This is a genomic window from Planococcus beigongshangi (genome assembly GCF_016820495.1).
GTDB lineage: Bacteria > Bacillota > Bacilli > Bacillales_A > Planococcaceae > Planococcus > Planococcus beigongshangi.
Window position 1 is genome coordinate 171,789 of record NZ_JADHDU010000003.1, and the last position, 55,705, is coordinate 227,493.

The window sequence follows — 55,705 nt, forward strand, 5'->3', positions numbered from 1 at the left end:
GGTGGACGAAGAACTGGAGCGCAAAAAAGTAAGGGAAACCAATATCGGCAGCCGATTGCTGCTGGAAATCGAGAGTTTGAACAGCCTGCGCGAGCACCGGTATATGGAATAGAACAGAACAGCAACCTGCCACTGAAAAATTGAAATTAATATATTCCCATTTAACCTGGAAATTCAGTCACTCTGAATTTCCAGGTTATTTTTCTGCCCAGGCAATTGTTTTGACCTCCGTTAATATCAGGTTTATAATACGGGTATAGGGTATATATCGGGAGGTCGAAGAAATGGAAACAACAATGAAATCAACAGTGCAACCCAATAAACAGCAGTTGTTGAACCGGTTGAAACGGATTGAAGGCCAGGTGCGGGGCGTCCACCAGATGGTTGAAAACGATCGCTATTGTGTCGATATACTTCATCAGGTCAGTGCCATCCAGTCGGCGATGAACAAAGTATCGCTCGCATTGCTTGAAGATCATACACATCATTGTGTCTCAAAGGCCATCAAAGAAAACAAAGGCGAAGAAGCCATCAATGAATTGATGGACGTCATGAAGACGATGACGAAATAAATTCTGAAAACAAAAGAGTTGATATACCCCAAGCGGGTATGTTAATTTAGATGAAACCAATAGAGTCGAGGAGGAAAATAATATGAACGAAACATTAAAGGTAGAAGGCATGTCCTGCGCGCATTGCGTAAACGCAGTTGAGTCAAGTGTAGGAGAGCTGCAAGGCGTTTCTTCAGTAAAAGTCGATCTTGCAAGCGGCCAGGTTGAAGTGAATTACGATGACAGCAAGACATCATTGGGCCAAATTCAGGAAACGATCGAAGAGCAAGGCTACGACGTAGTATAAGGGTGCTTTTACAGCACTCTTTCCTTTTCAGATAAATATACCCCCGGGCAGTATTCGGGAGGAGGAGAACATCATGGCGACTGAAACAAAAGAAGCAAGTTTCCAAATCACAGGGATGACTTGTGCGGCGTGTGCCACCCGGATCGAAAAGGGTTTAAGTAAAATGGACGGCGTCGAACAGGCGAATGTCAATTTGGCGCTCGAAAAGTCATCCATCAAATATGATTCAGCGAAGCTGACCGAAGCGGATTTCGAAAAGAAAATCGATGCGCTGGGCTACGGAGTGGTGAAGCAGAAAGCGGAATTCGATATCACCGGCATGACCTGCGCGGCTTGCTCGACCCGTGTCGAAAAGGGCTTGAACAGAATGGCTGGAATCGGATCGGCAAACGTTAACTTAGCGCTCGAGAAAGCAACGATTGAATTCAATCCGTCGGAAGTGACAATCGGCGACATCATCGCGAAAGTTGAAAAACTGGGTTATGGGGCACATCAGCTGCAGGAAGACGAAGAGCGAGTGGATTACCGTGAAAAAGCGATTCAGGACCAAAAGCGGAAATTCATTGTTTCGGCAATTTTGTCCTTGCCATTATTATGGACGATGGTCGGACATTTCTCCTTCACTTCATTTTTATACGTTCCTGAAATCCTGATGAATCCGTGGTTCCAGATGCTTCTGGCCACACCGGTCCAATTCATCATCGGAAAGCAATTCTATGTCGGTGCATATAAAGCGCTTCGCAACGGCAGTGCCAATATGGATGTGCTGGTCGCGATGGGGACATCGGCCGCTTATTTCTACAGTGTCTATCAGGCGATTATTCATGCCGGCTCGCCGCACGCGGCTCATCTGTATTTTGAAACCAGTGCAGTTCTGATTACCCTGATCGTGCTGGGTAAATTGTTTGAAGCGAAAGCGAAAGGCCGTTCATCTGAAGCGATCAAGAAATTGATGGGACTTCAAGCGAAAACGGCGCTCGTTTTACGGAACGGCGTTGAAACAGTCGTGCCGCTGGAAGAAGTCGTGATAGGCGATACGATTCTCGTCAAGCCGGGTGAAAAAATTCCAGTCGACGGCGAAGTGCTGGAAGGGATTACGGCAGTGGATGAATCGATGCTGACGGGTGAAAGTTTACCGGTCGATAAAGCGGCTGGCGATGTGCTGTATGGTTCAACGATCAACAGCAACGGTTCGATTCAGATGAAAGCAACGAAAGTCGGGCGCGATACAGCGCTCGCCCAGATCATCAAAGTGGTGGAAGACGCGCAGGGAACGAAAGCGCCGATTCAGCGAATGGCCGATAAAATCTCCGGAATTTTCGTGCCGATTGTGGTGGGAATCGCCTTTGTCACTTTCCTCATCTGGTATTTAGTGGTCGATCCGGGCAATTTCACACCGGCGCTTGAAGTGCTGATTGCGATATTGGTCATCGCATGTCCATGTGCGCTCGGGCTTGCAACGCCGACTTCGATCATGGCGGGCTCCGGCCGTTCAGCGGAAATGGGCGTCCTGTTCAAAGGCGGCGAACATTTGGAGCAGACACAAAGCGTCGATACCGTGGTAGTCGATAAAACGGGTACGGTCACACACGGGAAACCGGTGTTGACGGATGTTAAGCTGGCCGAGGGACAAGACGAAGAATACGTTCTGTCATTGGTCGGGGCAGCTGAAAAGCAATCCGAACATCCTTTGGCGCAAGCGATTGTTGAAGGAATTCAGGAAAAAGGCATTGAACTTGGCAAGGTCCAATATTTCGAAGCCGTTCCGGGTTACGGAATCCAGGCCACCGTGTCAGGGCAAGGCGTCCTCGTCGGGACACGTAAATTGATGCAGCAATACGGCATCGATGTGTCAGCGGTTCTGCCGGAAATGGAAGCGATGGAAAGCGACGGCAAAACGGCGATGCTCGCTGCTGTAAATGGACAGTATGCCGGGTTGGTGGCTGTTGCGGATACGATTAAGGAAACTTCGCGAGGAGCAATTGAACGCCTGCATAAAATGGGCATCAAAGTGATCATGATGACAGGCGATAACGAGCGGACAGCGCAGTCGATTGCGAAAGAAGTGGGCATCGACGCCGTCATTTCGGAAGTTCTTCCGGAAGGCAAAGCGGACGAAGTGAAAAAATTACAGCAGCAAGGGAAAAAAGTCGCGATGGTAGGCGACGGCATCAACGACGCACCAGCGCTTGCTGTAGCTGATATCGGCATGGCGATCGGCACCGGAACCGACGTGGCGATGGAAGCGGCGGATATCACCTTGATCCGCGGCGACTTGAACAGCATTGCTGATGCCATCCTGATGAGCCGTAAAACGATGCGCAATATCAAGCAGAATCTGTTCTGGGCTTTCGCCTACAATACGGTCGGCATCCCGATTGCCGCCATCGGTTTATTGGCGCCGTGGGTAGCCGGTGCCGCAATGGCTTTCAGTTCCGTGTCGGTTGTATTGAATTCATTGCGCCTGCAGCGGGTGAAGCTGGAGAAGTGATTTAAAGAAGACAGTGGGGAGCAGAGCGTCCGCCGGTGAGTAGCCGGCGGGCGTTTTTTGAGTTGGAAAATGACGTGTGAAAGTGAGTTGGGCATAAACTGGCCGAAGTCGGGCATAAACCGAAGTAAGTTGGGCATATATAAGGCAAAGTCGGGCATAAACGAAATCCCCCTCAAAATTCGGCAGGCACAGCCCAGGCCTAAGACCCAAATGGATGCTTTTCGCAGGCGAAAAGCGAAAAACCTTAAACTACTGTAGGTGTCGTCACAGAAGCAAAGGTCCTTAGCCAGCTTTCCAGCGGTATGTTACAGTAAATGGAAGGGGTGTGATTATGAAAAAGGATTTAAAATCGTTAGCTGGGCTATTACTAGGGGCATTTCTGAGCTATTTTATAGTCCGTTTACTATTCAATGGCGATGAATCAGTGATCTATACTACGATTGGAGTTGCGGTAGGAATGGTTATTACCTACGCCGCAATTATTGGTTTTAAGAAAGCAGCGGGTAAATACGATGAACAGGAATAGTAGAGGATTTTCAAGTGCAGACGAATGGAATGAACCGGACAAAACAATAAAAAGAAAGAGAGCCTGCAATCTGCAGGCTCTCTTTCAAATTATATGCCCTCTTACTCTCAGGCAAATTCTTTTAATTGATCAATTTGATTTTCATCAAGTGGCCAATACTCAAAATCGATACCGAATTCCGTCAGCGTCTGCAGCGGTCCTTGCCTGAGGGTAAACGGCCCTGTCCGTATTCCAGGCTGCCGGAGTGTGGAAAATAACGCCTCACACCGGCAATCGAAAACTTGCTTCAATACGCTTATCTTTTCCTTTGTTACTTCATTTTCTATGAGATAGTTTTTCAGCTTTTCAAACAAAATCTCCAACAGACCTTCCACGTCGCTATTCAATAAATCGGCTTCTTCTTTATTCAAATAGAAGGAACGTGCCCAGAAAGCGAAAGATGCAGGGCCATGCTGAGAGAAGAAATTCGGTTCTCCTCTATTGAAATGGAACGTGTCGGTCAGATTCAAATAGCTGTTGATCTCCTGATGGTTGAATACTTTTACATGCTCGAATTCCTCCGGCGCATAGAACGACTTAGGCTGGGAAAAAAAGCAGAAACTTAATACGTATTGGTGTAATGGATCCAAATGATTCCTCCTGTCTGTAAATAGAACTAAAATTTAGATTAGCCTGTGGTTCGGTTAATCTCATTATACATGAAATTTTCTGATAATAAATGCGGTGGAAGAAAATTTTGGATATAGTGGAGAGGAACCCAAAGAGAGGACGAACTCCAATCAGAAATTCCAGGGAGCTGATGTTTTATGATTGAGACAAAAAGATGTATGCTTACTCTTTTTCAGAAGACGGATCGGAAGGAAGTTTCTCAATTATTTTCGAATTCGAAAGTGCGGACTTTTCTTGGCGGCGTCCGGACGCCGGATTCTATCGCCGTGATCATGGATGAGATGCTCGCTCCGGAAGATGGCTCCTGCAACTGGGTTGTGCGGAAAAAAGGCACAGCCGATTTTATTGGCCTGATTTCACTCGATCTTCATCATGAAGGCGTCGATCAGGAACTTTCCTATCAGTTTTTGCCGGACTGGTGGAGTCGAGGATATGCGACAGAAGCGGCGGCTGCGATCATCGATTATGCGTTCAGCGAATTGCAGTTACCCGCGGTGGTGGCCGAAACTCAAAGTGCCAATCTGCCTTCATGCCGTATGCTCGAGAAAATCGGCATGAAACTGGAGCGCAAGGTGATCAGATTCGGGGCCGAGCAGTCGATTTATGCGATTCGGCCGATTAAAAATCAGTAAAAGACCAACGGCATGCGAAATGCTGTTGGTCTTTCGGCAGTTCAGCTAGAGGTTTCTTCTTTAATCGGCAGCGAATCGGTATCATTTTGCCGGATTTGATGATTAACCTTGGACCCAATAAAGAAAAACCCTGCCGTTATCAGCCCGTAGAATATCCAGCCGCTGATTTTCATGTAAATCAGCATCCCGCCATAGCCATCAGCTCCATATGTGTAGATCAACCAGGCTTTCAGTAAATTTTGAAAAGCGCTATTGATGAAAAAGAGCAAAGTCAGAAGCTGGAACCAGATAAAAATCCCTTTTTTTGTAAACATGCTGAGACTGTCTTGTTTTGAAAAACCCTGCAGATAAACAAAACCGATGGCAAAATGCATAGCCAGAGGTTTTTTGATCAGAATGGAAATCAAAAAGATCATTCCATACGCTAAACCCAAATAGACTTGATTCCATAACATGCTTTCAGCATCCCCGGAGAGCAGATTGACCAGGGTGCCGAGGAAAAGTGCCAGCAAAATGGACAATCCTGCGATATTGAATTGGCGTTCTTTTGCAAAACGGTAAATTGTATAGAGAAAGCCGGGAATAGTCGACAGCAGCATCGCGTAATAATCACCTAACAGCTCCCGTCCGTAGTTCCAGATGAAGTAAGGGAGGACAATATAACAGATGATATCCAGCAGGATGAACTTCTTCATTGATTTTCTTCCTGGTCATCGAAATAATGGCGAATGGCCTGATCGATGAAGGTGATGATTTCCTGGTCGAACATGAAAAAACGCATATGGGGTTCCCGTTCTTTGTTCATGTCCCAAACTTTCTGCGCCAGCTCGGCATTTCCCTGATACATCTCATCCACCAGGGCCATCCATCTTTTTGCCAGACTCCGGGCTTCGGTGCTGTCCGGTCCTTTATGCAGGTTTTGCCGCACTTCCTGAGCGAGGCTGAGCCAGGTCTTTTCTCCTTCCCGGTCTTCTTCCGGACTGGAAAATCTATTCAGAATTTGTTGTTCTTCTTCCGTAAAATACTTTTCCCACAGAACTTTTACGAGGCTTTTATCAGCGGGAAATGTGGAAAATGTTTTGAAAAGAGTCTCCCAGTCAGTATTTGTTTCCGTTTCAACGATCGTCAGCAAGGTATCGATCGACTTTTCCATTTCCCTTAAACTTTCCTTTTCAGCCAAAATCATTTTCTTCCGCATAGAAAGGACACTCTGGATATCGAATTCGCGATCGGAAAGAAATTGCAGAATCGTTTCAAGTGGGAATCCCAAATCTTTAAGCATGAGAATATAGTGGAGTTTCGAAATATCCTTATCCGAATAAAAGCGGTGCCCCGCATCATTTTTGTGAGTCGGCAGCAATAATCCTATTTCGTCGTAATAATGTAAGGTGCGGATGGAGATGTGGCTCATTTTAGCGAGTTTCCCGATTGAATACATGAACTTCCCCGTTTCTATTATGTATTTATTTCCCATTATAAGACCTGCCGTAACGTGAGGTGCAAGAGATTTTCAGAGAAATTTCCAGGCTGCAGCTTGCTCAAGAGATTCACGAGAATAAATTCCGGCCCATACAAGGTTTCTGGTGCACCTCCAGCGAATAATGTTAGCACCAAGCAAAAGTCAGGATGTGCTGAAGATGCTGAAAACGCCTATCCACTTAACGGAGCAAGTTGTCTTTTCCCATGAAGATTCCCGTTTCAAGGAATATTCCATACGCGATGCGGACTGGCAGGATGGAAACGGGCTGGCGGTGGCCATTTCCGTAAAGGGGCAAAGCTGGATCGTCATCAACGGTGAATGGATTCCGTCTCCGATCCGCGATGACAGTCCGTTTATCCGGTGGATCGACCAGGACCAGATCCTCCTTGTCCAGCGCAGAAGCGGCAGGTTCGAAAAGAACGTCTTTATCCTGGATCCCGCGGGTGAAGTAATCGCTTCGTTCCACGCAGGCGATGCCATCGAAGATGTGGCTGTCGGACCGGAAGGGATTTGGATCAGTTATTATTACGGGGATTTCCGAAAAGGGCTGCCGGGCGAGAAACTGGTGCTGTTCGATTTGAGCGGGCTGCCGGTATTTAAATACGAAACGGATCTGGAAGACAAACCTGATATCGTAGAAATCCTAGCACTCGTCAAAGGCAAAGAATCGGCCATCTGGCTTGTGCCTTTGCTGAAGCCGCTTGTGGAAATCCTTCCTGAAGCCCGGTCGCTCACTGTCCACGAAAATCCACAGCTTCTCAAGAGTGGCACATCGGCTCTTTGCGTCCGCGGCGACTTCGTTTATTTTGTGCTGGAAGATACGAAATGGTGCTACGCCTGCCGGATTGACGAAGAAACCGCGCAGCCGATCGTCAAGATCAAAGGCACGTCGCGCGGTCTTGCGCCGAGTGAGTCTTATCATTTCATCAGCTGGTCGAACACATGGGGAGAAGTGAGGCTCTGCCGTATAGATAATAAAGAAGAAGATTTCCTCGCGTAACCGGCAGGCTGAAACTTTACGGATAAATTACCATTTACTGTGCTATATTGAAGCTATCAAAAGCAATTCGACAGGCAAAGGAGCGTTTTCCATGCAATTGACGATTCATGCCGCGGGCGACAATGTCAAAGCGGTTTCTTATTTATTGGCGAAAAATCCGGGCAATTTATATGAACGAAGCCAGAAAGGCCACCTGGTGCGCATGTTTTACAGCAAGTTCACGGATACCGAACTTGAAATGACGATTTTCGTGACGCCGGATCCGATTGAACTGATCCAGAATTCGGGGAATTCGTACGATATCACGCATTACATCAACGACCGGGAATTCGCCGTCTCAAGCATTTTCCTGTCGCTGATCCGCTCGGCTCTTGGTACCGCGTTGAACGGCCAGCCGAAAGAGGAGTATGCCGAATGGGTCGCTCATCCGTTTCCCTTCACATTCGAACTGGGTCCGGTCAATACGACGCTGCCGGATTCACAGCTGAAAAATTTATTTGAACCGATGGGCTACCGGGTGGACATCACGCGTCCTGAAATCGACTATTCATTCGATTTAAAAGAGAAGAGCACGGTGCGCACAATCCGTTTGAGCGGGGAACAGACGCTGAAGGACGCGCTGCGCCATTTATTTGTGCTGATTCCGGTTATTGACGACTACAAGCATTATTTTATTGATGAAAAGGAAATCGAGAAAATCGGACGTTACGGGGAAGGCTGGCTCGATCAGCATCCGCTGAGGGAAACGATTTACCGGCGCGCACTCCGCTTCAAGGAAGTTTATGACCTTGTCGAAAACGGGGAAGCAGAACCGGCAGTGGCTGCTGCACCTGCGCCGTTGAAGAAAACGTCATTGAATGAACTGCGCTACGCAAAAATCGCAGAAACAGCTGCGTCCCTGAAACCGAGAAGCATCGTCGATTTTGGTTCAGGGGAAGGCAAGCTTACCGTCAAACTCGGTTTTATTGACGGAGTGGAAGAGATCTTGGCCGTCGAACCATCTCAAGTGGAGACGATGAAAGCGCTGCGGCGTTTTGAGAAAGTGAATGACAAGCCGAATTTCGTCGAGCCGAAGACGCTATGGGGTTCCCTATTTTATTTTGATGAACGGTTGAAAGGAAAAGATCTGATGATTCTCTGTGAAGTCATCGAGCACATCGATGAAGAACGGCTGCCGAAAGCATTCGATACGATTCTGCATCAATATGCGCCGAAATCGCTGATCGTGACGACGCCCAACCGTGAATACAATGAAATCTACGACATGGACGACCATTTCCGCCACGATGACCACCGCTTCGAATGGACGCGGCAGGAGTTCCGCAACTGGTGCGAACAGCGTAATCATGCGGGCAATTACGATATGGAATTTGCCGGAATCGGCGAAGAACATCCGGAGCAGGGATTCCCGACGCAGATGTGTGTATTCCAAAGGAAGGTGAATAATTGATGAGAATCGGTATGCCTCACGCAGGGATCGTATTATTGATCGGACCGTCCAACAGCGGGAAATCGACGTTAGTGAGAAGGTTAATAGAAGAAGAGCAGATTTTAGCATCGGAAGTGGTGAGTTCCGATGATTTCAGAGTTTTAGTCGGGGATAAGGAGTTCATCGATTGGCGTGACCGACCACAGGATGAAGCGGCGGGGCTGATGGATGAGTATCAGGGAATTTCCGCAGAAGCATTTGAGATGATGGACCGGGTCATCGAAGCCCGTTTGAGGCTGAGCAAACTGGTGCTGGTTGACGCAACGCATCTTCGTTCAGATGACCGGAAACGATACATAGCGCTCGCGAAAAAGAATCATGTGCCGATTCAGGCCATCGTCTTTGATGTACCGGAACGGATGTTGACCGATCGCGATGAAAACCGCGACAATCCGCGGGGCAAGCGCCGCATCAAACAGCAATTCCAGATTTTCCGCAACGAGAAACGGTTTATTAAGAAAGAAGGCTTTGCTTCTGTTTACACCGTGAAAGATACGGAAGAAGTGGAAGTGTTCAGGCAAGGCAATCCGATTGAAATCGATCTGGAGAATGGCATCGACATCATCGGCGACGTTCACGGCTGTTTCGATGAAATGATCGAATTGCTTGTGAAACTCGGATATGCAGAGAATGAAGAAGGCTTATATGAACATCCCGAAGGCCGAAAATTCGTGTCGGTCGGCGATATCATGAGCAGAGGGCCGGCTTCGCTCCAGACGATGCGGTTTTTCCTGAAGCATGTTGAAAGCGGTCGTGCACTGATGATCGACAGCAACCATGGCTGGAAAATCGCCCGCTGGCTGGACGGCCGCGAAGTGGTGCTGAGCCACGGCGATGAAAAAGTGGAAGAAGAGTTCCGGATTTTCGAGGAGCAGCACGGCGCTGACGCCACGCGCCAATTAAAGCGGCAGCTGAAAGACTTTCTTCTGGCTGCACCTTCCCATTACGTCTTCAAAAAGAACGGCGTACCGACGCTCGTTTGTGCACATGCCGGCATCCGAGATGAATTCATCGGCAAACAATCAGGAGCCATCAGTGATTTCTGCCGGTACGGCGATACGGGCGGCTTCGATGAAAACGGCAAGCCGGTCCGGAACGATTGGACCGTGGGGCATCAAAACCGCCTATTGATCGTCTGGGGGCATGACCCGAAACCGAAGCCGCTCCTGATCAATAACACGATCAACATCGATCAGGGCGTCGTGTTCGGCGGCGAATTGACGGCTTACCGCTATCCGGAACGGGATTTCGTGTCCGTCAAAGCGAAAGCGGATCATTCCGGGGCCGCCGACAATCCGCTGGTGGAATGGGAGAAGAACCGCTTGAATCCGCCGAACATCGGCAAGTTCATCAACGGCTATTTGGTGCTGACGGATTCTGCTGGCGAAGTGCGCATCCCGCAGGAACTTGTGAAACCCGCCATTGATGCCGTTTCACATTACACAGTGCCAATCGAGCAATTGGTCTACATCCCGCCGACGATGAGCCCGACGCCGAAACCGTCTGCGCTGCCGGATTACCTGGAGCATCCGAAAGAAGCGATCGATTATTACAGAAGCAACGGCGCCCACACGATGATCGCCGAGAAAAAGCATATGGGCAGCCGGGGCATCCTGTTTTTATTCAAAGATAAGGAAGCGTCCTTGAAGCACGCCGGCATCGAATCGCTCGGCTCCATCTACACGCGGACCGGCAAACGCTTTTTCGACCGCGACACCGAAATGCGCCTGCTTTCCGAATTGAACGAAGAATTGACGCGAATAAATTATTTCGACGAGTATCAAACGGATTATGTGCTGCTCGATGCTGAAATCATGCCATGGAACCTGAAAGCGAAAGAGCTGATCAGCAGCCAATACGCGCACGTCGCAGAAAACGCGGTGCTCGACCGGACGCTGCTGAAAGAAAAATTGACGGCGGCGCTGCCGGCGAATGCCGATTTGCAGGCTTGGCTGGACGAATACGACAGCAAGCTGGAAAACGCCAACGACTTTTTGGAAGTGTTCCAAAAATATTGCTGGGACATCGAAGGGGACAGGAGCATCCAGATCGCGCCGTTCCATATCCTTGCCCACAGCGGGCGCACATTTTTCGACAAGCCGCATACGTGGCATATGGAGATGAACCGGAAACTGGCGGATGCCTCCCGCCTGTTCGTCGAAACGGAATACAAAGTCATCACGGACGAGGCCAGTGAAGCCGAAGTGATCGAGTGGTGGACATCGATTACGGAAGACGGACACGAAGGCATCATCATCAAACCCGAATTCTACGTCGCCCGTGCCAAAGGAAAATTGCTGCAGCCGGCGATCAAAGTGAGGGGACAAAGGTATCTGCGCATCATCTACGGCATGGATTACCTGGAGCCGAAAAACCTGGAGCGCCTGAAAAACCGCAACACCGGCAAGAAGCAGAAACTTGCTTTGAAGGAATTTGCGCTGGGCCTCGAAGGCATTACGCGCTTCGTGAACGGGGAATCGATCGAACGCGTCCACGAATGCACGCTCGGCGCATTGGCGATGGAATCCGATCCGGTCGACCCGCGATTATAAAAGATTGTTACGAAAACCGGGAGGCCGACGATGCCTTTCGGTTTTTTTTCGCTTTTCGCCGGCGAAAAGCATGCGTTTTTCTTTTGAATGAGGGTTTTGAAGGGGGAGCGGTAGAAATTGAAGCCGATTTTAAGCTGAGAGAGGCTTTGTTTTAAAGGATAAGCTTGTTAATCCGCGTTCAAGAGATTATATCCGTGGTCGAGAGATTATATCCGCGTTCAACGGATTATATCCGTGTTCAAAAAATTATATCCGCGCTCAGGAAGATATATCCGCGTTCGCCGATTTCTCGGCCGTTTTTTCACTATTTTATTTTTCCGGCTTAGAGAGGCCAAGTGTTATGGTAGAATATCTATAGTTAGAAAATTCCATCAAATAAAGAAGTCAAACTAATTTGGATGAGTTTTTATTCGCTGAAAATCTTAATAAGCAGAGAAGGTGAATCCGATCGAATTAGTAAATAATCTCCGGGATAAAGGCATAACTGTCACGGAGTATGAAAATATTGGAGAGCAGTACCGGGAACAGTGGATTCACAAATTCTCTGATTCTGAACATCGGCAAAAAAGTGATTTGCAGGAATTTCTATGGTATCTGTTTTCGGATGAAAAACTTAACTTTTTAAAGGGCAAACAAGCAAGTGCGGCATTCAACAAAGTTAACAAGCAATACTGCTTCATATTTTTTCAGGAATCGGACGACGTATTGAAAGTGGAATACGCTTCTTTAATGAATGCAGGAGACTTCAGGTATGTTACCGGCGAATACTGTGATGTCTATGTCGTGGACAAAGGATTCAATTGGACATACGTCGTCCCCCACGAAGAAGATTGGGGACCCCATTTTTACCGAAAATGAATTAAGTTTAAGTTAGGAGAAATCATATGACCGCCATCACCTTCCTCGCGTCCTCAAAGCCATTTATTTTGCCGGAAGAAATCGAAAACTATAATAATCGGACAGTGTTTGAAAAAGAAGAGGACTTTACCTTCTTCTATGTCCACCCACTGGATGCCGGCTGGCAGAAAGAAATCGGGGGTTTATTCACACTGCCTTACGTCTATGAAGCCGAGAGGATCGACAACCCCTTATTTCTGACTTACTTGGAAAAGTATATGGAAACCGGCGATATACTGGAAATTTACAGCGTCCCCAATCAGCACGCGCTGGAGAAATACATAGAAAATCTTTATGAAAATCCGGAGCCGATCCGCATCAACGCCGGAAGATTTACATATGAAGACCGGTCCGGCCGCTACCAGCTGAACCCGGAAAAATGGACAGAGCAACTGAGCCATAAGAATTTTGTCACCCACCGGGGCGTCACGACAATTGAGAAGTATTAAATGAGATTCCGGGCACGGATTTTATTGGAATAAAACTGGATTCACCTTGGCAATAAAGTCTCAAAAGGGAGCGATAACGTGATTAACCGAATACTTTTTCCTTTATTCGTCTGGATGCTTGCATTCGGCATTTTACTGCTGATCATCCTGCTGCCCATGGATACGGTTTTCACCGAAGGGCGGGGAGGATCGTTCGGCGGCGCTGTATATGATTATCAATTCATGAACCACTGGGCGAATATCAAATTCTTCTTTTCATACATACTCGAACAGCGCGGTCTTGGGCTGGATCAGTTCGGAAATCCGGTAAGCGACCAAATTACCAGTGTTTTTGGCCGGAGCCTGAAAATTTTCGTGCCGGCCATCCTGATCGGTTTTTTCCTGGGAATTGCGAAAGGTGTCATGGATTACCGGTTCCGCAAAGGAAAAGGGAGGATCCTGGGTCAATATACGACTGCCGGTGTCATGGCGATACCGGATATCGCCATGATCATCCTGATCCAAATGACGATCTTATACTTGCAGGCACAGGGCCTGGTCGATATTGATCTGTTCGGCCACGATACGATCGATAACGTTCTGATGAACATCCTCTATCTGTCCATTTATCCTGTCATGTTCATATCCGCCATCACTTTCAAGGCTCTTGAGGATGAGCAGGGAATGGATTATGTGCGGACAGCGCGGTCAAAAGGGACCCCTTCGATGAAAGTACTCTATATACATATGCTGAAAAATGGGATGCTGAAAATATTCGCCCATTCGAACACGATGATCCTCTACACCTTGTCGAATTTATTCATCGTGGAAGTTTTTACTGAATACAGGGGAGCGGCGTTTTATATGTACACCACTCTCGGCAGTGCGACGAGTTTTAATGTGGGTGGGCTGCTGTCGGCTGATGTGATTTCGCAGATCGGCTATGTCTTCCTGTTCACGGTCTTTATCCTGCTTGCGAATATCGTATCCGGAATGGCGCGCTCAATCGTTTCGGTCCAGGAGGAGAAGCTATGAACCGTACATTATGGATCGGCCTCATCATGACCGGAATGCTGCTCTTCATCCTGATTTTCGGACCGCATTTGCCGCGTGTCGACCAGACGCTGGAACAGAATCTGCTCAAGAAAGACAGCGGGGTGGGGTTATTGGTGCCTCCTTACGCCCCTTCGGAAGAATTTTTGATCGGTTCAGACAGAAAAGGCGTCGATTTATGGTCGAAGGTGATGATCGGTGCGAGGGAAACCTTCTATATACTGGCGGTTATCGTAGGTTTGCGTTTAGTGCTGGCGCTGCTGGTATCCATCGGCGCGTTTTATCTGTCGGGTGTCCGTCTGCTGATGAATATCTGGAATGCGGTGTTTTCATTCATGCCAACGATTTTCATCATTTTGATCCTGCTCGCGGTTCCGGGCGTCATGTTCTCGGATTACCGGCCATTCTGGGTGATGGCCATCATTGCGGTTGTGGAAGTCGGCAGGCTGTCGCTGATTTTCTATGAATCACTGCAGACCCAAAAACGGCAGTCGTATATGGAAGCGGCCATTTCAAGCGGCGGACGGAAATGGACCCTGTTCAAAGGCTATTATTGGCCGGCGCTCAAGCGGGAAGTGCTGTCTTCCAGTGCCACGGAAGCAGGCCGGGCGATGTTCCTGCTCGCGCAGCTCGGCGTCATCGGGATTTATATCAATCAGGAGTTTTTCTCCCAGCTCGATCGCAGTTATCAATCCGTTGAAACTTCCAATTCGTGGCCTGTGCTCCTCAGCAATCTGCGGCGGGATGTTTATTCGGCTGAATGGATTCCGCTTGTCGCTTTGTTTTTCATGACCTTCTCGATCATCGCTTTCCATCTGCTTGCCGACGGCCTCAGAAAACGCCAGGCGATCAAGATGAGACGCAACTTCTAAAGACTGTGCCCTTAGGTTAGAGTTAAAGTAATAAAAGAAAGGACGTGCGGCGGATGGATTTTGAAACGGTCATGCAGGAGCTTGAGACACTTGGAAAAGAACGGATGAAGAAAATCTATCTTTCGAATGGGGCGCGTGAACCGCTTTTCGGTGTCGCAACCGGTGCCATGAAACCGATGGCGAAAAAAATAAAAATCGATCAGGAGCTGGCGGAGAAATTGTATGCCACCGGCAATTACGATGCGATGTATTTTGCGGGCATCATTGCTGATCCAAAGGCGATGACGGCAGAAGATTATGGCCGCTGGCTGGATTCGGCGTATTTCTATATGATTTCCGATTACGTGGTTGCGGTGACTTTGTCGGAATCGGATATTGCGCAGGAAGTGGCCGATCGGTGGATTGCAAGCGGTGAGGAGCTGCGGATGTCAGCCGGTTGGAGCTGCTACTGCTGGCTTCTCGGCAGCCGAAAAGATGAGGAGTTTTCGGAAGATAAGCTATCCGGGATGCTCGATCTTGTAAAAGCGACAATCCACGATGCACCGGAGCGCACGAAATCCGCCATGAATAATTTCATTGAAACGGTGGGCGTGTCGTATAAGCCGCTGACCGAAAAAGCGCTCGAGACGGCGGCGCAGGTAGGCACTGTGGAAATGAAACGCGAAGGTAAAAAGAGCAGTTTCCTGAATGCAGCTCCCGCCATGGAAAAGGCGATGGAAAGGGATCGCTTGGGCTTCAAGCGGAAATATGTGAGATGTTGAATGGGAAGGAGCGGCCTGGTGACGGGCTGCTTCTTTTTTAATGCAGAAAAATCCTGTGAATTGACTTCTTGTTAAGAGGATGATAAATTTAATTCAATTAAAGACAAAGAGAGTCTTTAATATCCGCGAATAAATCTCACAGGAGGTCCTTATGAAATATTCGAACGCGACAAACTATGCTTTGCACACGATGATCCACATCATGCGCCGGTCTGATGGGGAACCGATAGGGGTTCAGGAACTGGCTGCGATGCAGAAACTCTCACCGACCTATCTGTCGAAAATTTTGACCAAGCTCACGAAGTCAGGACTGATCGAGTCGACGCCGGGCGTAAAGGGTGGCTACAGAATCTCACGCAGGCAAAAGGAAATCTCCTTCCTCGATGTCATCAAATCGATTGAAGGGGACACGAATTTATTCGAATGCTCGATCCATCACGAAGGCTGCCTGATTGAAAACGTCATGCGGCAGGCGGAAGACAATATGAAGCACGAGCTCGAGAACAAGCTGCTGATCGATATTGTCAGGATGGCGGAAGAAAAACAGGCGGGGATTGAAAGTTAGTTGAAATTAGAAGGAGTGATTGGAATGATACTCGATTGTGCTGTAATCGGGGGAGGGCCGGCGGGGCTGAACGCTTCGCTTGTGCTCGGCAGATCCCGGCGGAAAACGGTCCTGTTCGATGACAATAAACCGCGCAATACGGTGGTTTCGGAATCGCACGGATTCATCACGCGTGATGGCATCGATCCGCAGGAATTCAAACGGATTGGCCATGAAGAACTGGCGAAGTACCCGGACGTTGAAATTCAGAAACAGCGGGTCGTGCGTGTCCATAAGGAAGATGGACTGTTCCATCTCGAAGCGGAAGACGTAGCAGTCTTCCAGGCAAAGCGGATTGTCCTCGCCATGGGCTTTAAAGAAATTCTTCCGGATGTGGAACGAGTGGACGAATTTTACGGAAGGAGCCTGTTCAGCTGCCCGTTCTGCGATGGCTGGGAAATGCGGGACAAGGCATTGGCGGTCATTTCAGATAACGAAGCGGCATCGCATATGGTGAAAGTGGCGTCGAACTGGACGGACGATTTGATTTATTGCACAAACGGACGGCAACTGCTTTCAGAAGAGAAAAGATTGCTGGAAAGCAGGGGCATTCAGGTTGTTGAAGAAAAGATCCGCGCGTTAAACGGGGCGAACGGCAAGTTGGCGGAGATTCTTTTCGAAGACGGAAGCGTGGTTTCACGTGAAGGCGGATTTATAACACCGGAATGGACGCTTGCTTCGGATATCGCAGCGTCGCTCGGCTGCAAACTCAATGACCGTGGCGGAGTGGAGAGCGACGCGATGAAACGGACGAATATTGAAGGCGTTTATGCCTGCGGAGATGTCTCATTGGCCGGCGCGTCCCAGTTGATTTTCGCGGCAGCAGAAGGAAGCATGGCCGCCATCAGCATTAATGCCGCGATGATCGAAGAGAAATTCAGCTGAAACGATCAGCAAGAGGAGGAAAATAGATGGACGGGAAACATTGCGGCTCTCATAGTAAGCACGGGTCTCACGGGAAAATGTCTTATCTGGAGAATCCAGCACGAAAAGACGACTTGTCTCCAGAAAAATTATTGAGCCTGATTCCGATCAAGGAAACGGATGCTGTCTTGGATTTCGGGGCGGGCACCGGTTACTTTACGATTCCGGCGGCGAAAGCAGTGACCGGAAATGTATATGCGCTTGATATGGATGCTGAAATGCTGGACGTTATAAAAGCGAAGGCTCTGCGTGAACACGTTTTAAACATCATCCCGGTTCAGACAGACGGTGCGGAGATTCCATTGCCGGACGAAAGTGTCGACCTGGTGATTGCTTCGTTGGTATTGCACGAGATCAAGCCGTTGGATCAAACGCTGGCGCAAATAAAAAATGTGATGAAAGATGGCGGCCATCTGATCTGCATCGAGCTCGAGCCGAAAGAGGCATCATCCCATAAAGCTCCGAGAATTACGCTGGCAGGGATGGAACAGGAGATGGAAGATGCCGGTTTCCGGGTCGTTGAAAAACTGTTTCCGAGCGAGTCGTTGTATATTCTGATAGCCCGGAAAGCGTAAGGAAATGAAATTTTTTTAAACCAATTACGGATAACGGCAGTCTTTGAAGTCTTTTATTGATAGGCTGTCAATCGATATGTTTTTTGAAACGTTCGCCGGTATTGATGTAAATCAGACCAAATAGGATGAAGAGCACCATCAGCACCACGCCGCTGATCATCAGCGCATTCATCTCCAGCAGTCCGCCTGCAGTAATCAGGGCTAATGTAAAAGCGATGGCGAGAATCAATTTCCCCGTCGCTTTGCACAGAGCCGGTTCATCATATTTTTCTTTTTCTTCCTTGGACATGGTATTATAGCCGGCAATCAGCCAGCCGCCTTTGCCTTGGAGAAGATAGATGCCAAGTGCGATGAATAGAAGAAGCAGACCAATTGGAACAATTATTTCAGCTGTCATGGATAAACACCTCTTTAGGGGGATTTAGAATTAAGTCGGATCCTATATTATATTTTGGCGGCTTCAATGAATAATTTCAACCGGAGGAGCGGGACTGGACGGATGGCTGCCGGAATTCCGATGCCGATCACAAATGGCGTTATGCCGATCACAAACAGCAGAATGCCGATCACAAATGGCGTTATGCCGATCACAAACAGCAGAATGCCGATCACAAATGGCGTTATGCCGATCACAAACAGCAGAATGCCGATCACAAATGGCGTTATGCCGATCACAAAACGTCAGGCAGCCGATATTAAAGTGATTTTCTCTTTGATTTCTTCAATATCTTGATCAAATCCTAACGTTTTTGAAAAAAATCTCGAATTTCGGCTCAAAATCAATTAAAAATCAAAAAAATCCGGGAAAAGCAGAAGCTTTTCCCGGATTTTGCTATTCAACTGGCCAATCCTTTGCGATATAATGTTCAGATCCAGCTTCCAACAATAGAGAAAAAAAGAAAAGAGGTCTTTCCTATCGACTTATTGGATTTGTATTATAGAAAATACACAGGCACATTGAAAGCCGCCGATTATATTGACTGGGCGACTGGACAGCTGCATATGAATACGCTTGAGATAAAAAAATTAGCCTCAATGAAAGAGGACAGGCAATTGAACGGGTTCGAAGTTGAAAAGATGTTCGAAGAGGCGATGGCAAGTATCAGGAGTGACGCGCCATCAAAATATCATTGCTTCGAACATCATTTCAAGCGGCTGCATGCACAATTGCTGCTACCCAATGAAAATGCATTGATTATTTTGAAAGAGATTTATGATTTCACGGTCACTCATGAACTTTTTGAAGAGCAGATGAAATGGCAGGAAGTGAGTGATGCTGCGGACGACTTCCAGTACGGCGATAATTTCTATGGCTATACGAAGGAAAAGATTCATGAAATGATTCTTGGAAATGCCCGGAAACTATGGCATGGACGCATCAGTGATATTGCATTCGATGAATTTGTCGGGCAAAAAATAATAGTGGTGGATCCGGAGGCCAATTTAATCATTCAACTTGAAAAAGGGGCGATTGTCATCGAATGCCCTTGGCGCATCCGCAGTATTGAAGGGATTGCGATAGGTGAGACCGATGTCCGGTATAATTCCAGCGAATGGCGGACGGTAAAGGAATTGCTTGTCGGCAAAACGATCCAGGATGTTCAAATGTTTGAGAACTGCTCATTTTTGATTATCCAATTTGACGATCTGTTTCTGGATCTATTTCACGCGAGCACTTTCTATGACGGGTGGACGCTGACGGGCGAGGGCGGTACATACATTTTTTCGATGCACGGTGGAAGCATCGCTTGATAGAAGACGTTTCACCAGATGAATTATTTTATTGGAACAGGATCAGAATCCTTGAATTAATAAAACTATTTGTGTATTATTAGTTTTCTGAAGGGGGTTCGAAAGTGAAAAACAGGATTATACAAGCATTTATCGAAGAGACCCGCTATAACGGCATCAAGTTTACGATGGATGATTTGGCAAAAAGACTGGGCATCAGTAAACGGACCCTGTACGAAAATTTTTCATCGAAGCTGGAAATCCTGGAAGCGATCATCGATCTGACTTTTTCTGAACACGAAGAACGCTGCCGTGCCATCCGGGAAGATGAAACGCTGAATCTGGAACAGAAAATCCGGCAGACGATCGGAATTATCCTGAAGCATTATGAATTTTACGACCTGCGCATTCTGGAACAGCTGAAACGCTATTATCCCAATCAGTGGGAACGCGTGGACCGGGAAATGAACCGCTGGGATGATTTGGAACGGCTATTGAAAGAAGGTATGGAAACCGGGCTCGTCAAACAGCAGAACCTTGATCTGCTGGTGAAGATGATTTTGAGCGTCGTCAATATTTCCCTCGACCAGAAATTCTTCTACGACCAAAGTCTTTCTGCGAATGACGCAGTAGATGCAATGAGCGAATTATTATTAAACGGTTTTATTGAAAATGAATAGATGGAGGACTGGCTGCAGGAGCCAGTTTTTTTCGACAGTTGAAAACTATAAAAACAAAAAAAGTTTTATTGTTTTCGAGCTGGAAAACAGGAGGAATTCATATGGCAGCACAACAGACAGCACACCGGCTTGATACGGATCCGGTAGGAAAATCATTTGTCCGTTACCTGATTCCGTCTACAATCGGCATGCTCTTAATGGCAGTCAATATCGTGGCGGACGGCATCATGGTGGGCAATCGGCTGGGACCGGTTGCACTTGCCGGCGTCGGCATTGCGGCACCGGTTTATACAATATTCGTGGCGATGTCGCTGTGGCTCGGTATTGGAGCAGCCACTCGATTTTCTGCATTAATGGGTGCAAAGCGGCCAGGAGAAGCGAAAATCGTCTTTTCCCATGCGATGTTGTCGATTTTCATCGTGACGCTGCTGATCGGATTGGTGGCATTTCCGTTTCGAACGGAACTCGCTTATCTGCTCGGGGCGAACGCGGACACTTATCCTTACGTAGCAGATTATCTTTATTTGATGCTGCTGTTCGGCTTCGTATTCACTATCGAGAATGCACTCAGTATCATGGTGCGCAATGACGGCAGCCCGAACCTTGCGATGGTGGCATTGATAACGACAGCGCTGCTGAATATCGGCCTCAATTACATCTTTTTATTCATCTTAGATTTTGGAGTGATGGGAGCAGCAGGTGCGACTTTGATCGCTGGCTTTGTCGGGATTCTTGTGCTCGGCACACATTTCCTTAAAAAGACGAATAACCTGCGCTTTGTCCGGTTCAAATTCAACCGGAAACTGTTGATGCTGATTCTGGTCATCGGCTTTCCGAGTTTCCTCTCGGAAGTCGGCATGTCCGTGTTCACCATTTCCCATAACCTCGTCTTCGAACGTCTTGCGGGAACAGCCGGAGTTTCGGCATTCGCCATTCTGAACTATGTCCACAGCGTCATGCTGCTCGCATTTCTTGGTATGGGCTCAGCTATCCAGCCGTTGGTCAGTTATTACAGCGGGGCCGGCGATAAAAATAAAATCCGCAGGACGCTGCAGCTCGCAATCGGAACTGCGGTTGCAGCAGGAGCCGCCTTTTTCATCATCGGCCAATTTTTTGCTCCTGCCATCGCGGGCGTATTCGGTGATTTTCCCGACTCGGTGATGGACATCGCAGTTCCTGGAATTCAATTATTCTTCATCGGTTACTTATTCATGGGAACCAATTTCGTCATGATGACGTATTATCAGTCAACGGGTAAGATCCGGATGGCAACTTGGATCACCGCGGCGCGGGAAATCGTGATTTTACTGATTTTGCTCAGTATTCTACCTGTGTTCTTCGGCGTAACAGGCGCTTGGCTCGCCATTCCGATTTCGGAATTCATTGTTTTGCTGACGATCATTTTTTATCAGCGTAAAAGGAAAACGATATAACAAGAGTAAATGATGAAAGGAAGATTGGATGAAGACATTGAATATCGACTTCAATTTGGATCCATTTCTGACGCTCGATCCAAAACTGCTGAAGCAAAAAAACGGCAAATTATTAATTGATGTCGACGGTGAATTGACTATCACGTTGGGTGAGAGTAGGTTCTTTGGAGAGCCATCACTCACATTGCTTGAACTCGGCGTCGCTTTGAAACGCTGGCGCATTGAGGATCCGAATGCAATTAAAGACTTTCATTTCTTTACGATGGAGCATGACGAAAAAGAAGGTCCGATACTGGCGTTTCGCCGGCAGGGCAAGTCCGGGTGGCAGTTGTTTTCAATCTGGCAGGCGTTCAGTCATGATGGTTTGATTTCTGCGGAAGACTTGCTGGAAGCGGTGGACCGTTATTTGGCCACACTGGAAGAAGTGCTGATTAAGAGATACGGTTTGCGGTACCAGGATTTTATGAAACGCCAATGGCTATAGGGAAGAATTGCGGCTGCATGAAGGTGAATCGAAGCAGTGAGGTGAACTTGCAGCAGACCGGTTAAAACTGCAATTCCGGGGAGAAGAACTGTTTCTTTCCGGGATTTTTGTGTGAAAGAAGCTATTGCAAACAAAGTCGGTTATAACGCAAACAAAAATAAAAGTGTCATCCCATCGGCTCATTCATTTTATGAACTGCAGTAAAAAGGCGTTTAGCCAGGTGACGAGCGGGATGGCGATGATTAAATAGGCAATTCTCCAATCGCCTCCGCCAAAATTCCAGCTTTCCAGATTTATGAGGTAGATAAAAGTGAAGGCCGTACCCAAAACCAGAGTATTTACCAAAAGAGCCGAAAGGGTGCTGATCATTTTGTTTTTTTTCTTTCTATAGGTGAAACTTGCGATGGTCATCGAAAGGATAAAGGAAATAACGATTAATGTTAAATACATCTGAGCCACCCGCCTTTATGAATGAGACTTTAAATTCGGCAACAAGTTCCAATTTCTAAACAATAAATTCCAAAAGTGGCTGGCTTTCCTTTTCCTTAATTTGTATAGTAGAGAAAACTGAAAATTATTATGCTGGAGAATACGGAGGAACCAAATTGAACCGAAAAAATGATGATGTGCAGACATTTTTAACCCGAATATTTAATAACATCGAACTCGCGCCCGCCCTATTTTACGCATGGCAGCCGGGCATCCGCTTTGAAATTTCCGATCCGTATCAGTCTTACGGTGAGCCGGGACATCTGGTTCAGGCTTTCGAGCGCTCTACTGCTTTATTTGATGCGGTTTTTGATGAGGAAGATGAAGTCCTTTTCGTGACGGATATCAACGTCCCATGGAATAATCCGTTCCTTCATAAAAAGCCCTTGAATGTCTATAGGAAATACATCAAACAACCTAAGATGCTATATCGGCTGCGCCTTGAGAATGTCCAATTGTCCGAATTCGACGAAGGGGACATCACAACTTACCGCTTCAGCTATGCCTGCCGCAAAAACGACATCCGGTATCCACAATTGCTCCGGGCGATCTGTTATGAAGATTTCGGACATCCTTCGCGGATCCTGAAAAATAAGCAAAGCAGCTGCGATATTTATTTCATCAACCTGTCGAAAAAACTCATTTACCACCTGTACGACGACCGGGGATGTGATATCATCGCGGCAGACAAGGAAGGGATCCGCTATTTATATGACCGGTTCAACGACTGGATCCTGGATTACGACCGGGAAAAGATTGAGGAAGTATTCAAATGAAGAATGGAGAGATATAAGATGAATGTGGAATTGACACGATTTCGGGTGAAGGAAGGACAGTCGGCCAGGGTCGATGAGTGGCTGGCATTTCTGAATGCCAATATGAAAGACGTTTTGGTCACGTTGGAAGGCGAAAGGATGTATGTGGAAACGATTTTCCGCGAAGTGCTTGACGGCAACGAATATCTCTATTGGTATTCGATCCAGGGCGAGGGCGGCCAGGATGTCGAAACTTCGACGCACTGGATCGATGAAAAGCATATGGCTTACTGGGATGAATGCATCGATCCGGCATTTCCGGGAGTGGATCTGAATCCGGCGGTGGTCATGATCCCGGCAACTGTTGCAGAAAGTATGAAATAACAGGAAAGTTTATGAAAGGATCTGTTTAAATGAAACATATCTACGCATTTGAAAATAGAGAAGACTACGATAAATACGAGCCGATCATCCAGCGTTTCAGCGAGCGGCTTGCCGCTTTTGAGCAGACGATGGAAAAAGGATTTGCTTTGAACGACAAACCGAAAGGCGTATTATGGACTTCGGCGGAACTTGCCACTTCGGTCCTGTCGGAAATCCCGGTTCCCGCTTATACGAACAGGGATCTCATTTACATATCGCCGGATTTGGAAGCCTGGCGAACATTATTCCTCACCCAGCTGGATGGCAAGGACCTGCCGCATATCCGGAAGTTTTACGAGAATTATTCGGAGAATCACCTGTTTACGATTCTGGCGCACGAATTGACGCATCACTCGGATTTATTTCCTGATGAATTCGACGGGGAGCGTGAAGACAGCATCTGGTTCGAAGAAGGCATGTGCGAGTATTTGCCAAAGAAGCTTTTGCTGAGCCAAGCGGAATTCGATGACATCGTGGCTGTGGAGACAGAGTTGGTGGAAGTGTTCAAAGCGCAATACGGCAGCCGCTCAATGGATGAATTTGGCAGCAGCTCGTATTTCGGCAGCCTGTCGAGCATCATGTTCGACTACTGGCGGAGCTTTCTTGCCGTAAAATTTCTGGTCGAAGAACGTTTCGGAAACGATATCCAGGCAGTTTTCGCCGACTATCACAAATGGCATGAAGAAGGCTGCAAGATGCCGCTGGCGGAATATTTTCGGTTGGATCAATAAAAAATCCGGCAGGAACTTCGAGTTCCTGCCGGAGTTTGTCGCATATGGATGGAAAATATAGCGCATGAAAGCCAGCGGACAGTATTTCAGTGATTCCGGACAGTATTTGGTGCCATCTGGACAGTATTTGTACCATTGCGGACAGTAAGTCCAAAATATGGAAAATGAACTGCCGATACCCCACCCGGTTGAACAAAAATTGAGCCACAAATAAGTTGTTATCATCATTAATGCAATAAAAATATCGGTTTTGACTAAACTTGAAGTCCACTTTGATAAAAAACCTCCAGACCACGACCGAAACAGAGTCAAAACAACCCCAAAGCTGCCAAACCCGACACAGAGATCGAAAATAACAGCGGATGTTTTTCGCAGCCGCGAAAAACTCCTATCTTTTAAGGAAATTTTTGCGTCCGCAAAGATTTTTTCATTTCAATCGTTGTTCTGGCATCTCAAAGTGGACTGATGACATAAAGTCAAAGATTTAGACACACAATCGACCCGAAAGGTAACTTCAAAATAATGGTATTATGGGGACAGTTCATATCAATCATCAATATGTCTGAAGGAGTGTTACAATGTCCACGGAATCTCTCATTACGCTAAGCAGTTCGTCTTTATTTTTCTCATTCATCGTTTATCTGATCGCGATTGTGCCGTTCGGTATCGCAGTCAAATCGCGCAAAAAGATTGCGGTCAAAATCGCGATGACCCTGACAATCGTCGGCTTCCTCGCGCAGCTGAATTACTTTATCCTGCGCTGGGTGGCTTCCGGCCATGCGCCTGTCAGCAACCTCAATGAGTTTCTGACTTTCTTCGGCATCATGCTGGTGGGAAGCTTCTTTATCTTCTATTACATCTACCGCCAGCCGGTCGTCGGCCTGTTCCTGCTTCCGGTGTCCTGCCTGATCATTGCGTATGCAAGTATGTTCGCCAATGAAGTATCGCCGTTGATTCCGGCCCTGCAAAGCCATTGGCTCACGATCCACGTTATTACGGTCGCGACTGCAAGTGCTGTATTGTCAGTCTCTTTTGTAACCGGGCTCATTTATTTATTGAAAAATGTGGACATGCGGAGCAAGGGGAAACGTCCTTTCTTCCTTGAACTGATCATGTATTTTCTGGTGGTCGTCGTCGGATTTATCCTGATCACTTCCGCATTCCGCCTGACAGATTACAGTGCCAGCTACCAATTTGAAAATCGGGAAGGCGCAGCTCAAGTATACGATTATATGCTGCCGGCCATCTTAGTGCCTGCAGATTCCGAAACTGTCGAAAAGGTTTCGGGTGCCTATCAGCCTGCGGATCATTACACCGGTCTTCTTGAAATTCCGAACAGCATCGAAACGCAGAAGTTGAACTCCGTACTTTGGTCATTCCTCGCCGGTACAGTCCTGTATGGCCTGCTCCGTCTCGTGACGCGTAAGAGAGTTGCAGAATTGCTGCAGCCATTCACGAATAAAGTAAACCTTTCTCTAATGGATGAAATTTCTTACCGATCGGTCGTCATCGGCTTTCCGTTATTCGCACTCGGGGGCTTGTTCTTCGCGATGATCTGGGCGCAAATTGCCTGGAGCCGCTTCTGGGGCTGGGACCCCAAGGAAGTCTGGGCCCTGATTACTTTCCTTTTCTATGCCGCATTTCTTCATCTGCGCATCGGCAAAGAATGGACTGGTGAAAAAACCGCTTGGCTTGCCATCGTCGGTTTCGGAACCATCATCTTCAATCAAGTCTTTGTAAACCTGGTCATTGCAGGTTTGCATTCATATGCTTAAAACGAAAACCCGGCGAGGATTCGCCGGGTTTTTTTGCAGCTAAATCAATTCCGGATAGTATTTCAGTGATTCCGGACAGTATTTTCGAAACGCGGATAGTATTTGGCGCTTTCCGGATAGTATTTGGTCTAATCCGGACAGTAAGTCCAAAATATGGAAATGAAACTGTTGCAAGCACAGCTTTAGAACAAAAAAGAAGTCTGATATCAGTAATTATCCGAGAATTATGGTACAAAACTGATGCTTAACAATTTAACCGAATGAAGGCTCCCGCAACCACGACCGAAACAGAGTCATAATGACACAAAACCTGCCAAAATCGGCGAAAAGATCAAAAAAAGCGGAAGTGTTTCGCAGCCGCGAAACACTTCCGTCTTTTGAAGGAACTTTTTGCGCATGCAAAGACTTTTTCCGTCCATCTGTCTTTTATTCTTTTACGTCAGCAAAGATTCGATGAAATATTGCAGGTCCGCCGTCCAGATATTCAGATAATGCATCTGGTCGAAGTAGATCATGACGCCGAGCGCAACGATGATCGCGCCGCCGAACTTCATCAGAGCAGATGAATATTTCAGGATAAAACGCGTTTTGCCGATGAAGAATGCCATGATGATGAACGGAATACAGAAACCGAGCGAATAAGCGGTGACGACTGCAATCGTCTGAGCTGGATTGACGAGGCTGCCGTATGTAATGATGGCGCCGAAAATCGGGCCGATGCACGGCGTCCAGCCGGCCGAGAAAATGAAACCGACCACGAATGAATTTAAATAGCTTGCCGGTCTCTTTTTATAGTTCAAACGTTTTTCCTTGAACATGAACTCAGGTTTGATGATTCCCATCAGGAATAATCCCATCAATACAAGGAAAATTCCGCCAAGCATCTGGATGAGTGTTTCATATTTTATGAACAAACCGCCGATTGCACTCAGGGAAAAGCCTAGAACATAATAGATGACCGAGAATCCGAGGGAAAAGAAAATCGAATGCATCAGCACTTTTTTTCTGAACGCAGATTCTTTGTTCTTTTTTAATTCATTGATGGAAACGCCGGTTATGTAAGAAACGAATGATGGATATAAGGGCAGGCAGCACGGGGATATGAAAGCCAGGAATCCGCCGGCCAATGCAACGAAAATAGTAATGTTTTCCACAGTAAACACCTCCATGCTATTCTAGCATAAGAGAACTGGCGAGAATTCCTGTAATTGTTGCACGATTTTACAAATAGATGAACAATGGCAAACAGGAAGGGAGGCATGGAATGAATGAGCTATTCAATTTCAAATTCAGCTGCGAATGTCTTTGGCCGCGAGTCTATATAAAATTCTTTCAAAATCCGATATGTCCCTTTCTGCAATTCATAATGGATCATATCGATCGGAACTTCGATAAGATAGGACTCACCGGGTGCTACTCCAGCTTCGCCATCCGTAAAAGTCATATTTTTATAGGGGATTTCATACCAGATTTCTTCCTCAAGTTTTTCCAGATAAACAGCACCTCCGAATCCGACGGCCGTACTCCCTGTATTTTCAATAACCAAATGCATTTTTTTAATGGGAAGAGAGTAAACCGCCTGATCACTTGAAATCCGGATTTCAATTTCATTTTCCTGTATTTCACTGGGCAAATCCGTAAAAGAAGATTTCGTTTCTAATGTCGTTGGATTTTGGCCGATACAGGCTGTCAATGCGACGGATAAAATCGTTATAGAGAAAAGCAATATAAAATAGCGCATGAATGAATCCCCCTTTTCATATTAGTCGTTCTTCCAACATTTAAGATACACTGCTTGCTTCATAACTATAATTTCAGGATTGGAGCCGTTACGATGCCAGTCATAAACTACGAAATCTACGTCGAAGCTCCTATTGAAGTCTGTTTCGATCTTACACGAAACGTCGATGTCCACACCGAAACAACCGCTAAAACAAAAGAACGTGCCATCGCTGGCGTTACGTCAGGGTTAATGGAAAAAGGTGATTCGGTCACGTGGGAAGCAGTCCATCTCGGTGTAAAGCAAAAGTTGACCGCTAAAATCACTGAAATGGAAAGACCGTACCGATTTACAGATGTCATGGTGAAAGGGGCTTTCCATTCATTCACGCATACCCATGAATTTAGTCAAAAAGGGGACGGCACAATCATGCGGGACCGCTTTGAATATCGCTCACCGCTGGGAATCCTCGGGAGGATTGCTGATCGGCTGTTTCTTGAAAAGTATATGACCCGGTTTATTGCAGACCGGGCTGTGGCATTAAAAAAGATAGCGGAGGGGAAGCGACAGAAGAATTAGTTCCTGAAGAACTATTCGGTTGAATAAGTGAAAAAAGTTCTCTTTTCCAGTTTATGCGCTAGACGGAGAAAGTTGTGCGCGGGAGAAAGAAAGGTGTGCTCAACTTAATAATCTTATATCTATTTCAATGAATTTACAGCGTCAAAAATCACTAGACAAATATTGCCGCAGCCACTTTTACTCTCTTTCAGACTCCAGCCCCAGTCACATGTTTTTCGCCGTGCGAAAAACGAAAAACCAAAAAGAAAAAAGTAGAACGAAGCGGTTTTCAGCTTCGTTCTACTTTGCTTTTGGTATTTCATTATCTTGATTAAATCGGCTCCGGATCAATGGATTCGTCGCTGATTTCCCCGACGATTTCCTCCAGGATGTCTTCCATGGTCACAAGGCCGACAGTCGTTATGCCGTCTTTTCCTTTTACGATAGCCATGTGTCTGCGGTTTTGCTGCATTTTCGTCAATACTTTCTGGATCGGCGTCGTTTCCGGGAAACTCGGCATCTCGTGGACGAATGACTCAGGCTCCTGCCGGCGACCGGCCGCCATGCTTGTCAGTAATTCCTTCGTGTTGATATAGCCGTAAAGAGTGTTGATGTCTCCTTCTTCCATTACAGGGTAACGCGTGAATTCGACTTCATCCATGATGGAAAAGAAATCATCACGCGAAATTCCTTTGTCGACAGCAACAATCTGTTCACTTGGAATCATGATGTTTTTGACGATACGGTCATCAAACGCGAATATATTTTTGAGATATGTCAATTCAGTCTGGTTGATCTCACCGCTTTGGAAACTTTCTGCCATGATGAGTTTTAATTCTTCTTCGGAATGGGCTTCTTCATGACCGGATGGTTCCACTTTGAACAGTTTTAGCAGTAAGCGTGCCGAGCCGTTCATCACAAAGATGAACGGGTTCATGATTTTACCGAACCAGTAAAGCGGAGGAGCAAGAAGCAATGTCATACGCTCTGCGTACTGGATTGCCAAGGTTTTCGGCGCAAGTTCCCCGATGACGACATGAAGGAACGTTACGATTCCGAGCGCGATCGCGTAGGAAAGCGCAGTTGCCAGGGCATCCGGCACTGAAAATGCATCAAAAGCCGGACGCAGCAGGCGCTCAACTGTCGGTTCCCCGAGTGCCCCGAGAATAAGGGCCGTAACTGTAATGCCGAGTTGGCAGGCTGATAAATAATAATCCAGCTCATTTGCAACTTCTTTGGCACGTAACGCCTTTTTATTGCCTTCTGAAATCAATTGATCGATTCTGGACATGCGCACTTTCAAAATGGCAAACTCAGCTCCGACAAAGAATGCTGTTGCGAGAATCATCAGCGCGACGAGCAATAAATTAATGGTTATCTGTACGTCCAATATGGTTCCCTCTTAAAGAGGGATTCACCTCCGAGTAATATATGAATGAAATGATTCAGTCCTGTACGTTTTTCCGATGGAACAGGACCTGTTTAATCTGCTGATTATCCATTTCCGTGACGGTCCATGAAGTATCACCTTGCGTCACAGTATCGCCGGTATGCACTTCACCGGCACTTTTATAATGGACCCAGCCGCCAATCGTATCAATGTCTTCGCTTTCTTCGAATGATAAGCCGAAACGGTCTTCCAGATCTTTCAGCAGGACACGGCCGTTAAGCATATAATCATTGTCGTTCACCAGACTGATATCCGGCACTTCATCATCATCAAATTCATCACGGATTTCTCCGACGATTTCCTCAAGTAAATCTTCCATTGTGATCATGCCGGCTGTACCACCATATTCATCCGCCACCAAAGCGATGTGGACACGGGCATGCTGCATTTTCAATAAGGCATCCTGCAAGCCGGTCATTTCAAAAATAGTCGGCAATTCGCGCACGAAGTTCTCGAGCTCCCATGGCCGTCCAGCGACGATATGGGGAAGCATCTTTTTGGCGCTCACAAAGCCGATGATCCGGTCTTTATCGCCATCTTCTGTGACAGGGTAGCGGGTATAGTTATTTTCATCAAGGATCTCGACAATCTCTTCGAGGGGCATATCCTTATCGAGCGTCACGAGTTCCGTACGCGGCACCATGATTTCTTTTGCGGCCCGTTCGTCGAATGTGAAGACATTTTCCATGTAGGTCAGCTCAGTTTCATTGAGTGCGCCTTCCTCGAAGCTTTGCGCCATGACGATTTTCAGTTCATCTTCCGAATAGGCCTTTTCGTGGCCGGGTTGCACACCAAATGCACGCAGCAATAAACGCGCGGCGCCATTCAATGTCCAGATGAACGGTTTCATTACTTTACCGAACCAATAAAGAGGCGGGGCAAGCAGTAATGACATTTTTTCAGCAAATTCGATTGCCAATGTTTTGGGGGCCATTTCACCCACAACGACGTGAAGATACGTAACAAGAAGGAACGCAATTGCGTAGGAAGCTGTTGCCGCTACTGCATCCGAGGCATCGAAAAAGTCGAAAACCGGATACATCAAACGTTCGACGGCTGGCTTACCAAGTGCACCAAGTCCGAGGGCCGTAACCGTAATGCCGAGCTGGCAGGCAGACAGGTAATAGTCCAGGTCGCCGGCAACTTTCTTCGCCGTCACGGCCTTCTTGTTTCCTTCAGCGATCAATTGATCAAGACGTGACATCCTGATTTTGACCACCGCAAACTCTGACCCAACGAAAAAGGCGGTCAGGCCGAGTAATAGTACCAATAATCCTAAATTCACTATCGTAATTATATCCACTTATGTCCCTGTAAAAGGGATTCACCTCCGGGTTTATTGGAGCAAAACCAAAAGAGCCGTGATGGCAGCCATCTTACTCTCGAGTGCTTTGCCCGTTTGCGTCTTCGCATAATACGGAGCATCCTTCAGCTGTTCTTCCAGCCGGACGATCTTTTGCTGCAGCTGGTCGAACTCATTGATCACTTCATCAATCAGTTCTTCCGTTTCTAAAGCATTGCCAGAGCAAATAGTATCCTGGATCTCCGCGATCGACATGCGCTGTTTCTTCAATACCTGAATCCGTTCGAGAGTCTGCAGAACACTGGACGGATAAAGCCGGTAATTGGCTTCAGACCGCTCGAATGCCAACAGACCGGCATTCGTATAGTAATCAATGGTTCTTACAGAAACTCCACTTATTTTCGCTACTTCACCGATTCTCATTAAGTCCTTCCCAATGCCTGCACCTCCAATTTAAATTAAGGATATCCTACCATATGGGCCGCAAAACTATACAGTGAAACGTTATGGTTTTGAAAAGTTTATTAATATGAATTAAAAGATTCGTCATGCTTTGGACAATATTTGTGCAGTATCAAAAAAACCGGTTGCTAGTTGGGAGGTTTTGGAGTGTGGGCGGAGTTGGGGTGGTTGTGGTTGTGGTTGTGCGCGGGAGAAGGAAGTTTGTGGGCGGGAGAACGGTGGTTGTGCGCGGGAGAAGGTCTTTTATGCGCGGGAAACACAAGTTTGTGCTCAAGAAGACCCTTTTTTGTCTTTTTTGACATTTTTATGCCACCAAAAATGCGGGGGGAAGCAGAACCGGCAACCTCCCACACTCCACTTCCAAAGATCTGAAGCGGATGTTTTTCGCTCCGCTAAAAACTCCAATCCCTAAAGGAAGGCTTCGCGTCCGCGAAGCCTTTTTCATCTATGAACTGCAGTGGTAAGAAGGAATGCCGGCTCGGAGAAGAGAATTGTCCAAAACAGATCTGTTTTTCACGGGATATACCGGGTTATATGGAATTTTACTGAAAAAGTAGCCGCTTCAGTCGAAATTATTGGAGGGAAGAGGAGAAATCATCTTAAAACTGCCCGCTGAGCAGCAATTTTTGATGAAAACAAGAGGCTGATATTTAGGGGAAGAGATTTATGTGAGGTGAGTGGGATTTGTGTGCGCTAATCGTAATTTATGTGCGGTGAGTGAGATTTGTGTGCGCTAATCAGGATTTATGTGCGGTAAACAGAATTTGTGTGCGGAATGATAATTATGCGTGAAAAAAGTAATATTCTGTCGCGGAAGTTGACCTCTGTCGCAGAAGTTGACCTGTGTCCTGAAAGTTGCCCCGTTTCCCGCAAGTCGATCAGCATCTCCCCATACCAAAAACCACAGAGCTCAAACGGATGTTTTTCGCTCCGCGAAAAACTCCAATCCATTATAAAGAAGGCTTCGAGTCCGCGAAGCCTTTTGATCTGGGCAATGGATTAATCCAATATTTCACTCAATCTTACCTCATAAGTCCGCATCGACCCCAGATCGCCACGCGACAGCAGCTTGCCCGAACGGATCAGCGATCGGAGCCGGTACTCGATCCAGGAGTCGGAATAGATATGATACGAGTTCCCGAGGACTTCGCCAATCACTCGAGTCGCCTTCACAAAACCGTCATTCTCAGCCTGTTCTCCCAACTCATGCACACGCTCCAAGATAAACGCATCGTCCCATGTCTCGTCAGCATCCAGAATTTCACCTTGTTCCCACGACCGCAGCAGACTCGCAGTCGCCAGCAATCCCATCATCTCCTCGACCAAAGCAGCCTTCGTTTCTTCCGGCAGCTGCTTCCGCGAATGCTTGAAAAAATGAGCCATTTGTTTGTTATTGCATTCGCCCGAATGGCGGATTTCGACCCGAATATCCGTATCCCGCATCAACTCGTCCATCGCTTCAGCGGTATTGACCACCGACAAATCCAGCTTTTTATCTGCCGTCAGAAAACAAAATAGCCGTAACCCGATCTCCTCCGCTGCATTGCCACTCATCCAAAACGTGACCGGGTCGCCATCTTTCAAACTTTTTATTTTCCGTAAAGTCTGCCGGTACGTTTCTGACTGATGGTCTACATAGTCATCTTCATAACTGAACGATGACCGGAGCCAGTCGATATGGCGCACCAAGCCTTCTTCTTCGTGGATTGCCGCAATCGGCCCCACTGACAGATCGAGCGAGAGTGGATGGATGGCATGATCCTTCCCGCGAAAAGCAAGCTTCATCGAACCTGCAGCCGAATCTCCAATGACAAAATGATTCATAAATGACATCCTCTCTTATTACAAAAACTCCCATTCCCTTTAGCTTATCATAAAATTTGAAAACCACTCCGCCTCTTTTTCACCTATACTTTATTCAGATGAAACTATTTTCTGAAAACTTGCGTCTATGGGGTGTTCAGGAAGGGATGGAAACTTATGGCGGCCAGAATGACGGATGATGAAATGAAAAATATTATGGACAGCCACGGCGAGCACTTGATCCGGCTGGCGTATTTCTATGTGAAGGACTGGGCCGCGGCCGAGGACATCATGCAGGAAACGTTCATCAGCTATTACCGCAAGTCCAACCAGTTCGACAGCCGCGCTTCCCTGAAAACGTATCTGTCCAAAATTACAGTCAATAAATGCCATGATCACTTGCGGAGCTGGCGTAATAAGCGCTCGCTGTTCTCGAACTCGCTTGGTGGGTTGATCTCTAACGCAAAATCACCTGAAGATACGTACGTTCAGCAAACAGATCAAAGCAATCTCACGAATAAAATCCTGGAACTCCCCGTCAAATACCGGGAAGCCATCCTCCTGTTTTATTATCAGGAATTCACGTCAAAAGAAATCAGTGAGATGCTGGCCTGCTCGGAAAACACCGTGAAGACGAGGCTCCGGCGGGCAAAGGACATGCTGCGGGAAAAAGTGGATTTGAAGGAATGGGAGGGCATGCAGGATGAATAAATTCAAACGGGAGCTGGACGATTTTGTGGGAGAGACACCGCGCTTCGGTGAACCGTTGAAGCGGAAAATCTTAAACGACATGAAGCGAGAAGAGCGGCCGGCAAACCGATTTGGAACCTTTCAGGCAGCGGCCGTGCTGATGCTGCTTCTGACAGTGGCGACGGTTTTCCTGGTAGTTAATATGGATGGAGGCGGTGCAGGGCCGGGAAATACGCCAGGCACGGCAAGTGAATTGCCGGCGCTCACGGATCCGGATACGTTGCCGGAAGTCCAAATGGTGGATGCCACAGGGGATACGAAGTTGATCGAGTGGCGATCGGATGCAATGGACCGCGGGAATCATGATTACGATACCAGTACACACAGCAGCCTGGTTGTGGAACTCGGATATCCAGATGTTAACCGGGGTGATGTGGTCTATTACAAAACCCCTGCATCAGCTATTGCGAAAAACCCGAATTTGCCTGAGCACTATATTGCTAGAGTAGTTGGCCTTCCAGGAGAAACTGTGGAAATACGCGATGGCCAGGTTTATGTGGACAACAGAAAGCTCGATACGTTTTATGGTGCTGCAACAAATTTAGGGCTCGGCAAGGACGAGTATTTTGAAATGATAGAACAAAGAATCGCAGAAGGAACTATGACAACGGACGAAGAAATTTCACAAAAAGAACTTATCACCTGGGTGAATCTGGATGGCAAAAAAGAGTATTTCGCCGCCTCCATGGAACCTGTAAAAGTGTCGGAAGAAGCTGTTTTCGTGTTAGTGGATCAATGGTGGAGAGGCACAGACAGCAGGGACTTCGGAGAATTGCCTCTTGGGGCGATTGAAGGACAAATTTTAGGATACGCGAAATAACAGGTTCAACTAAAAGGGCACTGCCATCAGGCGGCGCTCGTTTTTTTTTAAAGGAATTTCCAGGAATAAACAGAAGTAATTAATAGGAATAAAAACTGGACAAACAAAGGGGAAGAACGATGAAAGCCTGGCAGACGACAAATAGTGAATATCTTTATAAGACGCCGTTCGGCAATTTGCGAAAGGATGCGTGCAAGCTGCCGAACGGCATGACGATCGATGATTATTACGTCAGCGAATTTTCGGACTGGGTGAATGCGGTCGTGATTACGGAAGACGGTGAGCTCGTGCTGGTCGAGCAGTACCGACACGGCGGACAGGGATTTTACCTGGAAATTCCGGCAGGCAAAATCGAAGCAGGCGAGACGGATGAAGAAGGGATGCTAAGGGAAATCCGGGAAGAAACTGGCTATACGTCTTTGGAAGAGCCGGTGCTGCTCGGCGAGTTCATGGTCAATCCCGCGACGCAGACCAATAAAATAAAGACATTTCTCTTGAAGGGGGCCTTTAAGGCAGGTGACCAGCAGCTTGATGAGACGGAAGAGATTAGAGTGAAGCTGGTCGATTTTGAGGATTTCGGCCGGATGATCAGAAAGCAGGAAGTTCAGACGCAGCTGTTCACGGCCAGTGCTTATTATATGGCAAGTGCGTTTTTGGGGGAGGGGTGAAGTTTTGAAGAAGATCTTGCTGCTTTTATTGTGCCTGGCACTGCTTTTTGGCTGTTCATCCCAAATTTCACAGGAAGAAGCGGAACAAATTGCGCTTGAACAAGCGGAAGAGGCCAACTATGAATCACCTGCACTATGGCAGAGGTTTGATGCCAAAACACATTTGGTGTCCCATTACTCCAAAACCTATGAGAAAGACGTAGAAAGCTGGGGAGTCTATCTTGATACGGCGGACAACCCGAAAGAGCTCAATTCTCCGGCGCTGCTTTACTATATAAGCAAAGAAACAGGAGAAGTGATCGATGTGATTGTAGGGGCGGTATCAAATGAATAAAACCCAAAATAACGGCTTCGAGTTTCTGGAATTTATTGTTGTAGGTGAAGAAGGAATGGAAGGATATAAGAATTTGGCCGGATCGTTTGCAGTAATTAGCTGCGATGGCGGCGTCCTGATGGTCTATAACAAATGGCGTGAGCAGTGGGAATTGCCGGCGGGTAAGAGGGAAGAAGGCGAAACAGCGAAAGAGTGTGCGGTTCGTGAGTTATATGAAGAAACCGGGCAATACATAAGCAATCTGGAGTTTAAAGGTTTGTTGAAGTTATGGAAGATTTCTGATGGACGCATCAAATATAATCCGGTTTATGCGGGGAATATTGAAGAGCTGCGGCCGTTTCTCAACAATGACGAAGCGTCAGAGATGAAGCTTTGGGACCGAAGCAATTCTCTTGGCGTCATTGATGAGATGGATTTGAAGCTATTAGGGTTTATATAGTGCTGGTAATACGAAGGCCTGAAGAAATTCCTCTCTTCAGGCTACTTTTTCAATCAATTCAGCCAGCTTTTCTGTCAGTTCCACGGATAATGAGTAAACCGTATGCGTATCGTCTTCCCTCATCAGTAAAGCCCGTTCACCTTCGCTGCCGATCCAAAGCTGTAAGTATTGTTTATTTCCTTCAACATCGCTTACTTCTAAATAGAAGGTGGGATCGGACATGTTGACGATGCCTGGTTCTTTTACGGCGCTGGAGAATAGATTATCAAAGCTGGCAAGATCCGCAGCTTCGTCGTAAATGATTGGATTGACGCCTTTCTTTTTTGTCACTTCCAATTTGGAGATTTCTGCAGTTTCAATCAGCGTCTCGCTTAGAAAAAGTTCAGTTTTCTGGGGGGGTTCTTGAGCATGGATGGTTTCCTCTGCAGACTGGCACCCGGATAGCAGGGCGCCCGCGAGGAATAAAACAAATAGGGATGCCACTTTCTTCATTGATTATCAGCTCCAATAATATGTATTTAAATATATGGAGTAGACGGAGGCGGGCGGCAGAAGTTACAGCTGGATGTGAATATGGGGAAGTAAAGTTGAAGTGTTTTTCAAATGAGATGGAAGTGCTGTAGATTTGCATGTAGAGAGTAAAATAGATTGTAAAGGTGGAGACTTTGGATGATCATCAGAAAAGCAACCCTGGCAGACGCCCGTGGAATCGCCCGCGTGCACGTCGACAGCTGGCGCGCCACGTACCGGCATATTGTTGCCGATTCGTATTTGGACGGGTTGACGTATGAGGCACGTGAACAATTATGGAATGAGAATTTGAAAGCGGAGAATACATTTGTGGCTGAAGGAGAAAATGGTGTAATCGTCGGATTTGCAACCGGCGGCAAGGAGGGGACCGGAGAGTATGCGGACTTTGAAGGGGAGCTGTACGCCATTTACATCCTGCCGGAATTTCTCGGGCAGGGCATTGGCCGCCGGCTGGTGGAACGCGTGGCTGAAGAATTGATGGAAAAAGGCATGACTTCCATGCTTGTGTGGGTGTTAAGGGACAATGGCTCCCGCCGCTTTTATGAGAAGATGTGCGGCCGGGAAGTGGACAGCAAAACGATCAGAATTGCCGGTGAGGATCTGATGGAAGTGGCTTATGGCTGGGAGGATATCGGCCAACTAATAGGGAGAGGCTAGAAGGCGTCTCGATAAGTGGATGCTGTGATACTTTTTTTCATTTGGGATAATAATCCGTCATTCGGGCTCCTTCGAAAAGCCAGTCGGGAATAAAAAATAAGCGGCCAGAAAACGGCCGCCGATCTGGCTGAAATAGACGATAAAATTCTTGCAAAAAAGCCACTTGGGCATAAACTGGCCTAAGTTGGGCATAAACAAGTGAAAGTTGGGCATAAATCATCTGAAGTTGGGCATAAACGCCGCCGAGTTGGGCATAAACTGCAAGCCTCTCTAAAAGTAAGCAAACCCAAACCCCGATCGGATGCTTTTCGCAGGCGAAAAGCGAAAAACCAAATTTGAGATTTTGCTTCTCTATAAAGAACAGGCATAGCCACAATTGTGGTTATTCCTGTTCCATTATTCATAAATATTTTTGTGATGTCCCACATCAATTACTGTAATCGTGATTTCTTCTTCTTCAATCAAAGCCGGAATCCGATAATCACCCACTCTGCAGCGCCACTTGCCTTGGTGGTCAGCAACCAGGGCTTTGCCATGCAATTTCGGGTCTGTTGTATTGACCAGATTTTTTCAATCCATCCGATTCCTAAAGCAGCTTGAAGACGATCCGTTTTTTTAAGTTTTTTCAATGCCACTGCTGAAAATTGTCCAATATACATCCTATTCTAGAGGCCTAATTCTTTTTTTACTTCATCCAGTGAATAGGTCTGATCCATAGTCTCTAGCACGCGATCGAAATTTTCCAAGTCAATTTCGTCTTCAATCTTTTCAATAATGGCATTGCGCATTAAATCAGATACGGATGTCTTTTTCATTTTTGCGTAATCCCGAATCAATTTGCTGTCCCGGTCGTCTACACGCAAGGAAATAGTAGCCATTGCAAACCCTCCTCCGCTCTTTGTAATACACCGTAATACATATCGCCTTAAAAATAAACTCTTTTAGAACAATGCTATAAATCTTTGCGGACCATTGGAACTAAACCATCGTTAACTTACTTCCGCCACCCCACAAACTCCGCCACCTTAAAATTATAGAGCGGCTTCAGGACTGACTGAATTTCGATCGTGTCCTGTGTGTTGTCGATGATCTCCTTTCATTAGAAATGTATAGGAGAAATTTTGGACCTGTGAATCTGCATAAAAAACCGCTGAATCTCTGATTCAGCGGTTTTCTGTATGAATGGAGGCGTTAGTTAAGAAATGATTCTTCGAAGAATGACAGCAAATGCTCCAGTGTAATCGGATCGCTGTAAGTGGAAGCTTTCGTATTGATTTCGTAGACTTGGCCATTCTTCACTGCCGGAATGTTCTTCCATACATCCGTTTCAGTAAACGAGTTGTCGACGTCCGGATTTTTGCTGAAAATCATGTAGTCGCCGGCAAAATCAGATAAAACTTCAGAAGAGAATGTGTAGACGCCGGATTCAAGTGCCAGTTCTTCAACTTTTGCCGGCATTTTCAAATCCATGGCCTGATACAGAATTTCGGTGCCGCGGGCATAATTGTCGCCAAATACGTAGAACTCTTTGTTGCCGCTTTCGATAACCGAAACTGTGGCATCTTCGCCGATTTCAGTGCGGATTTGAGCGCCGATGTCCGCAGCGCGTTGCTGGAAATCATCGACCCAATCGGTTGCTTCCTGTTCTTTGTTCAGTAATTTACCGATTTCGACTTGCTGCTCCAGGTAATCCAGTTTACCCCAAGTAAATGAAACCGTCGGAGCGATATCGCCAAGCTTATCGAGGTTTTTCATGTGTGAGCCGGCAATGATCAAGTCGGGATCCAATTCGATGATTTTCTCCAGACTGTCTTCTGTAACGATTTCCACGCCTTCCAGCTTATCGGTGAACAGCGGATTCATACCCGTCCAATCGTCGATGCCGACAATATTGCCTTCCATAGCCAACACGTTCGGACCATTTGTCAGTGCGATGATTCTTTTCGGTTCTGCAGGAACTTCTACAGGACCGGTTTCTGATTCGTATGTAATGACTTCTGGCGAATTCGTTTCAGCAGCTTCGCTTTCTGGTTCTGTATTCCCGCAAGCAGCCAAAAATAGAATTAGTATAAGTAAAAAGGGAACAGCTAATTTTCTCATGATTTTTCTCCTTTGAATGTGATAATGATAATCATTTTCATTTAGATATTATAGGTAAATAGAATTGATGTCAACAATCTTCTGGAAGTCGGACTGATATTTTTCTCCTGATTAAACTTCAGCCAATAAAATAGAAAGCCTTATCCTTTGGCTGGCATATGGAAAACGAGTTCATTTCAGTATACTTAAAGAGGAAGAGCGGAACGAAAGCAGCGGCACAGTTTGAATGACTGAAGATTAAGGAGAGATTGATGGATAGACTTATAGAAAAACTTGTGGATTGGGCAGAGTCGAAAAAGGAAAGGGTTTTGATAGGCGTCTCCGGTCATGGTGGAGCGGGAAAGACTACTTTTTCAGGGAAACTTCTTGAACGGCTGGGGAGTGGAACCGTCAATTACCTCAATACAGATCCCTATATCGTTTCTTCGAGTATTCGAAAGAATGCTGAAATCGACTATACATCTGATGGGGTCAGCCATCGTTATAAAATTACGGCATGCCATCCGGAGGCGCATCATCTGGGCGCTTTGGAAAGGGACGTCCGGATGGCAAAAGAGGGACTCGATTTCTATACGATCGATGTTCATTATCTGGAGCGGGAATTGATAACTTCTAACAAACAGGTGACCATTGTCGAAGGGATGAGCGCAGCATTTATTGACCCGGAGCTGTTCGATCTGAAAATTTACTTCTATACAGATGGCGACACGGAATTTGCAAGGAGGTCATCGCGTGATATTGCCGAACGGGGGATTGAGCTCGAATATCTGCGGCATTCCCATGATGAGCGGCGGATTCAATACGAATTGTTCATGCACCCGTACAGCCGCAATTTTGATATTGTCGTCAAGTCGGAGGGAGGGCGGCAGTTTGTGGAGAAGATGGGGTTTGGGTTTGGGGGTTGAGAATAAAAATTTTGGCGAAAACGGCTGAACGCGGATATAATTTCCTGAACGCGGATATAATCCGCTGAACGCCGATATAATCTCCCAAACGCCGATATCCCGATCCCGCCAGCCGGCGCACACTATATATCCAGCCAACAGAGCGTCTCTTCGCCCAAAAACTGCACTTTCAGCAAAAAAATCCACAAATTCAAAGGTCAAACGACAAAATGGCTGCTTTTCGCAGGCGAAAAGCGAAAAAACCACAAAAAAATTCCCGCGAGGTGGCAGTCACCTGTGCGGGAACTTCTTCTATATCAGCTTGGCAAACGCCACAAGGGTGCCCTGATCACAGGACTGAAAACCGTGCTTTTCATAAAAATGCCGAACGTCCGCCGCTTCTTCAGTCAGCAGCACTTTCTGGCGGACGCTGTGGAATTTCTCCAGCACACGACGCATCAGTTCGCTTGCAATGCCCTGGTTTTGCCGATTGTTCAGCACGAGGATATCCTGGATGTAAATGATGGTGAGGCCGTCGCCGACGACACGCACCAGGCCGATCAATTCTTCTTGGTCCCAAGCGGACAGCACGTATAACGACCCTGCCAACGCTTCGGCCAATTGGTCCATGTCTTTTGTGTAGGCGTACCATTCCACATCTTCGTACAGCGATTTCAATGTGTTTTTATCAATTCGTTTGTCTTCTTTGAATGTAAAAGCCATTTCTTTTTCCTCCTCAAATTTTAGTTTGAAGAGTGTGTGCGCAATTTTTCCACTGTCTTATGCCTCCCTTCTTGTGAAATTGTTTCTATCGGTTCGTATTCGTTCATATAAATAAAAGCGGTAATGACCTCGAGGTAAAGGAATGATAGAATGAGGATGATTCGAAATATTCATTTTACTTATCAATTTTGATCTTGTAAAGCATCAGTCGAGAAGGGGGATATCGACAGGGGAGATTGACTCGGATTCACGCCAAACAGAGGGGGAGAAAGCAATGAGAGCAATAACGAACTTTTTTGACCGGATTGTCCAGCGATATCTGCCGGACGCTTTTATTTTTGCAATTATACTTACGGTAGTGGTTTATCTGATGGGTGTCTTCATGACAGACAGCTCGCCGGTCCAGATGGTGGAACATTGGGGCACCGGATTCTGGGATCTGCTGGCCTTTGCGATGCAAATGGCACTTATCGTTGTAACAGGGTACATACTCGCGAATACGCCGCTTGTTAAAAAGGGGCTCGAAAAAATAAGCTCACTGGCGAAGACGCCGGTGCAGGCAATTATTCTTGTCACATTTGTCGGCATCATCGGTTCTTTGATCAACTACGGATTCGGCCTGGTCGTCGGGGCATTGATGGCGATACAAATCGCGAAAAAAGTGCCGACTGTCGATTACCGTCTGCTTGTCGCCAGTGCATACAGTGGATTTCTGGTTTGGCACGGGGGCCTTTCCGGATCCATTCCACTCCTGGTTGCGACAGAGGGACACTTTTTGGAAGGGGAAATGGGGCTCATTCCAGTAAGCGAAACCCTGTTCAGCAGTTTCAATATTTTCATCGTCATCTTTATTCTCTTGACCATGCCGTTCCTGAACGCCTATTTGATGAAATTGAGACAGGGCCAGGAAATGTCCTATGAAATAGACTGGGAAAAGAGTTCGATGAATGAAGAATATGTCGAAGAGAAAAAAGCGGATTTAACGCCGTCCGAAAAACTCGAAAACAGCAGAATCATCACATTGATCATCGCATTGCTCGGACTTGGCTATGCGGGATATTATTTTTACACGAATGGTTTCAACCTGAACATCAATATCGTCAACCTGGTCATGTTGTTCCTGGGAATCCTGTTGCACGGTACACCAAGACGTTTCCTGCACAGTGTAAACAATGCGGTTAAAAACGTCGGCGGCATCATCATCCAGTTCCCATTCTATGCGGGAATCATGGGAATGATGGTCGCTTCAGGACTCTCCGATATGATGTCCCAGTGGTTTATCAATATTTCGACAGAATTCACGTTTCCTTTATTCACATTCTTAAGTGCTGGTATCGTTAACTTCTTCGTACCTTCCGGCGGAGGACAATGGGCAGTTCAAGGGCCGATGATGATCGAGGCGGGAATGCAGCTGGGCGTGGACAATGCGAAAACGGTAATGGCCGTCGCCTGGGGAGATGCCTGGACGAACATGATCCAGCCATTCTGGGCATTGCCGCTGCTGGCGATTGCCGGACTTAAAGTGAAGGATATCATGGGCTTCTGTGTCATCATCCTGTTCTACAGTTTCATCCCGATTTCAATCGGACTATTATTCTTTAACTGATAAAATCGAGAGCACAGCTTCCATTTTGGATGGAGGCTGTGTTTTTTACTTTCTATGAAAACTACCCATGCTTTGGTTTATGATGGAAGTATTAAATTCGGGAATGCCCAAAATCACCTGTCCACACTCAGCACAAACGGACAGGATTCGGAGTGGCTGACTCAGTAAAATGAAGATAAGGAGTGAGGGCTATGGGATGGGTGGAATCGCTGCAGCACGCCATTGACTACATGGAAGAGCATATCAGGGAACCGGTGACGATCGAGGAAATTGCGAAACAGGCAAACTCTTCCGTGTTTCATTTCCAGCGGACGTTTGCAATTTTGACGGATTGCTCGGTCGCCGAATACCTGCGCAGAAGACGGCTGACTTTGGCGGCGCACGAACTGTCGGCGACGGACAGGAAAATCATCGATATCGCTTATCGATATGGCTATGACACTCCCGAGGCTTTTTCCAAGGCTTTCCGGCGGCAGCATGGTATTACACCGAGCGAAGCCAGAAGAAATGTGGGAGAGCTGCAATCTTTTAACCGCCTGGTGATCCAGGTGAATCTGAAAGGGGCAGATCCGATGAAATATCGAATTGTGGAGAGGGAAAAATTTCAGGCCATTGGGATGAAGCGGAACTTTTCGATGCGTGACGGAGAGAACATGAGCGGCATTTCTGAATTGTGGATGGCAGTGAACAGTGACGGTACAAGCGAAGAAATTGCCGGATTAAACGATGGCGACATTAAAGGGTTGCTGGGAATCTGCACCAACTTCCAGGACGGTGTCACGATGGATTACTGGATTGCGGCGGAAAGTTCGCAGCCAGTGCCGGAAGGTTTCCACCAGATTGAAGTGCCCGCAGCCAAATGGGGAGTTTTCGAAGTGCGCGGGGCCATGCCGGATGCAATCCAGAAGGTATGGAAGCAGATTTACTCGGAATGGTTCCCGTCCAATCAATACGAGAATGCCGGAACCGCCGAGATGGAAGTGTATCCGGCAGGAAATGCTTACAGCGATGACTATCTCTCGGAGATTTGGATCCCCTTGAAGGGGAAGAAGTAGGAAGAGAATGTCCTGAAGAGCGACGCTGAGATGCTCTTGAAAAGATGAGCGACGGGAACCGAACTGAATATGAAAAAAGCTGGACATCCGTAAAATGTATCGCTGCATTTTACGGATGTTTTTATTTCCAGAATTATCTATCTAAGTTGAATTAAAAAACAGCATTTATTTGCCGCTTCGTCGCTTTGGACCAGCTTCCACAATAAGCCGAGAAGAGCACTCGTCTTATTGCTCCAGCCGGTCCGGCGGCGCTCCTTCGCTGGAGTCAATTTCTTGAAATGCAGGAAAAATGGAGACCCCTCTAAAACAGGCAAAAGGTTATGTTGTACTCGGACCACGGTCCGAGTGGGCTTACGGAAACCACTTCAACTCTAGAAGGATTTCGAAGATATGGAGCAAAACAGCGAAGACTCCCCAGGAAAGAGAAGCTGTTTTGCGGAATATCGATTTCTGCAGAGTATTTAGTTCAACTTATCTAGCTATTAACTCGAGCTATAAGTATATTTAATGTAAGAGTTCTGAACATCGGTCTGCTGCCTAAGCCGGTGGTCAAGAAAGAGAGGAACCAGGTATTGATATTCATTGATGTATTTTGCAGTATATGGATCGCATTTATGATCTATTTGCTGATTGAGAAAAAGGTCAAAAACCGTGAAAGATTTCTTATGTATTTCGGTATCGCTTCACTGCTTTTCATCATAAGTCAGTAATGCCGTTCAAATCGAATCAGCATTCATCCAGTATTTCAAGGAGGGTTTAACCATGTTTACAGTCGACGAATATATGGGTTCTATAAAAGCAGACCTGGAGAAGGAATCCGCTTTATTGATTGGGAATCTTAAAAACGTATTTACATACAAATTTGCTTCCGGAACGGATTTATTGGAATTCGTTCCGTCTATCGAGCCGACGAGATTCGAGGTATCGATCAGAATGTTCTCCATGGATAAGGATGGCAGCGAAGTTTTCAATGAAGCGAATGACACAGCCATCTTTGCGGGAAGTGAGGAGGTGCTTCCGGAAACAGCGTATTATCATGTAAACGATGAGCAGCTGGATGAATTCTTTGATTTTTATGAGCAGAATGAAGAGGAACTGATGCCACAAGAGCAACAGGCTTTTGCGGATTGGTTCCGCGAGTGCTGGGAAGCGGCGGGGGGAGAGTCGCTGAAACTGCCTTCTTACTTCGCTTTCCACGATGAAGCCAAATCCTATGATCTGAAGAACAGAAGATGGGTTGATGATGAAGAAAAGTGGACATGAATTTAACGGAAATTAATTAATATGAATGGGGTCTTTTAGATGAATGAACAAGCAACGAAATTTTGGGATGGATATTGGGCGGCGAAAGAGCAGGATCAGCCGGAAAAAGTAGAGGCTTTTCAATTTGGGGCTGAAGCTGACTGGTTGGCCGATTTAGTGGTGGAAGGCAAAAAGACAGCCACCTGTTCCGCCCATGTCGCCTATGAACTGGAGAACGAGGCTTTGCCGCAGGCGGGACAGTATAACGTCGTGCTGAATTCGCAGGATCTTCCTGTAGCAATCATCCAGGTGACCAGTGTTACAGTTATGCCAATGAATGAAGTGCCGGTGGAATTTGCGCTGGCTGAAGGCGAAGGGGATTATACATTTTGGTGGAATGCGCATGTGGAGTTTTTCAAAAGTATATTGGAACCTCATGGGTTAACGTATTCGGAAGACATGCTGCTTGTCTGCGAACGATTTGAAGTTGTCCACAAAGCATAAATAAAATAGGCTAAAAGATAAGGAAATGAAATCCGGGAGGTAACGGCGATGAATAAAAAGGGTAGATATGTTCTGATTTTTATTGCAGGACTGGTTACGTACTTTGTGATTTCGACGATTTTGGCACTTTAACAAATCTTAGTAGGAATGAGAAGGGGGAGAAGTGAATGTTGACCGGTTTAATGGAGGGAATCGCCATTCTTTATTATTGGACTTGGTTTATTTGGCCATTTGTTTTTATTTTTTCACTCGTGAATGCAATTTCGTCTTTAGTGAAAGATGACGCTGCCTCAATGAAGCCGGTCCTGGTTGCCTCTGTTTCATTATTAATAATATTGGCCGGCGTTACTGCTCCTGCCTTGCATAATTTTTAAGATACCGGCCCACGTTTTTCTGAATATCAATTTTAACAAGCAGCATCGCAAATCGCGGTGCTGCTTTATTTTTATGTCTTTATTGGAAAAATTAACCGCTAAGTATACTTGACATAAAGTTAAGTATACATTACATTATGAATATAATAATTACCACAATACAGTTGGAAGGAGATTTGAATGCTTCGGAATCGCGTGAAAGAACTGAGGGCCAGGCATGGTTTTTCCCAGTCTGAACTGGCCAATTATGTGGGTGTGGCAAGACAAACAATCGGTTTTATTGAAAGAGGGGAATTTTCACCATCAATTGCACTGTCGCTGCGTTTGGCGAAGTACTTGGAAGTGCGGGTTGATGAACTATTTTGGCTGGAGGGGGAAGATGACAATGACAAAAAATGATTTTCGGGTAAAGTTCCCGCTTTGGAATATAGCCCTCTACTCGATATTGATGATTTGGGCGTATAGCGTAGTCTACTCTGCCGATATGCTTTTCACTGATTTTGCAGGAGTTTTTGATGGGGAGGATGGAATAAATTTAGATACGATTGCAGTTCTGTCCTTTTTTGCCGGTCCTCTATTACTGATTATTTTCTTCATCGCCTATTTTATTCAACTGAATCGGCACAATGAAAATAATCCGAATAACCGCATGTCTGCATTTTCGCTTTTTAAACCTGGGGAATTTATCGAGTTTGATGAATTGTTCAGTCAGGTGACACAGAATGCCAGCAAGAAGGTTTATGTTTTTTATTCGCAAATGCTGCCGCTGGTAGTTCTCCTGATGTTCTTTCCATTCAATCGGTATGTATTTATCGTGGCAATCCTGCTGCTGATAATCATTCAGAATTTAATCTATTACCGCCATATGCGAAGTTTTGTCAGTCATTAATAACGGCGGGAATAAAATTTTGGAAGAAGGAGATGAAGACCGGATGAAGAACAGTAAGGTGAAATGGTGGGTTTTAACAATCGGTATCCTAACGATCATCAGTATTACGGTATTCAGAATAAGCCAGATCGAAGAGAACCACCAAAAAAACTTAACTTTGATGGAAGAATGCATGCAGAAGAATGGCATTGTGGAAGTAGTCACACAAAATGGTTTTTTCTCCAGTGCATCAACAGTTTCCTGTGAGGAATAAATACATCTGCAGGATCATTGCGATTCGTAATCCTTGCCATGTCTGAAGCGGCTGCAGGTTTACAGTGATTTTTTGCTGATCTTTATTGCAGGACTGATTATGTACTTTGTGATTTTGGCAGTCATGGCGCTTCAACAAACTTAAATAGTAGAGGGAAGAGGGGGGTTCAGCCGATCTTCTCTCTATTTTTTATTCTTCTTGTAAAGAAGTGGGAATTTCTTCTGTGTACGGATACCTTTTTCATATAGAATATGAAGCATCAATAGTTTTGTGAAGGAAGTGCTCACGTGGCGAAAATAGTCATTATAGAAGACACAGAAAAAATCAGGGAAGAATTGAAAACTTTTTTGAGCCGCTATGGATACGAGGCTGTGGCGCTGACTAATTTTGAAACGATCATCCAGGATACGCTCCAGGAAGAACCGCAGCTGATCCTGCTGGATATTAACCTGCCGATTGTCGACGGGTACTTTATCTGCAGGGAAATACGAAAGGAATCCGATGTTCCGATCATCGTCGTGACGAGCAGGGACAATGAGATGGATGAATTGATGAGCATGAATCTGGGTGCTGATGATTTTGTGACGAAGCCTTATAATACGCAGATTCTGCTGGCACGAATCGAAACGATTCTGCGGAGGGTTCAAGGAACTTCTGTCCGGGATACACTCGTCTATAACGGACTGTCATTCAATTTATCCAACGGCTCCGTCACCTATCAAGGAGAAACAGCCGAGCTGACCAAGAATGAAATCAAGATTCTTTCCTGTTTGTATAAAAATAAAGGGAAGATCGTTTCGAGGGATGATCTGATGGACTTCATGTGGAACGCCGATGCTTTTGTGGATGATAATAATTTATCCGTCAATGTAGCAAGGCTGAGGAAGAAACTTGAAGGGCTCGGCATGGAGAAAAACATCGAAACAAGACGCGGATTAGGATACATACTGCCATGACGTTAAAGGATTATATAGCTGATAAGATGCCTTTCCTGATCACCAATGTTATTTTGTTCGCCGCGGTAAGCGGCATCCTGCTGCTGCTCAATATGAGCGGGGCAATCGTATTTCTGATATTCATCGTCTGGTTCACCCCCGTCGTTACATACATCCTCGTCGAATTTATTAGGATGGGAATGTTCCATAAAGAGCTGTCCGGCACCCTTGAAAGTCTGGATCAAAAATACCTGGTGGCTGAAATCATGAAAGAGCCTGGAAGTGCGGAAGGCAGGCTCTTGTATAAGGTGCTGCAGGAGTCGAACCGGAATATGCATGAACATGTGAAGAGCTACCGGGAACGGGAAAACGAGTACCGCGAATACATCGAGACATGGGTGCATGAGATCAAGACGCCGATTGCATCGACCCGGCTGATCATCGAAAACAATCCGAACCAGGTCACCCGCAATATCCAGGAGGAAGTCCGGAAGATTGAAGAATATATCGAACAGGTCCTCTATTATTCGCGCAGCAATAATGTCAGCAGGGATTACCAGATCAGGGAAGTTCCGCTGCCTGCGCTGGTCCGGAATGTCATTAAGCGAAATTCACGGGATTTCATCAGCAGGGGCATCGCGGTCGAGATCAATGCAGTGGAAGGCGTTGTCTACAGCGATGCAAAATGGCTGGAGTTCATCCTGAACCAATTGATCGGGAATGCGCTCAAGTATACGGAAGGACCAGATGGGAAAGTGGAAATCCGTGCAGCCAGAAACGAAAATAATCTTGTCCTGTCCATAACGGATAACGGCATCGGGATCAGCGACAAGGACAGGGACCGGGTTTTTGAAAAAGGGTTCACCGGAGAGAATGGGCGGAAGTTCGGAGCTTCTACAGGCATCGGGCTCTATTTGTGCAAAAAACTTGCCGATCAGCTGGGCCTCGGCATCACCTTGTCTTCTGAAGCGGGAGCGGGGACAACGGTCAGCCTTGTTTTTCCTTTGGGAAAAGCGGCATGACGCCTCAGCTGTTGACCTTATCTTGCAAAAATGCAACGTAAAGAATAGCTAAACCCATACGACTCCAGAATGGCTCTTGATAAGATACAGACAAGCGATAAATAACGGCAGGAGTCATGAGGAGGACAAAAGATGCAAAATATCTTAACCGTAGATAAGATTGAAAAATATTATGGCAATAAAGGAAATGTCACCAAGGCGATCGATAACATCAGCTTCAGTGTGAACAAAGGCGAATTTCTGGGGATCATGGGCCCTTCCGGCAGCGGCAAGACGACGCTCCTGAACTGCATTTCCACGGTGGATAGCATAACGACCGGCAAAATCACCATCAATGAAAAAGATATTACGAAGCTGAAGGCAAAATCGCTGGAGAAATTCAGGCGCGACGAACTGGGCTTCATCTTTCAGGACTTCAACCTCCTGGATATGCTGACTGCCTACGAAAACATTGCGCTGGCGCTGACGATCCAAAAGCGGGGAGCGAAAGAAATCGACCGGCTGATCAATGAGGTTGCGGCAAAACTCGGCATCGAGGCAATCCTCAGCCAGTACCCTTTCCAGTTATCAGGGGGACAGAAGCAGCGGGTGGCCTGTGCAAGGGCGATGGTGACGGAGCCTTCGCTTATATTAGCCGACGAGCCGACGGGCGCATTAGATTCAACCTCATCGCGTCTGCTGCTGGATTCGTTTGAAAAGCTGAATCAGGAAGATCAGTCCACGATCATCATGGTCACCCATGATTCATTTACGGCCAGCTATACGAACCGGATCCTGTTTATAAAAGACGGACGGGTGTTCAACGAATTGGTGCGCGGCAATGACACAAGAAAGGAATTCTTCAATAAGATCATTGAAGTGGTGACGCTGCTTGGAGGCGATGTAAGCAATGTTCTCTAAACTGGCGCTCAATAATGTGAAAAGAAGCTTCAAAAATTATTCGATCTATTTCCTGACATTGACGCTGGCCATCTGCGTATTCTACAGCTTTAATTCGCTTGAAGACCAGAATGTCATGCTGGGGATGAATCAAAACGAAGACTTTATCCTGAATATGTCTTACTTCACAATCGGCATGTCAATATTTGTTTCTTTCGTACTTGGCTGGCTGATTATTTATGCGAATAACTTTCTTATCAAAAAACGGAAAAAAGAATTGGGCATTTATATATCACTGGGTATGTCAAAAGGGAAAATCTCCAGAATATTGATTCTTGAAACCCTGGTGATCGGTTTTCTGTCCCTCGTGGCCGGAATTTTGCTCGGCATTATTGTTTCTCAGGGAATGGCGGTCGTTACAGCCAATATCCTGTCGGCGGAATTGCAGGATTTCAAGTTCGTCGTCTCGATGGGCGCCATCGGCAAAACGGCGGTTTACTTCGGCATCATCTATGCGCTGGTCATGCTGTTCAATCAAGTGACCATTTCGAAATATAAACTGATCGATCTGTTAAATGCGGCAAAGAAGAACGAAGAAGTGAAAGTGAAGAATCCATTTGTATCGGTGCTGCTGTTTTTAGTGGCAGTGACGTTATTGATGATTTCCTACAGCATATTCCTGACGCACGGACTGGCTGCCGACAGGGTCCAGCTGTCTGTGGTTGCTCTCTTCGGCGGCCTTGGAACGCTGCTGTATTTCTTCAGCCTCTCGAATTTCTTCATCCAGATTTTACAGAAAAACAAACGCTTCTATCTGAAAGACATTAATCTTTTCGTCCTGAGGCAGATCAACAATAAAGTGAATACGAATTTCCTGTCCATGGCCGTCATCTCACTGCTGCTTTTTTTGACCGTCACATTCCTGTTCATTGCCTTTAACGTGAAAGGGATCATCGATCAGAACGCAGAAGAACGTTCTTCGTTCGATGTCAGCGGCTACATATATGCTGATGGGGATATTGCCAGTCCAGAAATGGCTAATATAGCGGGGTATTTGGAAGCAATCGATTTCGAATTCGACGAAAGTGAAAGATATGCCTTCTACTCCGAGTATAAATTGGATGCGTCGCCAGAAGAATTGTTCACCGGGTATTTGAGTGAAGAGGAGAAAATGGATCTGGAGGAAGGATTCATGTTCAATTCGATTGTGAAATTATCGGATTATAATTCAATCCGGGAATTGGCGGGCCAAAAACCCATTGACTTGAGGGAAGACGAACTCTTTATAATTTCGGATTCCGGGCATGTGGAGGGAGCGTTGGCGGAATACCATCAAGGCGAGGAACCTTTTATCCTGAATGGCGTGGCCTATTCCATCCAAAACCGATCACCTGTAAAGGAGAACATCGCTATCCCCCGAACCGGTGATTTCCTGTATTTCGTTGTTCCGGATCACGCTGTTGAAAACATGCAATTGGAATCGACAGGTTTCAATGTGATCTATGATGAAGCTGATCCTGAAGAATCCGAAGAGAAATTCTCTGCGCTGTTTGTGGATTTTGAGGAAGAAAAATACAGCGACTTCCTGCCCCTTTCAGTCAGCGGTCAAACATGGAAACAGCATCTCGACAGGAAGAATGCACCCGCCGCCATTGCTGTCTTCCTTGGCTTGTTCCTGGGGCTCATCTTCATCATCACCAGTGCGGCAGTCCTGGCATTGCAGCAGCTGTCTGATGCAAGTGACAGCCTGGAGCGGTATAAATCGTTGAAGAAAATCGGCGTCACGGAGAAATTGATCAACAGCGCCATCTGGAAGCAGACCTTCATCTACTTTTTACTGCCGCTCAGCCTGGCGGTCATCCATACCGCAGTCGGAATATATGCGATCCGGGAATTATTGAACATCAATTTCCAAACCATCCTGACAGGCACGCTGCTCGTTGCAGTCATCTACGGCGGCTATTTCTATGCCACTTATTTGGGTGTCAAGAATATTGTCAGGAACAGTAATTGAGCGTATGCGTTCAGTACAGTAGAAGAGGCGAAAGATTCTGCGAGGGATTAAAGTGAAGTAGAGGAATTGCCTGCATCTCAATAAAAAGCAGCCATAAAAGCACATTTAACTTCATGAACGTTCGTAAAGTGTTTTGACACGTTTACGAACGTTTTTTATCGATTGTCAGTTCAAAAATGTGCTGTTGTGTGCACTTCAGGTTATCGATAAATAGGCGCACTAATTGGATTTCTTACATCAGTCTCCACCACCACCGCCGCCATCGCATCCTCCGTCTGATCCGCTGCCGTAGTCTCCATAATAATGAATCGAACCAGCAGAATCAGAGGACCTGCTTTTTTTGAACTTCGATTGTTCAGAAGAATGCCGGTCAGTCATGAAACTAAAGACAATCATAATCACAATAAAAGCAACAATAAAACCCATTGAAATTCCTCCTTTATTTGGAAACTGCGTTTTAACCTGGCAAAAATTTTGTAGAAAAAGCTCTTTCTACACTCTATTACGTATATAATTGTCAGAAATTTTCATTTTGAGGTGAACTAAAAAGAGTCGGGAGGAGCTCATGCATGTTAAAAAGTATAAAATCTTTTCCGGCAAAGCATCCGATTTGGAGCGCCTTATTATTGTTCATGATGATTTATGCCAGCCTTCTAATATTTATCATAGACTGGGCGTTCTATGACATTGACCGGATCGATCCGGGTGGGTTTTTGACGGAAGAAGTATCGCCGGACGGGGAATATACAGTGAAAACGTATTTGAACAATGGGGGAGCAACGGTCGATTATGCGATACTGGGCGTCCTTTATTTCAATGACAGCAAAAAGAAACCGAGAAATATCTACTGGCAATATGAAACTGAGCAAGGGGAAATTCACTGGCAGGATGCCGATACCGTTGTCATTAATGGCGTGAGCATCGAGGTGCCGAAGGGCAAATATGATTATCGTCATCCTTAATGGATTACTGTTTTGTTTCCTGAAACCATACTATCGTTAAGAGCCATGATAAATTCAAAGCAATGGCTGAACGGCCAGAAAAATACATATCACAGATAAAACAGAAAAGAGCAGGGCTATTTTAAAATGCCACTTAAATTTTATGGCAAAGGCCCCGAAAAAAATAGCTGCTGCTAATTTAGAACCGCTTTGCAGATAGGGATAAGTTGAAAAATAGGAAGCACTTAAAATAATTGTGGCAAGGAAAGTGACAGTAATCAGTATTTTGAACCACAAAGGTTCATTCATGAACATGGCAGTCATGGATTTTATCCGTTGCACGCGGGATCAGTTCCTTTCCAGGAAATTTTTAAAAAACGCTTAACCACAACAGGTCAGGCGCTTTCAGATGCTACAGTCCTTTGTTCACTCTTGCTAATTCTTTTTCCAAATAATCCAGACGTTTATGAATGCGGTACAAAATCGGTAAATAGGCTATTACGATGATAATCACCCATCCCATGTGCTGACCTCCTCTGACTTTATCGTTTTTTGAATATTCTTTTAATTAATGTAACAAATTACCAGACCTAACTCAATACCTCCCTATAATGAGCTTGGACAACTAATTCCGAGCTCATTTTTATTGGGAAGGAATCAATAGCATTTATATAGAAGAATTCATTGAGAAGATTGAACGGATAAGAGGTTTTGTATACAAAGGCGGCAGAACCATGGAAAACAATAAATTGCTGAGACTGGACAATGTCGGAATCGTTGTGGAATCTCTGGATGGCGCCATCTCATTTTTTGAGGAAATTGGACTGCGTCTTGAAGGAAGGGGCATGATCGAAGGAGAATGGGCGGGACGTGTAACCGGCTTGGGGGCGCAACAGGCGGAAATTGCGATGATGGCCACACCGGATGGCCACAGCCGTCTCGAACTTTCGCGATTTCTAACTCCGCCCACTGTCTCCGATCACCGGACTGCCCCTGTCAATTCTCTCGGCTACCTGCGCGTCATGTTTACCGTTGAAGATATTGACGAAATGGTGGAAAGACTGATGAAGCACGGAGCTCAGCTTGTTGGTGAAGTAATGCAGTTCGAAGACACGTATCGGCTCTGCTATATGCGGGGGATTGAGGGGCTGCTGATCGGCTTGGCGGAAGAACTTGGCAATAAAAAAGTATGACGTAAGGGGAGGCAAGAGGCTGAGTGGAGCGGCTCTTCCTTTTATTTATCTTATTTTCCAACAGCTCGATTTACAGGATCCGACAAAAATTCCCTGAAATTCATTTTGAAATTGAAAAGAGCCCTGTAACTTATTGCGATTTCTCCAGTCTAATCGGATAGACAGGAGGGGTAGTATGAACGGGAAGGTTTTTTGTTTGGGCATGATGATTCTTTTTGTGCTGATGGGCTGTGCCCTGGAAAAGGAAGTCCTCAATAGCGAAGAAGCCAGCAACGATACCGCTGAAAATATGCAGAATAGCTCTCAAAGACCGCCAAGTTTAAAAATAAGCGTGGATGGAAAAGATTTTATGACTGCGATGAATGGTTTCCAGTGGAGTTATTTTGACGGGGAAGAAGATGCGATAGCTACCATAGAGGCGGAAACTGTAGGTGCTGAAGCATTGCTCGAAAACCGGAAAGCGCCGGCTGTAAATGCGGACTCCATCATTGAACTGCAATTTAAAGAGGAACCGCTGACTTATCAGGTGAATGTGTTGGATTCCTTTTATAATAGTGATCGGGAACAGACGAATGTCGTATTGGAAGGCCGAAGCGGCAGAACGGTGTATGAAGTGAAAGCGACCTGGGAACAAGGGACAGCATATTACGTTTTCTCATTGGATGTGGAATAAGCTTTGACTTTAAATCAACTGCATCTACTGTTCCAAAGCTTATTCCAGCATCATCTCCACGATTTTCTAACAGTATAGCCTTTCTGCAATAAAACCATGCTGATTCTTTCTCCTCACTTTTCACCTGGAAAATCCACCTGTATCTGCCACCCCCAAAGTTCAAGATCAACAGCGGACGTTTTTCGCCGTGCGAAAAACTCCAATCCCTTAAGGAAGGCTTCGCGGACGCGAAGCCTTTTTCATCTCAAAAAGCTGTGGGTTGAGAGGAAATGTGAGCTCAAGCTGTGGTGATGATAAAAAGTGAGCTGTTTTTCAAGGGGAAAGCCGACAAATTGGCTGGAATCTGGATGTTTCTTCCGGAAGATATATTAGAAAGAGTAATAATTTCCTCTGCATAAGATTTATGCGCGGGAGAGCGAAGTTTGTGGGCGGGAGGACGACATTTGTGCGCGGGAAAACACCCGTTGTGCTCAACTTAATGTTTAACTGTCGTAAATGATGTTTTTTTGCTTCAGTCTGTCTTTATGCGGGAGCTGTTTCAATCGCAGCTACGCCATCTGCATCCGCCACCCCCAAAGTTCAAGATCAACAGCGAACGTTTTTCGCCGTGC

At 46.3% G+C, this 55,705-nt stretch carries 68 protein-coding genes (1 of these 68 running past the window's edge); 48 read left to right on the top strand and 20 right to left on the bottom strand.

Annotated features, from left to right (window positions below; genetic code table 11):
• The 5 genes from IQ294_RS07950 to IQ294_RS07970 all read left to right on the top strand — a co-directional run.
• Positions 1-112: the final stretch of a fructose-1,6-bisphosphatase gene (locus tag IQ294_RS07950; RefSeq protein ID WP_203333888.1), read on the top strand. The gene continues 1,820 nt to the left of window position 1, outside the view; the window shows 112 of its 1,932 coding nt (coding positions 1,821-1,932); the start codon falls outside the window, past its left edge; the stop codon is at positions 110-112.
• Positions 113-284: 172 nt separating this feature from the next.
• The gene (locus tag IQ294_RS07955) at positions 285-572 is read left to right on the top strand and encodes a metal-sensitive transcriptional regulator (RefSeq protein ID WP_203333503.1); all 288 of its coding nucleotides are present in this window, start codon (positions 285-287) and stop codon (positions 570-572) included.
• An 82-nt stretch (positions 573-654) separates the two neighbouring features.
• Positions 655-858, top strand: a complete 204-nt coding sequence (gene copZ / locus IQ294_RS07960) for a copper chaperone CopZ (protein WP_203333504.1) — start codon at positions 655-657, stop codon at positions 856-858.
• A 73-nt stretch (positions 859-931) separates the two neighbouring features.
• Entirely contained in the window at positions 932-3,349 is a 2,418-nt protein-coding gene (locus IQ294_RS07965) for a heavy metal translocating P-type ATPase (protein WP_203333505.1), read from the top strand.
• A gap of 331 nt (positions 3,350-3,680) precedes the next feature.
• Positions 3,681-3,875, top strand: coding sequence for a hypothetical protein (locus tag IQ294_RS07970; RefSeq protein ID WP_203333506.1), 195 nt, complete (start codon positions 3,681-3,683; stop codon positions 3,873-3,875).
• Between the two features lie 107 nt (positions 3,876-3,982).
• On the opposite strand, the gene IQ294_RS07975 is transcribed toward IQ294_RS07970, so the two are convergent.
• Positions 3,983-4,504 (bottom strand): hypothetical protein, encoded by a 522-nt coding sequence (locus IQ294_RS07975; RefSeq protein WP_203333507.1) that lies wholly within the window; start codon positions 4,502-4,504, stop codon positions 3,983-3,985.
• Between the two features lie 177 nt (positions 4,505-4,681).
• Between IQ294_RS07975 and IQ294_RS07980 the strand changes: the two genes are divergently transcribed.
• On the top strand, positions 4,682-5,176 hold the full coding sequence (locus IQ294_RS07980; RefSeq protein ID WP_203333508.1) for a GNAT family N-acetyltransferase: 495 nt from the start codon (positions 4,682-4,684) through the stop codon (positions 5,174-5,176).
• A 41-nt stretch (positions 5,177-5,217) separates the two neighbouring features.
• On the opposite strand, the gene IQ294_RS07985 is transcribed toward IQ294_RS07980, so the two are convergent.
• Positions 5,218-5,871, bottom strand: coding sequence for a VC0807 family protein (locus tag IQ294_RS07985; protein WP_203333509.1), 654 nt, complete (start codon positions 5,869-5,871; stop codon positions 5,218-5,220).
• Positions 5,868-6,650, bottom strand: a complete 783-nt coding sequence (locus IQ294_RS07990; protein WP_238942710.1) for a MerR family transcriptional regulator — start codon at positions 6,648-6,650, stop codon at positions 5,868-5,870. Before IQ294_RS07990 ends, IQ294_RS07985 begins: the two co-directional genes overlap by 4 nt.
• A 163-nt stretch (positions 6,651-6,813) precedes the next feature.
• Between IQ294_RS07990 and IQ294_RS07995 the strand changes: the two genes are divergently transcribed.
• The 11 genes from IQ294_RS07995 to IQ294_RS08045 all read left to right on the top strand — a co-directional run bounded on the left by IQ294_RS07995 (position 6,814) and on the right by IQ294_RS08045 (position 17,811).
• Entirely contained in the window at positions 6,814-7,656 is an 843-nt protein-coding gene (locus tag IQ294_RS07995) for a hypothetical protein (RefSeq protein WP_203333510.1), read from the top strand.
• A 91-nt stretch (positions 7,657-7,747) separates the two neighbouring features.
• Positions 7,748-9,106 (top strand): 3' terminal RNA ribose 2'-O-methyltransferase Hen1, encoded by a 1,359-nt coding sequence (locus IQ294_RS08000; RefSeq protein ID WP_203333511.1) that lies wholly within the window; start codon positions 7,748-7,750, stop codon positions 9,104-9,106.
• Positions 9,106-11,697 (top strand): polynucleotide kinase-phosphatase, encoded by a 2,592-nt coding sequence (locus tag IQ294_RS08005; protein ID WP_203333512.1) that lies wholly within the window; start codon positions 9,106-9,108, stop codon positions 11,695-11,697. The genes IQ294_RS08000 and IQ294_RS08005 overlap by 1 nt, the downstream gene beginning before the upstream one ends.
• A 438-nt stretch (positions 11,698-12,135) precedes the next feature.
• Entirely contained in the window at positions 12,136-12,555 is a 420-nt protein-coding gene (locus IQ294_RS08010; RefSeq protein WP_203333513.1) for a DUF4275 family protein, read from the top strand.
• 26 nt (positions 12,556-12,581) lie between these two features.
• Complete coding sequence (locus IQ294_RS08015) at positions 12,582-13,043, top strand: hypothetical protein (RefSeq protein ID WP_203333514.1); 462 nt, start codon at positions 12,582-12,584, stop codon at positions 13,041-13,043.
• A 78-nt stretch (positions 13,044-13,121) separates the two neighbouring features.
• A complete protein-coding gene (locus tag IQ294_RS08020; protein WP_203333515.1) occupies positions 13,122-14,057 on the top strand; it encodes an ABC transporter permease subunit in 936 nt (311 codons plus the stop codon).
• Entirely contained in the window at positions 14,054-14,947 is an 894-nt protein-coding gene (locus tag IQ294_RS08025) for an ABC transporter permease subunit (RefSeq protein ID WP_203333516.1), read from the top strand. Before IQ294_RS08020 ends, IQ294_RS08025 begins: the two co-directional genes overlap by 4 nt.
• A gap of 53 nt (positions 14,948-15,000) precedes the next feature.
• Positions 15,001-15,708, top strand: a complete 708-nt coding sequence (locus IQ294_RS08030) for a DNA alkylation repair protein (protein ID WP_203333517.1) — start codon at positions 15,001-15,003, stop codon at positions 15,706-15,708.
• A 151-nt stretch (positions 15,709-15,859) separates the two neighbouring features.
• Positions 15,860-16,273, top strand: coding sequence for an Rrf2 family transcriptional regulator (locus IQ294_RS08035; protein WP_203333518.1), 414 nt, complete (start codon positions 15,860-15,862; stop codon positions 16,271-16,273).
• A 24-nt stretch (positions 16,274-16,297) separates the two neighbouring features.
• Positions 16,298-17,197: an NAD(P)/FAD-dependent oxidoreductase gene (locus IQ294_RS08040; protein WP_203333519.1), complete on the top strand. Its 900-nt coding sequence runs from the start codon at positions 16,298-16,300 to the stop codon at positions 17,195-17,197.
• A 26-nt stretch (positions 17,198-17,223) separates the two neighbouring features.
• Positions 17,224-17,811, top strand: coding sequence for a class I SAM-dependent methyltransferase (locus IQ294_RS08045; protein WP_203333520.1), 588 nt, complete (start codon positions 17,224-17,226; stop codon positions 17,809-17,811).
• A gap of 67 nt (positions 17,812-17,878) precedes the next feature.
• Here the strand turns inward: IQ294_RS08045 and IQ294_RS08050 are convergent, their stop codons facing one another.
• Both IQ294_RS08050 and IQ294_RS08055 read right to left on the bottom strand, forming a co-directional pair.
• Positions 17,879-18,208 (bottom strand): DUF3784 domain-containing protein, encoded by a 330-nt coding sequence (locus IQ294_RS08050; protein ID WP_203333521.1) that lies wholly within the window; start codon positions 18,206-18,208, stop codon positions 17,879-17,881.
• Between the two features lie 47 nt (positions 18,209-18,255).
• Positions 18,256-18,486, bottom strand: coding sequence for a hypothetical protein (locus tag IQ294_RS08055; protein WP_203333522.1), 231 nt, complete (start codon positions 18,484-18,486; stop codon positions 18,256-18,258).
• Positions 18,487-18,864: 378 nt separating this feature from the next.
• On the opposite strand from IQ294_RS08055, the gene IQ294_RS08060 reads away from it, so the two are divergent.
• From IQ294_RS08060 to IQ294_RS08075, 4 genes are all read left to right on the top strand, one after another.
• The gene (locus IQ294_RS08060) at positions 18,865-19,563 is read left to right on the top strand and encodes a DUF6188 family protein (RefSeq protein WP_238942711.1); all 699 of its coding nucleotides are present in this window, start codon (positions 18,865-18,867) and stop codon (positions 19,561-19,563) included.
• 104 nt (positions 19,564-19,667) lie between these two features.
• On the top strand, positions 19,668-20,222 hold the full coding sequence (locus tag IQ294_RS08065; RefSeq protein ID WP_203333523.1) for a TetR family transcriptional regulator: 555 nt from the start codon (positions 19,668-19,670) through the stop codon (positions 20,220-20,222).
• A gap of 101 nt (positions 20,223-20,323) precedes the next feature.
• Positions 20,324-21,655 carry an MATE family efflux transporter gene (locus tag IQ294_RS08070; RefSeq protein WP_203333524.1) on the top strand — a complete coding sequence of 444 codons (1,332 nt, stop codon included), beginning with the start codon at positions 20,324-20,326 and terminating at the stop codon, positions 21,653-21,655.
• Between the two features lie 28 nt (positions 21,656-21,683).
• Positions 21,684-22,139, top strand: a complete 456-nt coding sequence (locus tag IQ294_RS08075; protein ID WP_203333525.1) for a DUF7878 domain-containing protein — start codon at positions 21,684-21,686, stop codon at positions 22,137-22,139.
• A 183-nt stretch (positions 22,140-22,322) separates the two neighbouring features.
• Here IQ294_RS08075 and IQ294_RS08080 read toward each other — a convergent pair whose 3' ends face one another.
• Positions 22,323-22,589, bottom strand: coding sequence for a hypothetical protein (locus tag IQ294_RS08080; RefSeq protein WP_203333526.1), 267 nt, complete (start codon positions 22,587-22,589; stop codon positions 22,323-22,325).
• Positions 22,590-22,744: 155 nt separating this feature from the next.
• Here IQ294_RS08080 and IQ294_RS08085 point away from each other — a divergent pair, with 155 nt between their 5' ends.
• The 4 genes from IQ294_RS08085 (at position 22,745) to ccsB (ending at position 26,312) form a co-directional block, all read left to right on the top strand.
• Positions 22,745-23,404 carry a DUF3885 domain-containing protein gene (locus tag IQ294_RS08085; RefSeq protein ID WP_238942712.1) on the top strand — a complete coding sequence of 220 codons (660 nt, stop codon included), beginning with the start codon at positions 22,745-22,747 and terminating at the stop codon, positions 23,402-23,404.
• 18 nt (positions 23,405-23,422) lie between these two features.
• Positions 23,423-23,767, top strand: a complete 345-nt coding sequence (locus IQ294_RS08090; protein ID WP_203333527.1) for a DUF6176 family protein — start codon at positions 23,423-23,425, stop codon at positions 23,765-23,767.
• A gap of 29 nt (positions 23,768-23,796) precedes the next feature.
• Positions 23,797-24,537: a hypothetical protein gene (locus tag IQ294_RS08095; protein ID WP_203333528.1), complete on the top strand. Its 741-nt coding sequence runs from the start codon at positions 23,797-23,799 to the stop codon at positions 24,535-24,537.
• A gap of 578 nt (positions 24,538-25,115) precedes the next feature.
• Positions 25,116-26,312: a c-type cytochrome biogenesis protein CcsB gene (gene ccsB / locus IQ294_RS08100; protein ID WP_203333529.1), complete on the top strand. Its 1,197-nt coding sequence runs from the start codon at positions 25,116-25,118 to the stop codon at positions 26,310-26,312.
• A gap of 434 nt (positions 26,313-26,746) precedes the next feature.
• Here ccsB and IQ294_RS08105 read toward each other — a convergent pair whose 3' ends face one another.
• Together IQ294_RS08105 and IQ294_RS08110 are read right to left on the bottom strand one after the other, a co-directional pair.
• A complete protein-coding gene (locus IQ294_RS08105) occupies positions 26,747-27,466 on the bottom strand; it encodes a cytochrome c biogenesis CcdA family protein (RefSeq protein ID WP_349291337.1) in 720 nt (239 codons plus the stop codon).
• Between the two features lie 119 nt (positions 27,467-27,585).
• Positions 27,586-28,053 (bottom strand): immunoglobulin-like domain-containing protein, encoded by a 468-nt coding sequence (locus IQ294_RS08110; protein WP_203333531.1) that lies wholly within the window; start codon positions 28,051-28,053, stop codon positions 27,586-27,588.
• Positions 28,054-28,146: 93 nt separating this feature from the next.
• Here IQ294_RS08110 and IQ294_RS08115 point away from each other — a divergent pair, with 93 nt between their 5' ends.
• Entirely contained in the window at positions 28,147-28,611 is a 465-nt protein-coding gene (locus tag IQ294_RS08115) for an SRPBCC family protein (RefSeq protein ID WP_203333532.1), read from the top strand.
• Between the two features lie 310 nt (positions 28,612-28,921).
• Here IQ294_RS08115 and IQ294_RS08120 read toward each other — a convergent pair whose 3' ends face one another.
• The 4 genes from IQ294_RS08120 to IQ294_RS08135 form a co-directional block, all read right to left on the bottom strand.
• Positions 28,922-29,980, bottom strand: a complete 1,059-nt coding sequence (locus tag IQ294_RS08120) for a hemolysin family protein (RefSeq protein ID WP_203333533.1) — start codon at positions 29,978-29,980, stop codon at positions 28,922-28,924.
• A gap of 55 nt (positions 29,981-30,035) precedes the next feature.
• Positions 30,036-31,343 carry a CNNM domain-containing protein gene (locus IQ294_RS08125; protein ID WP_203333534.1) on the bottom strand — a complete coding sequence of 436 codons (1,308 nt, stop codon included), beginning with the start codon at positions 31,341-31,343 and terminating at the stop codon, positions 30,036-30,038.
• 33 nt (positions 31,344-31,376) lie between these two features.
• Complete coding sequence (locus IQ294_RS08130; RefSeq protein WP_203333535.1) at positions 31,377-31,766, bottom strand: MerR family transcriptional regulator; 390 nt, start codon at positions 31,764-31,766, stop codon at positions 31,377-31,379.
• A gap of 1,038 nt (positions 31,767-32,804) precedes the next feature.
• Positions 32,805-33,629: a DUF1835 domain-containing protein gene (locus tag IQ294_RS08135; RefSeq protein WP_203333536.1), complete on the bottom strand. Its 825-nt coding sequence runs from the start codon at positions 33,627-33,629 to the stop codon at positions 32,805-32,807.
• 156 nt (positions 33,630-33,785) lie between these two features.
• Between IQ294_RS08135 and IQ294_RS08140 the strand changes: the two genes are divergently transcribed.
• The 5 genes from IQ294_RS08140 (at position 33,786) to IQ294_RS08160 (ending at position 36,619) form a co-directional block, all read left to right on the top strand.
• A complete protein-coding gene (locus IQ294_RS08140) occupies positions 33,786-34,319 on the top strand; it encodes a sigma-70 family RNA polymerase sigma factor (RefSeq protein WP_238942713.1) in 534 nt (177 codons plus the stop codon).
• On the top strand, positions 34,312-35,178 hold the full coding sequence (lepB, locus tag IQ294_RS08145; RefSeq protein WP_203333537.1) for a signal peptidase I: 867 nt from the start codon (positions 34,312-34,314) through the stop codon (positions 35,176-35,178). Before IQ294_RS08140 ends, lepB begins: the two co-directional genes overlap by 8 nt.
• 119 nt (positions 35,179-35,297) lie before the next feature.
• The gene (locus IQ294_RS08150) at positions 35,298-35,846 is read left to right on the top strand and encodes an NUDIX hydrolase (protein WP_203333538.1); all 549 of its coding nucleotides are present in this window, start codon (positions 35,298-35,300) and stop codon (positions 35,844-35,846) included.
• 4 nt (positions 35,847-35,850) lie between these two features.
• Positions 35,851-36,180, top strand: coding sequence for a hypothetical protein (locus IQ294_RS08155; protein WP_203333539.1), 330 nt, complete (start codon positions 35,851-35,853; stop codon positions 36,178-36,180).
• A complete protein-coding gene (locus tag IQ294_RS08160) occupies positions 36,173-36,619 on the top strand; it encodes an NUDIX domain-containing protein (RefSeq protein WP_203333540.1) in 447 nt (148 codons plus the stop codon). Before IQ294_RS08155 ends, IQ294_RS08160 begins: the two co-directional genes overlap by 8 nt.
• A gap of 36 nt (positions 36,620-36,655) precedes the next feature.
• On the opposite strand, the gene IQ294_RS08165 is transcribed toward IQ294_RS08160, so the two are convergent.
• Positions 36,656-37,111 (bottom strand): YhfM domain-containing protein, encoded by a 456-nt coding sequence (locus IQ294_RS08165; RefSeq protein ID WP_203333541.1) that lies wholly within the window; start codon positions 37,109-37,111, stop codon positions 36,656-36,658.
• A 177-nt stretch (positions 37,112-37,288) separates the two neighbouring features.
• On the opposite strand from IQ294_RS08165, the gene IQ294_RS08170 reads away from it, so the two are divergent.
• A complete protein-coding gene (locus tag IQ294_RS08170; RefSeq protein WP_203333542.1) occupies positions 37,289-37,807 on the top strand; it encodes a GNAT family N-acetyltransferase in 519 nt (172 codons plus the stop codon).
• Positions 37,808-37,844: 37 nt separating this feature from the next.
• On the opposite strand, the gene IQ294_RS08175 is transcribed toward IQ294_RS08170, so the two are convergent.
• The 4 genes from IQ294_RS08175 to IQ294_RS08190 form a co-directional block, all read right to left on the bottom strand.
• Positions 37,845-38,183 (bottom strand): hypothetical protein, encoded by a 339-nt coding sequence (locus IQ294_RS08175; RefSeq protein WP_203333543.1) that lies wholly within the window; start codon positions 38,181-38,183, stop codon positions 37,845-37,847.
• Positions 38,184-38,203: 20 nt separating this feature from the next.
• Positions 38,204-38,347 carry a type II toxin-antitoxin system RelE family toxin gene (locus IQ294_RS16295; protein ID WP_238942714.1) on the bottom strand — a complete coding sequence of 48 codons (144 nt, stop codon included), beginning with the start codon at positions 38,345-38,347 and terminating at the stop codon, positions 38,204-38,206.
• A 125-nt stretch (positions 38,348-38,472) separates the two neighbouring features.
• On the bottom strand, positions 38,473-38,685 hold the full coding sequence (gene relB, locus IQ294_RS08185) for a type II toxin-antitoxin system RelB family antitoxin (RefSeq protein WP_203333544.1): 213 nt from the start codon (positions 38,683-38,685) through the stop codon (positions 38,473-38,475).
• 313 nt (positions 38,686-38,998) lie between these two features.
• A complete protein-coding gene (locus IQ294_RS08190; RefSeq protein ID WP_203333545.1) occupies positions 38,999-39,907 on the bottom strand; it encodes an iron-hydroxamate ABC transporter substrate-binding protein in 909 nt (302 codons plus the stop codon).
• A gap of 251 nt (positions 39,908-40,158) precedes the next feature.
• Between IQ294_RS08190 and IQ294_RS08195 the strand changes: the two genes are divergently transcribed.
• Positions 40,159-40,812 (top strand): uridine kinase family protein, encoded by a 654-nt coding sequence (locus IQ294_RS08195; RefSeq protein WP_203333546.1) that lies wholly within the window; start codon positions 40,159-40,161, stop codon positions 40,810-40,812.
• Positions 40,813-41,103: 291 nt separating this feature from the next.
• On the opposite strand, the gene IQ294_RS08200 is transcribed toward IQ294_RS08195, so the two are convergent.
• The gene (locus IQ294_RS08200) at positions 41,104-41,514 is read right to left on the bottom strand and encodes a GNAT family N-acetyltransferase (protein ID WP_203333547.1); all 411 of its coding nucleotides are present in this window, start codon (positions 41,512-41,514) and stop codon (positions 41,104-41,106) included.
• A 274-nt stretch (positions 41,515-41,788) separates the two neighbouring features.
• Here IQ294_RS08200 and IQ294_RS08205 point away from each other — a divergent pair, with 274 nt between their 5' ends.
• From IQ294_RS08205 to IQ294_RS08260, 12 genes are all read left to right on the top strand, one after another.
• Positions 41,789-43,120 (top strand): short-chain fatty acid transporter, encoded by a 1,332-nt coding sequence (locus IQ294_RS08205; protein ID WP_203333548.1) that lies wholly within the window; start codon positions 41,789-41,791, stop codon positions 43,118-43,120.
• A 191-nt stretch (positions 43,121-43,311) separates the two neighbouring features.
• Positions 43,312-44,175: an AraC family transcriptional regulator gene (locus tag IQ294_RS08210; protein ID WP_203333549.1), complete on the top strand. Its 864-nt coding sequence runs from the start codon at positions 43,312-43,314 to the stop codon at positions 44,173-44,175.
• A 762-nt stretch (positions 44,176-44,937) separates the two neighbouring features.
• Complete coding sequence (locus tag IQ294_RS08215; RefSeq protein WP_203333550.1) at positions 44,938-45,438, top strand: hypothetical protein; 501 nt, start codon at positions 44,938-44,940, stop codon at positions 45,436-45,438.
• Between the two features lie 39 nt (positions 45,439-45,477).
• On the top strand, positions 45,478-45,921 hold the full coding sequence (locus IQ294_RS08220; protein ID WP_203333551.1) for an ASCH domain-containing protein: 444 nt from the start codon (positions 45,478-45,480) through the stop codon (positions 45,919-45,921).
• Between the two features lie 167 nt (positions 45,922-46,088).
• Complete coding sequence (locus tag IQ294_RS08225) at positions 46,089-46,295, top strand: hypothetical protein (RefSeq protein WP_203333552.1); 207 nt, start codon at positions 46,089-46,091, stop codon at positions 46,293-46,295.
• Between the two features lie 180 nt (positions 46,296-46,475).
• Positions 46,476-46,694, top strand: coding sequence for a helix-turn-helix transcriptional regulator (locus IQ294_RS08230; RefSeq protein ID WP_203333553.1), 219 nt, complete (start codon positions 46,476-46,478; stop codon positions 46,692-46,694).
• Positions 46,675-47,184 carry a hypothetical protein gene (locus tag IQ294_RS08235; RefSeq protein WP_203333554.1) on the top strand — a complete coding sequence of 170 codons (510 nt, stop codon included), beginning with the start codon at positions 46,675-46,677 and terminating at the stop codon, positions 47,182-47,184. The genes IQ294_RS08230 and IQ294_RS08235 overlap by 20 nt, the downstream gene beginning before the upstream one ends.
• 43 nt (positions 47,185-47,227) lie before the next feature.
• A complete protein-coding gene (locus tag IQ294_RS08240; RefSeq protein WP_203333555.1) occupies positions 47,228-47,437 on the top strand; it encodes a hypothetical protein in 210 nt (69 codons plus the stop codon).
• Positions 47,438-47,724: 287 nt separating this feature from the next.
• Entirely contained in the window at positions 47,725-48,393 is a 669-nt protein-coding gene (locus IQ294_RS08245) for a response regulator (protein WP_203333556.1), read from the top strand.
• Positions 48,390-49,394, top strand: a complete 1,005-nt coding sequence (locus IQ294_RS08250; RefSeq protein ID WP_203333557.1) for a sensor histidine kinase — start codon at positions 48,390-48,392, stop codon at positions 49,392-49,394. Before IQ294_RS08245 ends, IQ294_RS08250 begins: the two co-directional genes overlap by 4 nt.
• Positions 49,395-49,526: 132 nt before the next feature.
• Positions 49,527-50,294, top strand: coding sequence for an ABC transporter ATP-binding protein (locus tag IQ294_RS08255; RefSeq protein ID WP_203333558.1), 768 nt, complete (start codon positions 49,527-49,529; stop codon positions 50,292-50,294).
• A complete protein-coding gene (locus IQ294_RS08260) occupies positions 50,284-52,287 on the top strand; it encodes an FtsX-like permease family protein (RefSeq protein WP_203333559.1) in 2,004 nt (667 codons plus the stop codon). The genes IQ294_RS08255 and IQ294_RS08260 overlap by 11 nt, the downstream gene beginning before the upstream one ends.
• 237 nt (positions 52,288-52,524) lie before the next feature.
• Here the strand turns inward: IQ294_RS08260 and IQ294_RS08265 are convergent, their stop codons facing one another.
• Positions 52,525-52,713 (bottom strand): hypothetical protein, encoded by a 189-nt coding sequence (locus tag IQ294_RS08265; RefSeq protein WP_203333560.1) that lies wholly within the window; start codon positions 52,711-52,713, stop codon positions 52,525-52,527.
• Positions 52,714-52,856: 143 nt separating this feature from the next.
• On the opposite strand from IQ294_RS08265, the gene IQ294_RS08270 reads away from it, so the two are divergent.
• A complete protein-coding gene (locus IQ294_RS08270) occupies positions 52,857-53,249 on the top strand; it encodes a DUF5412 family protein (RefSeq protein ID WP_238942715.1) in 393 nt (130 codons plus the stop codon).
• 54 nt (positions 53,250-53,303) lie between these two features.
• Here IQ294_RS08270 and IQ294_RS08275 read toward each other — a convergent pair whose 3' ends face one another.
• On the bottom strand, positions 53,304-53,552 hold the full coding sequence (locus IQ294_RS08275; RefSeq protein WP_203333561.1) for a hypothetical protein: 249 nt from the start codon (positions 53,550-53,552) through the stop codon (positions 53,304-53,306).
• A gap of 410 nt (positions 53,553-53,962) precedes the next feature.
• Between IQ294_RS08275 and IQ294_RS08280 the strand changes: the two genes are divergently transcribed.
• Both IQ294_RS08280 and IQ294_RS08285 read left to right on the top strand, forming a co-directional pair.
• Entirely contained in the window at positions 53,963-54,421 is a 459-nt protein-coding gene (locus IQ294_RS08280; RefSeq protein ID WP_203333562.1) for a VOC family protein, read from the top strand.
• 175 nt (positions 54,422-54,596) lie between these two features.
• Positions 54,597-55,094: a hypothetical protein gene (locus IQ294_RS08285; protein WP_203333563.1), complete on the top strand. Its 498-nt coding sequence runs from the start codon at positions 54,597-54,599 to the stop codon at positions 55,092-55,094.
• Positions 55,095-55,705 lie beyond the last annotated feature (611 nt).

Excerpts from the sequence above, each read along its gene's own strand:
- IQ294_RS07955 (WP_203333503.1), top strand. The coding sequence starts at position 285 with ATGGAAACAACAATGAAATCAACAGTGCAACCCAATAAACAGCAGTTG.
- copZ (WP_203333504.1), top strand. The coding sequence starts at position 655 with ATGAACGAAACATTAAAGGTAGAAGGCATGTCCTGCGCGCATTGCGTA.
- IQ294_RS07965 (WP_203333505.1), top strand. The coding sequence starts at position 932 with ATGGCGACTGAAACAAAAGAAGCAAGTTTCCAAATCACAGGGATGACT.
- IQ294_RS07970 (WP_203333506.1), top strand. The coding sequence starts at position 3,681 with ATGAAAAAGGATTTAAAATCGTTAGCTGGGCTATTACTAGGGGCATTT.
- IQ294_RS07980 (WP_203333508.1), top strand. The coding sequence starts at position 4,682 with ATGATTGAGACAAAAAGATGTATGCTTACTCTTTTTCAGAAGACGGAT.
- IQ294_RS07985 (WP_203333509.1), bottom strand. The coding sequence starts at position 5,871 with ATGAAGAAGTTCATCCTGCTGGATATCATCTGTTATATTGTCCTCCCT.
- IQ294_RS07990 (WP_238942710.1), bottom strand. The coding sequence starts at position 6,650 with ATGGGAAATAAATACATAATAGAAACGGGGAAGTTCATGTATTCAATC.
- IQ294_RS07995 (WP_203333510.1), top strand. The coding sequence starts at position 6,814 with ATGCTGAAAACGCCTATCCACTTAACGGAGCAAGTTGTCTTTTCCCAT.
- IQ294_RS08000 (WP_203333511.1), top strand. The coding sequence starts at position 7,748 with ATGCAATTGACGATTCATGCCGCGGGCGACAATGTCAAAGCGGTTTCT.
- IQ294_RS08005 (WP_203333512.1), top strand. The coding sequence starts at position 9,106 with ATGAGAATCGGTATGCCTCACGCAGGGATCGTATTATTGATCGGACCG.
- IQ294_RS08015 (WP_203333514.1), top strand. The coding sequence starts at position 12,582 with ATGACCGCCATCACCTTCCTCGCGTCCTCAAAGCCATTTATTTTGCCG.
- IQ294_RS08025 (WP_203333516.1), top strand. The coding sequence starts at position 14,054 with ATGAACCGTACATTATGGATCGGCCTCATCATGACCGGAATGCTGCTC.
- IQ294_RS08030 (WP_203333517.1), top strand. The coding sequence starts at position 15,001 with ATGGATTTTGAAACGGTCATGCAGGAGCTTGAGACACTTGGAAAAGAA.
- IQ294_RS08035 (WP_203333518.1), top strand. The coding sequence starts at position 15,860 with ATGAAATATTCGAACGCGACAAACTATGCTTTGCACACGATGATCCAC.
- IQ294_RS08040 (WP_203333519.1), top strand. The coding sequence starts at position 16,298 with ATGATACTCGATTGTGCTGTAATCGGGGGAGGGCCGGCGGGGCTGAAC.
- IQ294_RS08045 (WP_203333520.1), top strand. The coding sequence starts at position 17,224 with ATGGACGGGAAACATTGCGGCTCTCATAGTAAGCACGGGTCTCACGGG.
- IQ294_RS08050 (WP_203333521.1), bottom strand. The coding sequence starts at position 18,208 with ATGACAGCTGAAATAATTGTTCCAATTGGTCTGCTTCTTCTATTCATC.
- IQ294_RS08070 (WP_203333524.1), top strand. The coding sequence starts at position 20,324 with ATGGCAGCACAACAGACAGCACACCGGCTTGATACGGATCCGGTAGGA.
- IQ294_RS08075 (WP_203333525.1), top strand. The coding sequence starts at position 21,684 with ATGAAGACATTGAATATCGACTTCAATTTGGATCCATTTCTGACGCTC.
- IQ294_RS08080 (WP_203333526.1), bottom strand. The coding sequence starts at position 22,589 with ATGTATTTAACATTAATCGTTATTTCCTTTATCCTTTCGATGACCATC.
- IQ294_RS08090 (WP_203333527.1), top strand. The coding sequence starts at position 23,423 with ATGAATGTGGAATTGACACGATTTCGGGTGAAGGAAGGACAGTCGGCC.
- IQ294_RS08095 (WP_203333528.1), top strand. The coding sequence starts at position 23,797 with ATGAAACATATCTACGCATTTGAAAATAGAGAAGACTACGATAAATAC.
- ccsB (WP_203333529.1), top strand. The coding sequence starts at position 25,116 with ATGTCCACGGAATCTCTCATTACGCTAAGCAGTTCGTCTTTATTTTTC.
- IQ294_RS08110 (WP_203333531.1), bottom strand. The coding sequence starts at position 28,053 with ATGCGCTATTTTATATTGCTTTTCTCTATAACGATTTTATCCGTCGCA.
- IQ294_RS08115 (WP_203333532.1), top strand. The coding sequence starts at position 28,147 with ATGCCAGTCATAAACTACGAAATCTACGTCGAAGCTCCTATTGAAGTC.
- IQ294_RS08130 (WP_203333535.1), bottom strand. The coding sequence starts at position 31,766 with ATGAGAATCGGTGAAGTAGCGAAAATAAGTGGAGTTTCTGTAAGAACC.
- IQ294_RS08135 (WP_203333536.1), bottom strand. The coding sequence starts at position 33,629 with ATGAATCATTTTGTCATTGGAGATTCGGCTGCAGGTTCGATGAAGCTT.
- IQ294_RS08140 (WP_238942713.1), top strand. The coding sequence starts at position 33,786 with ATGGCGGCCAGAATGACGGATGATGAAATGAAAAATATTATGGACAGC.
- lepB (WP_203333537.1), top strand. The coding sequence starts at position 34,312 with ATGAATAAATTCAAACGGGAGCTGGACGATTTTGTGGGAGAGACACCG.
- IQ294_RS08150 (WP_203333538.1), top strand. The coding sequence starts at position 35,298 with ATGAAAGCCTGGCAGACGACAAATAGTGAATATCTTTATAAGACGCCG.
- IQ294_RS08160 (WP_203333540.1), top strand. The coding sequence starts at position 36,173 with ATGAATAAAACCCAAAATAACGGCTTCGAGTTTCTGGAATTTATTGTT.
- IQ294_RS08165 (WP_203333541.1), bottom strand. The coding sequence starts at position 37,111 with ATGAAGAAAGTGGCATCCCTATTTGTTTTATTCCTCGCGGGCGCCCTG.
- IQ294_RS08170 (WP_203333542.1), top strand. The coding sequence starts at position 37,289 with ATGATCATCAGAAAAGCAACCCTGGCAGACGCCCGTGGAATCGCCCGC.
- relB (WP_203333544.1), bottom strand. The coding sequence starts at position 38,685 with ATGGCTACTATTTCCTTGCGTGTAGACGACCGGGACAGCAAATTGATT.
- IQ294_RS08190 (WP_203333545.1), bottom strand. The coding sequence starts at position 39,907 with ATGAGAAAATTAGCTGTTCCCTTTTTACTTATACTAATTCTATTTTTG.
- IQ294_RS08195 (WP_203333546.1), top strand. The coding sequence starts at position 40,159 with ATGGATAGACTTATAGAAAAACTTGTGGATTGGGCAGAGTCGAAAAAG.
- IQ294_RS08200 (WP_203333547.1), bottom strand. The coding sequence starts at position 41,514 with ATGGCTTTTACATTCAAAGAAGACAAACGAATTGATAAAAACACATTG.
- IQ294_RS08205 (WP_203333548.1), top strand. The coding sequence starts at position 41,789 with ATGAGAGCAATAACGAACTTTTTTGACCGGATTGTCCAGCGATATCTG.
- IQ294_RS08210 (WP_203333549.1), top strand. The coding sequence starts at position 43,312 with ATGGGATGGGTGGAATCGCTGCAGCACGCCATTGACTACATGGAAGAG.
- IQ294_RS08215 (WP_203333550.1), top strand. The coding sequence starts at position 44,938 with ATGTTTACAGTCGACGAATATATGGGTTCTATAAAAGCAGACCTGGAG.
- IQ294_RS08220 (WP_203333551.1), top strand. The coding sequence starts at position 45,478 with ATGAATGAACAAGCAACGAAATTTTGGGATGGATATTGGGCGGCGAAA.
- IQ294_RS08225 (WP_203333552.1), top strand. The coding sequence starts at position 46,089 with ATGTTGACCGGTTTAATGGAGGGAATCGCCATTCTTTATTATTGGACT.
- IQ294_RS08230 (WP_203333553.1), top strand. The coding sequence starts at position 46,476 with ATGCTTCGGAATCGCGTGAAAGAACTGAGGGCCAGGCATGGTTTTTCC.
- IQ294_RS08235 (WP_203333554.1), top strand. The coding sequence starts at position 46,675 with ATGACAATGACAAAAAATGATTTTCGGGTAAAGTTCCCGCTTTGGAAT.
- IQ294_RS08240 (WP_203333555.1), top strand. The coding sequence starts at position 47,228 with ATGAAGAACAGTAAGGTGAAATGGTGGGTTTTAACAATCGGTATCCTA.
- IQ294_RS08250 (WP_203333557.1), top strand. The coding sequence starts at position 48,390 with ATGACGTTAAAGGATTATATAGCTGATAAGATGCCTTTCCTGATCACC.
- IQ294_RS08255 (WP_203333558.1), top strand. The coding sequence starts at position 49,527 with ATGCAAAATATCTTAACCGTAGATAAGATTGAAAAATATTATGGCAAT.
- IQ294_RS08260 (WP_203333559.1), top strand. The coding sequence starts at position 50,284 with ATGTTCTCTAAACTGGCGCTCAATAATGTGAAAAGAAGCTTCAAAAAT.
- IQ294_RS08265 (WP_203333560.1), bottom strand. The coding sequence starts at position 52,713 with ATGGGTTTTATTGTTGCTTTTATTGTGATTATGATTGTCTTTAGTTTC.
- IQ294_RS08270 (WP_238942715.1), top strand. The coding sequence starts at position 52,857 with ATGTTAAAAAGTATAAAATCTTTTCCGGCAAAGCATCCGATTTGGAGC.
- IQ294_RS08275 (WP_203333561.1), bottom strand. The coding sequence starts at position 53,552 with ATGACTGCCATGTTCATGAATGAACCTTTGTGGTTCAAAATACTGATT.
- IQ294_RS08280 (WP_203333562.1), top strand. The coding sequence starts at position 53,963 with ATGGAAAACAATAAATTGCTGAGACTGGACAATGTCGGAATCGTTGTG.
- IQ294_RS08285 (WP_203333563.1), top strand. The coding sequence starts at position 54,597 with ATGAACGGGAAGGTTTTTTGTTTGGGCATGATGATTCTTTTTGTGCTG.